Genomic DNA, 52,211 nt, shown 5'->3' with positions numbered 1-52,211 from the left:
GCCAACAGCAAGGCATCGTATTCTTCCTCATATTCCCCTTCAGTACTTCGCACAGTGACCATCTTGCGGTCCGGTGCAACGGCAATAACCTCACTGTGATTGCGCACCTCAACATTGAACAGATTATTGAAGCTACGGGGATTCATCACCAGCAGGTCATCCCGCTCTTCAATTGTCCCCCCCACATAATATGGCAGGCCACAATTTGCAAAGGAAATATCCTCCCCCCGCTCAAAAAGAATTATCCGGGCCGTTTCGTCCAAGCGGCGCAACCGGGCCGCTGCTGTAGCTCCGCCAGCCACCCCACCGACAATCAAATATTTCTTCATATGCTTCGTCCCTTCTAAAAACTTGGTTGATTCATAATTACTCATTCCTATTACTACCCCTTCAGTCATCTATAGATGCCAGCTCCCCCAAGGGAGCCAAGGAGAAATTCCTAATTCCTAATTCTTAATTTCTACTACCTCAGCTTGGCCTTACAAATCGTCTGGGTTAAGGTCCCCATTGGACAGAATACACACCAGGACCGCGGCTTATAAACCAGCATAGCTGCTATGGCGATAACTTCCGAAGTCAGCATCAGACTGTATAGGCCAAAGGCAAACTGAGCCACCCACGGGCTAACCCCGGCCGAATAGGTCCAGTTCCACGGCAACTGAAAACTCCAAAGCAGTGTTACCACATCCTGCAAAGACTGTATTTCACTGCCAACCAAATATGATGTGTAGATAATATTAAAGAACATAGCAAAGAAAAAAGCCATAAAACCATAACGGAAAATTTTCCCCTTCATCCACTCCGGCATGTCTCGCCGGCGGGACAATCCCACCTGACTACCCATAACCCTGAGGAACTGGCCCCGGTCACAATACCGGTTGCAAAACAGCTTATTGCCACCTCCAATGGCAAAAATCAATGGCAGACAAAAACTGATAAGCCCCAGCCAAGCAAAGAGAATGTTTACAAAGCCCAGAGAAAAGTATATAACCGACCATATCCACAGATAATGGTACCAATGACGCTGCTGTTTCATTCCCGCACCTCCACCTTGATGGCTGTAGCCGGACACTCCTTGGCACACATCCCGCAACCCACACATTTTTCCTCAACAGGGCAGGCGTAGCTTCCCTGTACTATCTGCATAGCCCCCATCGGACACACATCCACACAGGTACCACACGCTACACATATATCCCGATTAACCACCGCATGACGAGGCGATAATTTTCCCATACTTATTTTTCCTCCTGATTGTTTTCCAATTCTTCCTCACCAAACAGGCAAGCCAAAATAGACTTTACCCGTTCATCCTTCAGCTTATAGGTTATTTCCAGGCCATTGCGTTCCCCCTCAATAACTCCGGCCTGACGCAGCTTGCCCAAATGCTGGGAAACAGTAGACTGAGGTACATCCAGACAGCATTGCATATGTGTTACATTACAGCCACCGTTTTTCCACAGCCCCCGCACAATGCATAACCTTATCGGATGAGCGATAACCTTTAACAGTTCGGCCTTTTCTTCCATATTTTTCAAATCTATAACCATTTTTCCACCTCCATCAGTATATTTATATATTACGATATATAAATATACTTGTCAATATTTGAACTGCAAAAATAAAAAAAAGAGCAGGCTTTATTATGCCTGCTCCTTGCACCAACGCTTTTGATATTGCTCCAATTCCCGGGTAACTGCCTTCAGCACCTGCCAACCTACATCATTATGGTTCTGCAGCAAATGCTTGAACTGCATCCTTGGGATGTTTAAAATCTGGCACTCATCGAACGCCTCCAACAAGAAGGAGGAAGGAACCCCCAGTACCGCCTGAGGATTTAATAGCTGTCCATCATAGGTCACATCCAGGGGCTTCATCCACTCATCATTCCCCTTGCAATATCGGGCTACACTACCACTCAGCAGCAACAACAGAGCGGTCTGATTATCGTTTTCGTTTAAAATGACATCATCCTTTTGATATGAAGACACCCAACAGGAATCCAGCAAGGACCTGAGCGCCGCTTTATCCAAGCTAAGCAGCATCGGCACTTCGCTTAGAAGCACCAGATTCTTTTCTATCTCATTGTCCTCCATATCACGGGTTTCAGCAATACTGAACTCCTCCATATGGCTGCTCACAATCATGGGATGATGAAACAAATTATGAGGTGTCCAGTGTTTATCAATTATCAATGGCCAGCTTATCAGATAAATATATTCTTCATTGGTAATGCGAAAAATATATATTCTCAACAGCTTGCCTGCCCGCAAATCAAAGGGACGACGCCGATCTGCTTCCGCAATACGGTGCATGGTATCCATCAGGCCATCTCCTGCCAGGGACTCCGCTGCCTTAAAAACTGGCTGTATAGTATTGGAATTTAGGATAACCCGCCACAGCTTACCGCTACCAAAATAGTAATTGGACCGAAGATATGGATCACTCATCACTTCATCCTTCAAGTAACCCAAATAGGTCACCGGAGCAATCTTTCCCCTGACCCGAAAAATTGCCTGCACAGCCCCCCGGGACAGTTGCCCCTTTTCGCTGAGGACCTTCAGTTCATCTTCGTCCACATTAACAATATCTTTAATGTTATTGCCATATATCCGTCTAAGCTCGTCCATAAGTGTATGGCCAATATTGCCCACATGATATTTTGGTCGTGAACTTGTCGATATAATGTCCATTTATCTGGGACTCCTTCTCACAAATTTCACTCTGAACATTTTTACTATATAATGCATCACACATCAATATATTAACATTATCACGCTATATTTTCTAGTAAATATATATAGGACAAACCGCATAATTATTATAAAATCCCCTCTGAAGACACTTAGTATCCTCAAAGGGGATCGAAATTATATCTGCCCACGCGTACTGCACGGATTATTTTGGCTCAGCCACAACATTGAACTCATTTGCACTATGATGTTTTAACACTGTTGCTATAATAAAATTCAACACAAAACAACCGGCAAAAAACATCATTGTGTTGGTATAGCTATGAGTATATTCCCAAAAAACGGACACGATGGTTGGACCAACAACCCCAGCCAAGCCCCAGGCTGTCAAAACCCGTCCATGAATGGCACTCAATTCCCTGGTTCCAAAGATATCGGACAGGTAGGCCGGCATACAGGAAAACCCTCCACCATAGCAACTGATAATCAAAAATACCAATGCCTGAAAAACTACAATATCACGGGTACCGGCCAACAGCCAGAAAGCAGCTACTTCAATTAAAAAGAACAACATATATGTAATTCCCCGGCCAAGATAGTCGGATATGGTGGACCAGATAATCCGCCCACCACCGTTCAGCAAACCAATAATCCCAACCATAGCCGCCGCACCGGCCGCATCCATTCCCACCACCTGCTGAGCCATAGGGGAAGCCACGGCCAACAGGCCAATGCCACAGGTAATATTTACAAAGAATACCCACCACAATGCAGCAAACTGCCAGGTTTTTACAGCCTCATCCGCCGTATAGCCTGCATAAAGTCCAGTTGCCTGCTTATCGCTTTTTACAGCCACCGGTGGCTTAAGATAAAGGGCGGAGGCCCCCATGATAACCATATAGATTATGCCCAAAATAATGAAATTATTTACAAGGCCAAATTCAACAGTCAGCCACTGCATCGCCGGACCGGCAATGAGCGCGGCAAAGCCAAATCCCATAATAGCCAGACCAGTGGCAAAGCCCCGATGATTTGGAAAATATTTAACCAAAGTAGAAACCGGGGTAATATACCCCACACCAAGTCCGATACCACCTATAACTCCATAAAAAAGATACAGCAAGGGCAAGCTGTGCAGGGAAAGGGCCAGTGCTGACCCCAGCATACCGGTACAAAAAAACATCATTGACAATAACCCGCTGATTCTTGGACCGTGTTTTTCCACAAACCGTCCCAAAAAGCCAGCTGATGTACCAAGAAAAAGAATTGCAATAGAGAAAATCCAGGTGGTTTCAGAAAGAGTAAACCCCATCTCCTCCATTATTGGCCTGGTAAGCACGCTCCATGCATACACGCTGCCAATGGAAATGTGAATCCCCACCGCTGCCAAAGCAATTAACCAACGATTACGCATTATAAACCATCCTTTCTGTAAAAACCAGAAAAGAGCTTTTCTCCGGCATTCTTTGCCAAAACAAAAAACCGCCCGGACAAAATCTCTCTGCCCAGACGGTCGGCACATCACAACCCTGCAGTACATGTGGTCAATTCCACCTTATTCCGTCAGTCCTGCACGGTCTATAAACTTTTCAACACCATCAGTATAACAGGGTACCACATCGGTGTCAAGTTTTAGATTATTTCCATTCACCAATAGCCTTCAATGCTTTATATACGCTTTTTCAGCATATCAGCCGCCGCCAGCAAGGCCACTATCATCGCCGATGGTCTCGGCGGACAGCCCGGCACATAAAGATCTACCGGAACAACCTGATCAGCCGCCCCTACTATGGCATAGGTATCACCATAGGTTTCTCCACCGGCAGCGCAGGCCCCACAGGCCATTACCAGCCGTGGCTCCGGCATAGCTTCATAACTCATTTTTAACGCCATCTCCAGATTGCGGGTCACCACTCCGGTCACCATCAGCAAATCAGCATGCCGGGGCGAAGCCACAAAATGCACCCCATAACGGGCCAGGTCATAATATGGATTGCCTGTTGCTCCCATTTCAAAATCACAGGCATTGCAGGATCCAGCATCCAAATGCCGCACATGCAAAGAACGGCCCAGCTTTTCCTTTAACACATCCTGCAAAGCCTCCTGCCCTGCCTCAATAAGATACGGCATAGCATCAATATGCTTATGGGATAGACCTGGATTCTGCCCCTCGGTAATGGCCTTTTGGGCACAAGCCTCCACGCAACGGCCACAAAAAATGCATTTTTTATAATCTATAGTATATTTATCGCCATTGACCGCAAATGCCTTTACCGGGCAAACATTGCTGCATAGCTCCAGCGTCGATGCCTCAGCCGTTCCTTCAATTGGGCCTCTATATCGGTCACTGCCTGCCAGAGAGATTTGCTCAGTAGCAAGCTTGTCTTTAAAAATTCGTTCCAAAACCTTAAACATAGCTTTTACTCATCTCTCCTTTATCGGTCTATGCAGGCATAGCACAGCTCAAAGCTCTTATTTATCAACGGAAAATCCGGAATAATATCCCCCTGGACCGCCACCGTGAGCGCCGGCCAGTTCGGATAGGATGCACTGCGGACAAAGAGCCGGTCAATACGACCGTCCTTATCCAATGCTACATAATGAAAATTACTGCCCCGGGCGGATTCACTGATGCCCCAATCAGCCCCTTCGGTGTAGTTTAGTTCAACTGACAGCTCCGTCTCACCACAAACACTAAGCATATCCAGAAGAGCATCCACCATTTCAAAGGAAGCTGACAGCTCACCTATACGCACCAGCAAACGGGCCGCCACATCCCCCATAGTCTTGGTATAAGGCTTAAAATTCAGTTCACTGTACACGCCATAGTCAAAATCACTGCGACTGTCATGAGCATAGCCACTGGCCCGGGCTCCCACCCCTACCATGGCCAAATCAATGGCGGTCTGACTGCGAATAATTCCTGTGGTCTGAACCCGGTTTTGGAAATTTTCCTGCTCAGCAAACATAATGGACAAATCCTCTACGCCGTCGGCCACATCATCCACTACTTCATGTATCCGCTCCGACAGAGCTTCATCTACATCCATGGCTACACCGCCAGGTATAATCATCCCCCGAAGGAACCGGTTGCCGGCTACTTCCTCACAAAGACGCATCACTTTTTCCTTCAGCCGGCCCCCTAGACTAATGGCCGGATTAAAGCCTACACCAGCCGGGATATTGCCCAAATCACCCACATGATTTGCAATGCGCTCCAGCTCCATCAGGAGAGTACGGATAATCTCCGCCCGTCTGGGCACACTTATCCCGCAAATCTTCTCCACGGCCTGGCAAAAGCTCCAAGTATTGGCAATACTGCAGGCACCACAAATTCGCTCAACAATTGGCAGAGCCTCATATGGTGACTTCCCTTCCACAGCCTTTTCAATGCCCCGGTGGGTAAAGAACAGCTTGGCATCCAGCTGCAGCATAGCCTCCCCAGCCTGACTGAACCGAAAATGACCCGGCTCAATTATTCCGGCATGAATTGGACCTACCGGTACCTCAAACAGGCCTTCCCCCTTGGCGGTACGAACCTTAAACTTCCGGTCCCCCCGCACCTTGGCATTGACCTGTACATTTTTCCGCAGAGGATAAAAATCCTCCGGAAAACTTTCATGCAGTACCAACGGTCTAAGGTCCGGATGTCCCTTCGGTACCAGACCAAACATATCCTTTATCTCCCGTTCATACCAGGCTGCCGCCGGTACTATATGGGTAATACTGTCATATTCCAAAGAACCATTTGGGTTAAAGACCACCTTAAACCCATCCATTGTCTTTGTTTCCGGAAATTCAAAATAACAATATATTACATAGCCCACCCCGGATGCTGTTTCATCCCGGCCGAACATGGCCGTTAAAGGGTGCGCTCCGTTAGCCGAATATTTTTCTGCCGCCATCAGGATAGCTTCCGGCATAATAGTAGTCATCATTATGCTACACCTCCCAATACAATCCTAGCAGCACTTTCCAGCAAATGATTGAGTACCGTAATTTCACTCAAACCGGCACTAGCCACACAGCTAAACAGAAGCAAAGCCGCAATAACCACTGAATCCACTACGCCAAACAGCTCACCGGAGGATTTACGCTTTGGCTGACTGCCCAGCATCCGCAGAATGTGATACAGAATACCAATCAGCATCCCCGCCAGCAGTACCAGCGTAATAATTCCCATCCAAGGATGGTCAGCAGTGAAAAAACCGTATATCATATAAAATTTGCTGAAGAATACACCAAATGGTGGCATACCCAAAATAGCCACAATGCTAAGCAACAAAAAGCAGGCTGTCTTTGGCACCTGAACCATCATACCGTGAATACGCATCATATTTTTGGTACCGTATTCCTCCATAATAGTCCCGGCCGTATAAAACAGCGAATACTTAACTAAGGCATGATTGAACATATGCAAGAGCATAGCCTGAGCTGCTACAGGCACAAACAGGCCCAAGCCCGCTACCATCAGACCAAAATTCTCCATGGAAGAATAAGCCAGCATACGCTTGATATCCCGCTGTACCACCACAAATGGCACAGCCACAGCAATGGTAAAAATACCAAAAAACAGGCACAGGCCACTGATAAAGTCAATACCAATAGCCGGCATTAAAATAATTATATTTCGTATCAGTACATAGATAGCACAAATACACAGGGAGCCGGATAACAGGCCGCTGGTCAGGGCCGGGGCCTCAGAATGGGCATCCGGCAGCCAGGCATGCATTGGTGCCAAACCGATTTTCGTACCATAGCCCACAAAAAGGAAGCAAAAGGCAAACTTGGCCATTGCCGGGTTTATTTCCCCGCTGTGCTGGGCCAGATACAACCAGTCCAACGGATTGGCTGTGCCAATATTGTTCAGCTGAATATAATACACGATAATGGTCCCCAGCAGGGCCAGACAAATACCCACAGTGCAGACCATAACATATTTCCAGGTTGCTTCCAGAGAAGTACGGGTAAACTTAAAGGCCACCAGCAGAGCTGATACCAGTGTAGTCGCCTCTATGGCCACCCACATAAGCCCAAGATTATTTACCAATACCACAACAAACATAATCCACACAAAGATGTGGGACAGGGCATAAAAACGCCCCTCCAGCCGACCAAACCGGCGCAGATAGCCATATCGCTTATTGGTATCCCGATCCAGATAGGCCTTACTGGTCCAGGCGAAGGCAAAATACAGAGTACCAATAATAATCATCATCCACATACTGAGCGCATCCAGATATATGTACCGGCCAATGTACGGCATATCCGGATCAAAGCTCAATGTCAGCATCACAATGGCTCCGGCCACCGCAGTAGCCACAAGCCTGTTCAGCCAATGCAACAAATCCTTGCCCAAGCAGTTGGTGGCCGCCACCCCGCTGAATATCACTGGCAGGGCAAGTATGAAATATAATAAATCTGTTATGCAATAATTCATTTTTTACCCCTTCAGTTTTTTCATTACACTGGTATCAGTTGTCATAAAGGAAAGTCTCATCCTTGATGTCAAAATAACCAGCACGACTACAGCAATCAACACATCGAGGAATACACCCAGCTCTACCACCAGTGGCAAGCCCTCCGTCATCAAAAGGCCCAGCAGGTATATACCGTTTTCCAAAGTAATAAGCCCTACAATCTGAATGATAGCTCTCTTACGTAGCACCATCAGTGAAAGGCCGGTCATTATCATCAAAATAGACGCTGCAATAATATCCCGGCCAGCCGACCCAGGCAACAGCCGCTCAACTATTACATAGCCCAAAACCAAAAACAGGGCCGCAGCCATGGTGGAATAATTAACATTGCTGGCCGACAGAATTTCCCGCTCATTTTTCAGCTTGCCCACCAGTCGATAAACTGCCCCCGGAATGAACAGCACCTTGACAATAAGGGTAAGAACTCCCGGCAAGATGGCGTGAATGCCCTGACTGTTGGATAATCCCAACACAAAGCAGGCAATCGCAATTATAAAGGACTGGCTGCCCAGACATATAACTGCCCGTTTCAAGTCCGTTATTCTGGTCTGAAGGAAAACCACCAGAACCAAGAAAACTACTAAATATTCCATTATTTGGTGACCTCCCTATTCCGCAATGATAGCCAGCAAAAGCAACACTAATGCGGCTCCCAGATATACCCGCACCTTAAACAGGCGCATCTTATTGTTAAGGGTTTCCACAATACCAATGATAATGGCTCCCAGCAAAATCTTTACCGCCAATGGAATATTGATTGGCACATAGAGAGCCCCAAACATAGTAAGGAAAACAATGATTTTCAAAAAACTGCCCAAATGGATAAGGGATAACAGCTTACCGGAATATTCCAGGGTCATGCCCTCATGAATCATGGTAAGCTCCAGATGGGTATCCGGGTTATCCACCGGCAGGCGGCTGTTTTCTGCCAGCATAACCAGGAAAAAGGCAATGCAGGCCAGTACCGCCGAAATAGTAAAATACGCCCCATCATAATCAATCACCATGCTGGACAAGGTAGTTGAATGGTACCGAATACTGTTAATCAGGATAGCCAACATAATGGCCGGCTCAACCAATACAGAAATATAAACCTCGCGGGAACCACCCATACCACCAAAGGAAGTAGCCGCATCCATGGAGGAAAGGGTCATAAAGAACCGGCCCAAGGCTAAAATATACACAAAAACAAAGGCATCGCCTACACTGAACTGGCCGGTCAAAAAGCCCGGTACCATGGTAGCCGCAAACAGGCTGGTCATAAAATACACCACTGGTGCCAATACGAAAATAACACTGGTATATGGGGTAAGCACCGTGGCCTTTTTCCACCATTTACAGATATCAAAATATTCCTGAAAAATGCTGGCACCTTTTCTCTTCTGCAAAAAAGCCTTGGTCTTATTGATAATCCCCGCCACCAATGGGGCAAATACCAGCAGCAATAAGCCCTGTACCAAATTCAGGCCCAGGCTTGTCATTAAAGTTTCCATTATAACAATACCCCCCAAATCAGTACCACAATCATAGCTATCATAGTATAGCCGATATAAATGCTTACACTTCCCTCCTGCACTCTATGGAAAGCGGAGGAATAATTTATCATCAACTGCTGAATAGGCTTATACAGCTTATCATTGAACAGATCAGGAATTTCCAGATCATATCGGAGCTTGCGGCCAAAATAAGCATGCTCCTTGCGCAAATAAGTCAGCCGACGCTTCGGAGTGAGAATATCCTCGAAGGCCCGCCGCAACGGTTTGCTAAAGCCGGTAGCCGAATATTGCTGACGGCTGGTTGGCACTGTGCCGCAGTTCCAGGTAACATCCTTTCTCACAAAGGTACCTGACCGATACAAAGCTGCCACCATAAACAACCCCATTAAAACAAATACGGCGAAAATAATTCCCGGGCTATAAATCGCATAGTGACCGCTGCCACCCCAGATGATGCCCAGCGGCGTGCCCATAGACACCACTGCAAAACCGGAAAAAATCTGCTGCATAATATTTACCAAAATATCCGGCATTACACCAATGGCCACAATAAGCACCGCTTCAAGGCCCATCCCTACCAGCATAAATACCGGCATTTCGTGGGCTTTATCCACAATATTGGACCGTGCCCTGCCCAAAAAGGCCGTACCATACATTCTGACGAAACAGCCCAGCGCCGTGGCGCCGGTGAGTCCCAGCATAACGAAGGCAAAGATAACCAGTAATCTAAGCTCCGGATTGCCGGCCTGCTGCGCCAGCGTAATAAAGCTTTGCAGAGTAAGCCATTCCCCTACCAGACCGCTGGTAAACGGCAGAGATGACAAGGACATCGAACCAATCAGGGTGAACAGGGCTGTATAAGGCATCTTCTTAATAAGCCCCCCCATCAATTCAATATTCTTGCTGCCTGTAGCGTGCATTACCGAACCGGCACTCATAAAGAGCAAGCCCTTCATCAGACTATGGCTCACCGCGTGAACCAAGGCCGCCGTAAAAGCAATAACGCATATAGAATGAAGCTGCATAGCGTACAGCACCATTCCACAGCCAAAGGCCGAAAAAATAATCCCCATATTTTCCACGGAGGAATATGCCAAAATTCGTTTCATATCCACTTCCATGGTGGCATACAGCACCCCAAGGAAAGCGGAAATCAAGCCAATTACCATAACAATCAGCCCATGCCAGAACACATCCATACCAATAAACTGGAAGGCAAATCGGCCGAAACCGTACAGGGCCACCTTCAGCATAACACCACTCATCAGGGCTGATACATGGCTTGGCGCTGCCGGATGAGCGTTAGGAAGCCAAATATGCAGCGGCATAAGACCGGATTTTAAGGCAAAGCCCAAGAAAGCACAGAGAAAGGCCACATCCTTCATAAAGCCGTTTAAATTATTGTTGGCCATATCCCCAAACGAGAAACTCAGGGAATGGCTGCCGATAAGATAAAAAGCCACCATAATAGCCGCCGTACCAATATGGGTCATTACCATATACTGATACGCCGCACTGACCGTCTTCTTCTTCCCTGCTTCGTGATTTACCAACAAAAATGACACCAGGGCCATAATTTCCCAAGACACAATAAAAGTAAAGGCATCACCGGAAATCAGCACAGCCACAATGGACAGCAGAAATAAATTCCACAGACCACTTAACAGTCTGATACGGTGGCCCAGATACCCACGGGCATAATCCATCGCATAAATACTAATTATTACCCCGGCCACACCGGTAAGCAGCAAAAACGCACTGCTCCACGCATCAGCCTGCAGTGAATAACTGCCCCAATATGTATCAACAAGCCAGCTACCGGACGGAAACAGCAGATACATCAAGGCGGAATACGCCACCAATCCGCTGGCCACTACTGAGCAAATCATCCCAAAATAATGGGCCGCCAGCTCGGTCCGTTTTGGCCAAACAATCGTTACAGTTCCCACGAGATAAATCAGCAGGGAAATTAACATAAAATCCATTTTTCCAGCTCCAAATCAAGTATTATTCAGTCTTCCCTTAGGGAAGGTATCCGCACCATCAGGCCGACGGATAAGTTTTAACATTATACCCTTTTTGCCAGCATTTCCTGGCGGATATCCTCCGGTACCAAACTGCCACCAGTTGCCCAAATAATATGGGTAGCATTATCCATATTACGGTTCAGCTTATTGTCATAGCAATAATCTGCCATCTCACTGGAATGAGTCATGGCATATGGTCCGTGAATAGCCGCACATGAGCTTGGCTCAATAAAAATCCTTTCGGAATTCCATAAAAGGCGCATATACTCAAACAGACGCTTGTCCTTAACGGTTATTATTCCCGACAGGAAAGGCTTAATGAAATCCCCCACAAAAGCCGATGGGCGCCCTACAGCCAACCCATCTGCGCAGGTCTTGCCCGAAAGACCGATATCCTGAACAGAAATATTATTGTACAGACCGGTCACCATACCCAGTAACATACAAGGAGCCTGAGTTGGCTCCACAAAAAAGCAATGAACATGGTTGCCCAAAAACTGCCGCAGACCGAAGGTTATTCCTCCCGGTGCTCCCCCCACTCCACAGGGGATATACACAAATAACGGATGCTCCTTGTCAACGGTAATATGTTGTTGCCGCAGCTGCTTCTGCAGACGCTTGGCCGCCACTGCATACCCCAGGAACAAATCCGTGGAGTTTTCATCATCAATGAAATAACTGTCCGGGTCATTGGCTGAATCCGCCCGACCATTGGCTACTGCCTCGGTATAATCACCACCATATTCCACTACCCGCACGCCTTTGCTGCGCAGCAGCTCTTTTTTCCATTCTGCCGCATCGGAAGACATATGCACAATAGTTTCATAGCCGATGGCGGCACCGCTTATACCGATACTCAAGCCTAAATTTCCGGTGGAACCCACCTGCAGCTTTTTCGTTGCAAAAAAAGCCTTGCCGGCCGGGCTGGCCAGCTTACAGTAATCATCCTCATAGCTGTCAATGACGCCACCCTTAACAGCCAATTCCTCGGTATGCTTCAAAACCTCATAGATACCACCTCTGGCCTTCACTGAACCGGCCACCGGCAGCTCATTATCCAGCTTCATATACAGTTTGCCGCGAATATTGGCATCAAGCTTGGAGCTGTTAAGGGCTTTTTTCAAATCCGGCACTTCCACCAACGGTGATTCAATGATTCCTTTATCCTCAATAGTTTCCGGGAAGGCCATCCGAATAAACGGGGCAAATCGCCGCAAACGGGCCTCCGCCGAATCAACATCCGACATGGTAAGAGTCGAACGAATAATGGCCTCGTCATTCGGTAATTTGAAAGTATTTATCCACTCTACCTCAATGGCATTTTTAATATCTTTAAACAATATTTCGCGTTTTTCAAGGGATGAAAGGCTATCAAGTTCCATGACATAAACATCCTTTCCAATATACTTTATTGCATACAAATAGCGTGGCACAAAATACCACGCTAGTATTATACATTGTTAATTTGTCAAGTTCAATAAAACTGATGAAAACAATACATATCTTTATGTATCTTTGTCAGACTCGAACAAATCAATACAATCCTGTACATCACAGGCTGCCCCTTTGACAGAAACCCGATTGCCTTCCTCAAAGAACTTTTCCAACCATTCGTAAAACTGCTCCTCCGTCTCATGCTCCCATGACATAGTTTCCAACCACTCCCGCAAACGGTGATTGTTTCTGAAATCTTTCTCAATACGCAATCTGGTCACCCCCAAACAAATATCTTTTAACTATAATAACATAAACATTCAATACAGACAAAATAAAAATCCCAAGATAAAATGATTTTAGTAAACACTTTAACTTGAGACAATAATATACTAAAATTATGAAATAAACATAAAATTTTAATAAAACCTTTCCTTTCTTTTCCCCTCCACGAGAAAAGCCAAAGGAGTTTTACCGATGATAAGCCGGCTTGTTTCTACTGAAACAGCAACTTACAAATACTTTTGTAAAAATCATCGAACTGTGCAGTACCGTCTACTATTTCCTCCGGGAGACCAATTTTGCTTGAAATCTCGGAAATAATAGCCAATGGTACCCGCTCCTCACCACTTTCATATTGGCTGTACACCTTTGGTCCCAGCCCAATATAATCGGCAAATGCTGCGCGGGGAGCATCTGGCATAGTGGCTCGTCTAATTTCCAAAAGGCGATCACTTACCATCGACATCATTCTCACTCCCTTCTTTGGACCTTCGTCCTACTTTTCTATAGTATATTATATTTTTCTCCAACAGTAAATAGCTAAAACAAACAACTTTTTACCATTTCACCTACAATGATATGCGTTATAAATTTTAAGACTTAAAAAAATAAAGGTGTTGCTGATGAATACTACACGGTATGTATCCCTTGATATACTTCGGGGACTGGCTATTGCCATTATGATTATGGGGAATTTGTCCCCGGATACAAATTACACTATGCCCCAGCTGCTGCATAAGGACTGGGAAGGACTGACCTTGTTGGATATGGCTTTCCCCAGCTTTGTCTTTACCATGGGGGTATCCATGATATTTTCCAAAGGACTGTCTGGCACAGGCTGGTTTGGTAAAATGCTACGCCGTTCCATTATACTTTTTCTGTTGGGCCTGCTGCTGAACCATTTACCCGGCCTATTAAATGTTTTGGCCCATACGGACTACAGTCTGTCCCAATATTTAGCTGATGTTACTGCCAGCTATCGCCCTTTCGGGGTACTGCAACGATTGGCCCTGGTGTACTTCATCAGTACAATTATTTATAAAATTATGCCACACCAGCTACTATTATGGCCATTAGCCTTTTCCTTAATGATATTTTCCACTGTTGCCTATCATTTATACAACGGTGCTGACCCATACAACGAATTGGCCAATATCAGTATTTATATTGACCAGCTCACCTTGGGTACCGCCCACACATATCTCAACCAACCCTTTGACCCGGAAGGTCTGTGGGGGACCATAAATGCCACAGCAACAGCTCTGATAGGTATGATTGTGGGACTTACTTTAAAAAATAATCCGGTTTCCATTTTTGCCAAAAATAAAATTCATAAAAAGCTGTTTACCACCGGCCTGTTTCTTTTGATAACCGGTTATTTGTGGAGCTATGTTGAAATTGTCAGCAAGCCTTTGTGGACCGCCCCCTATGTCCTTACTGTAACAGGAATTGATGTAATGGTGCTGGCCTTTGTGGAAGCCCGCTCCGATAGCCGTTTCTTTCAGTCATTATTCCATCCATTTCAGGCCATTGGTCGAAATCCGCTGTTTATCTACCTTCTGACGGAAATCGGTGTTGCGCTGATGTATACCATTTCCAGTCACGGCGAACCACTTTACACATGGCTTTATCATCATTATGTTTTTGTGGCAACCAATGCCTTTGCCACGACTTTACTGTATACAGTACTATGGCTGGTCCTGTGCCTGATTGTGGCTGAGTTTATGTATACCAAGAATATTATTATAAAGCTATAAATCGATAAATGAAAAATCGGCTATTCAACAAAAATGAATAGCCGATTTTTTCTGCCTTACGCGTAATCTTTACCAATAACCGCGATGCTGTGTTTTGTCCCATAAACAATCATATAGTCCCCTGTCTGAAACACCTCGTCAGCCTTTGGATTAACGATATTTTCCGGTCCCCGCTTGATACTGGTAACATAAACATTGTACTTGGCCCTAAGGTTGGCTTCAATAAGGGATTTTCCTATCAGCTCATCCGGCACCTTCAGACGGATTAACGCCGTTTCATCTGACACATCGATATAATCAAGAATTTTATCCGAATACAGATGAGCAGCCAATCTACGGGCCGTATCCCGTTGCGGATAGATTATTTTATTTGCACCGATTTTCTCCAGGGTCTTGCCGTGCAGATCATCGTTGGCTACCGCAACAATTGTTTTAACGCCCATTTCCTTTAAAATCAATGTACAGAGCACACTCCCCTGAATATCCCCCATACCAATTATTGCCACATCAACGGAAGCGGCCCCCAAATCGTGCAGCACTTTTTCATCAGCGGCATTGCCACACACCACATAGGTCAAATTCTCACTTAACGACTGTACCGTCTGCTCGTTGGCATCTATGGCAATAACATCGCATCCCAATTCTTCCAAGGCCAGAGCGATACTCCGCCCAAATCTTCCTAAACCAGCCACCAGAAATTGTCTTTTTTCAGCCATTTTCCGCTCTCCTTATCCGATCACCATATCCTCATATGGATACTTTAAACTGGATGGCTTCTTTTCCAAAAATGCCATCACAAAGGTAAGAATACCTATTCTGCCAATAAACATAGTCATAATCAGTACCAATTTACTGAATACATCCCACTGGGGTGTTATATTTACCCCCAAGCCCACTGTACCAAAAGCCGAGAACAGCTCACACATAACCAGATGAAAATGATTTTCTCCCTTATCGAAGGACAGCAACAGGAAGAAGGCCAATCCCAGCCACAACAGACATAATACGAAAATTCCCAGACTTTTATGAATAATCTCTTCACTTATACGGCGCCGGAACATAACCACATCCTTTTTCCCCCGCAAAAGGGCAATACAGGCCATAATTATTACGGCAAAGGTGGTGACCTTGATGCCACCTGCTGTGGATGCAGGTGCTCCACCAATGAACATCAGTAGCATCAAAAACAGCAGGGTATCTTCATTGAGCAACGATGCATCTATGGTATTAAAGCCGGCCGTCCGAACGGTAACAGACTGAAACAGTGATGCCAGGAATTTCTCCCCCTCCGGCAGATTGGCCAAAGTATCCGGATTGGTATATTCAAATAGCCATATAACAAACGCGCCACCGATGGACAGGATAAAATAGCTGGTCAAAACCACCTTGGACTGAAGCCGCAACTTCCGCCAGCAACGCTTTTTGATGATATCCCCCTCAACCATAAAGCCAAGACCCCCCAAGGTAATCAGCAGGATAATACAAATATTGATGACATAATCCCCCCGAAATGCCGTAAAGCTGTTGAAATTACCCATCAAATCAAAGCCGGCATTGCAAAATGCCGAAATTGAATGCCAATAACCATAATATATGGATTGAAGCCCCATTCCCACATTAAAATAAAAATGCAGAGCCAAAATAGTGCCAAATAACAGCTCTATGCACAAGGTATAGCCAATAATCTGTCTGGCCAGACCAATAACTCCCGCCGGGCCGTCCGCCCCAAGGGCTTCATTCATCAAAAGCTTTTCCTTTAACCCCATTTTCTGACCCATACCCAGAATAATCATGGTAGTGAGGGTCATTACCCCTACACCACCTATCTGAATAAGCAGGATAATAACCAACTGCCCCAACAGATTAAAATATGTGCCGGTATCGACTACTACCAGTCCGACTACGCAGGTGGCCGATGTGGCAGTAAATAATGCATCCACAAAGGGCAGCCAGCCCCCCTCAGTATGAGTAATAGGCAGCATAAGCAACACCGCCCCAATAAAGATAACAGCGGCAAAGCTTCCCCCTACCACCATGCTGCGGTTCATCCGAAGTATTAAACTGCCCAGATTGAAATTTGTATTCATAATACACTTCATCCTATACGAACAGAGGACTTTTCCGAAACATATTCAGAAAAATCCTCTTTTGCATTAAATATCTAATTTAGTCGATAGGCTTCATTGTTGGGAACAGCAACACATCACGAATGGACGCACTATCAGTAAGGAACATCACCAGACGATCAATGCCGATACCCAAGCCGCCTGTTGGTGGCAAACCATATTCCAGGGCAACAATAAAGTCACGATCCATCATATGAGCTTCATCATCCCCAGCCTCACGCTGCTTCAGCTGGTCCAGGAACCGCCCCTCCTGATCGATAGGGTCGTTAAGCTCAGTAAAGCCATTGGCCAGCTCACGGCCATAGACAAAGCACTCAAACCGGTCAGTAATCCGTGGGTCCTCCGGATTGCGCTTAGCCAATGGAGAAATTTCGGTTGGATGACCAGTAATAAAGGTAGGCTGAATCAAAGTTTCTTCCACCTTTTCCTCAAAGGCAGCATTCAAAATACCGCCAATGCCAAAGTGCTTCTCATACGGAACACCGATTTCATCAGCCATCTTCCGGGCCTCTTCCACAGTTTCGCAGCTGAGGAAATCCTTGCCAGTGGCATCCTTTACCGCATCATTCATACTGATACGCTTAAAGCTGGAATAATCAATGGTCGTACCCTGATAATCCACCTGCAGGCTGCCACATACGGCCATAGCCGCATCCCGGACAATCCCCTCTGTAACATCCATCAAATCATTATAGTCAGCATAGGCCTGATAAATCTCAATCGAAGTAAACTCAGGGTTGTGACGGACATCCATGCCCTCATTACGGAAGACACGGCCGATTTCATAAACCCGCTCCATACCGCCTACTACCAGACGCTTCAGGTTAAGCTCAGTAGCAATTCTAAGGTACATATCAATATCAAGGGTATTATGATGGGTAATAAACGGACGGGCCGCTGCACCACCGGCAATAGTCCCCAATACCGGAGTCTCCACCTCCAGAAAATCACGGGAATCAAGATAGTTGCGGATGGATTTGATAATATTGGTCCGGGCAATAAAGGTATCCATAACCTCCGGATTCATAATAAGGTCAACATACCGCTGGCGATACCGGATTTCCGTATCAGTGAGCCCATGGAACTTCTCTGGCAACGGACGCAAGGACTTGGACAACAAATCGAAGTCATCTACGCGAACTGTCAGCTCACCCCGGCGGGTGCGGAATACATGCCCCTTTACGCCGATAATATCACCAATATCCAGCAGCTTGAACTGCTTGTATTTCTCTTCACCCAAAACATCCAGCTTGAAGTAAATCTGTATACGGCTGGTACGGTCCATCAAAACAGAAAAGCTTGCCTTGCCATGACCACGAATGGCCATCAGACGGCCAGCAATGGAAACCTCTTCTTCGCTCTCGGCCTCCCCCTCCAGACCAGCATACTGCTCCAGTATTCTGGCATTATGGTGGGAAACCTCAAAACGGTGACCGAATGGTGCCACACCCATTTCCCTGAAGGCTGCCAGCTTCTCCCGACGAACCTTCAGCAATTCATTCATATCCTCCTGAACAGGAGCATTCTCATTCTTCTCTGCCACTTTATCTATCTCCAAATCAATCAACGCTTAATTTCCACTATCTCGTACTTAATGATATTTTCGCCAACCTGAACTTCCACAACCTCACCAATAGATTTGCCGTTGATAGCAATACCTACAGGAGATTCGTTGGAAATTTTACCCTCATCCGGGTCAGCCTCAGTAGAGCCTACCAGCTGATATACCTCAGTCTCATCAAATTCCAGGTCCTTCAGTACAACCTTGGAACCCATGGACACTACATCAGAATCAGCATTATCTTCGATGAGTTTCGCATTGCGGATTTTTTCTTCCAAATCCTTGATTTCGCCTTCCAACCACGCCTGTTCATTTTTGGCATCATCGTATTCGGAGTTCTCGGAAAGGTCACCCAAAGCTATAGCAGCTTTCAAGCGCTCAGCCACCTCAAGTCTTTTGACACTTTTTAAATCATCAAGTCTTTCCTGCAGTTTTTTCAAACCATCCTTGGTGAGAAGTACACTCTTGTCTGCCATTACTAATAACTCCTTTACTCAACAAATATGAGTGCCAAATGGCACTCACTAAAAATATACTATAAAATTATATAGGAAAACACCATTTGTGTCAATAAATTACACAAAGCAAAGAAACTGTTGCTCACACAACAGTTTCTCAAGAAAAACCAAATTATAAAACCGCACCAACAGACTTCATTTCATCTATTTCCACACCATGTGGTGCATAAATCACCATAGTGTTGGAAATGCGATGCAAAAAGCCCTCCTGAACATAGCAAACACCGTTCAGGAAATCGCAGATTCTCTGCTGCTCCGGAAGCTCAACCCGCTCGTAATTAACTACTGCAGCGTTCTTTGACTTCAGAACATCAGCAATCTCACGGACATCATCAAAGCGCTGAGGAACGAAAATCTTGATTTTCAGTTCGCTGGCCTTGGTGCTGTTGTTGGTGTGCAAAGTAAGATTAGGCCGCTTTGCAGGTGCCGCCGCCATTGGCCTACTAGCATCCACGCTACTGCCGCCAACTACCTTGCGTACACTCTCCTGTTCTGCTACGACTTCTTCTTCCTCATCGATATAGATTTCGTCCTCTACATCGACTGGGGCAACATAGTCCGCCAACCGCTTTAAGAAACCCACAATGTCCACCCTCCAATGAATAATTTCAAAAAATAAAATGAATGGTATAAAAACAAAAAACGATACTTTTTTGCCCATATGGGGCTAGATACTATTATATTCGCTATCAGCAGGTTTTGTCCTGCTGATTTTGCGAATTTTTTGTATTTTTTAAAAATGAGTCAAAAGGCCTAAGACTTTTAGCTTAGTTCCCCTTGCGGGCATTTTTGCTGGCACGACCACGAGCAACCTTATCCAGCACGGTTTTGCGCAGTCTGATGCTCTCAGGAGTAACCTCTACCAGCTCATCATCGTTAATGTATTCCAAAGCCTGCTCCAAGCTCAAAATTTTAGGTGGAACCAATCGAATAGCTTCATCAGAAGCTGAGGTACGCATATTGGAAACATGCTTTGCCTTGCAAGGATTGATATCCATATCAATTTCTCTGGTATTTTCTCCCACAATCATGCCCTCATAAACGGCCTGACCCGGGGAAATAAACATTGTACCACGATCCTGCAGGTTATAGATACCATAACCAGTAGTTTCACCCTGCTCAAAGGCTACCAAGGAACCACGGGTACGACCTGGAATTTCTCCCTTGAATGGCACATAGCCGGAAAATACATGGTTCATAATACCGTTACCCTTGGTATTGGTCAAGAGCTCACTTCTAAAGCCGATAAGACCACGGGCCGGAATCAAAAATTCCATGCGCATATAGCCGGAAACCTCGGTCATATTGGCCAACTCAGCCTTACGGGTACCCAGGGACTCCATAACAGTCCCCATATATTCCTGTGGAACCTCAATGGTCAAATTCTCCATTGGCTCACACTTCTGACCGTTAATGGTCTTATAAACTACCTCTGGCTTACCCACCTGCAGTTCATAGCCTTCACGGCGCATTGTTTCAATCAAAATAGACAAATGCAGCTCACCACGGCCGGAAACCTTGAATACATCCGCAGAATCAGTCTCCTCTACCCGCAGGGAAACATTGGTCTCAACTTCCTTGAAAAGACGGTCCCGCAAATGACGGGAGGTAACAAACTGCCCCTCACGACCGGCAAATGGGCTGGTATTAACCCCAAAGGTCATAGACAGAGTAGGCTCATCAATATTGATGCTAGGCAGTGCCTCTGGGTTTTCAGCATCAGCAACCGTATAACCAATGCTTACATTACCAAGGCCGGTAAGACAAACGATCTCACCCATGGAAGCCTCATTGACCTCCACCCGGTTCAGTCCCTGATAAGTATACACCTTACCAACCTTCGCCTTGGTCTCAGAATCGCCATCCAAAAGCACAACAGACTGGTTTGGCTTCACGCTGCCACGGATAATACGGCCTACAGCCACCTTACCTACATATTCATCAGCCTCAAGAGTGGTAACCATCATCTGAAGAGGGCCTTCTGCATCGCCATGTGGGCAAGGAATTTCCTTCACGATAGTCTCCATCAAAGGAACCAGATTGTCATTGGTGTCCTCCATGCTGTACTTGGCTACACCATCCCGGGCAGTAGCATAAATGCATGGGAAATCCAGCTGTTCATCATCTGCATCCAGCTCCATAAAGAGCTCCAGAACTTCATCATATACATCGTCAACCCGCTGGTCAGGCCGGTCAATCTTGTTGATAACCACGATTGGCTTCAAGCCCTGCTCCAAGGCCTTGCGCAATACATACTTGGTCTGTGGCATAGGGCCCTCAAAGGCATCAACCAACAGCAAAACACCGTCAACCATATTCAGTACACGCTCAACTTCGCCACCGAAATCAGCATGGCCCGGGGTATCTACAATGTTAATCTTAGTTCCTTCATACATAACAGCAGTATTTTTGGAAAGAATAGTAATACCACGCTCACGCTCCAAATCGCCGGAGTCCATTACGCGCTCCGCAACCTGCTCATTGGAACGGAAAATATGGCTCTGCTGCAGCATAGCATCTACCAGGGTAGTCTTGCCATGGTCAACATGAGCTATAATCGCAATATTTCTCAAATTTTCATTCATACTCATAGTATTAAAATTCCTCCCATTACATAGAAAAAGGAGTCCTACGCTCCCTTTTAAAACCACATCTTAATTTTCAGCATAATTATATTATTATAGTAGTTTTGCAATGTCAATTGTTTTTTGCTGTTTTTCACCATAAAATGCATCTTATGCCATACCTCCAAAAATCAAGTGTTCATCCAGCTTTCCATCGTTTCCTCTACACTTCTTATACCTGCTAAGACGCCACACAGATTTAAAATAACCTTATCCGAGCGCTTCGCGCCTACTGACGGAGCTTTGCTTCCAGTGCCTTAGGTCCTTACCTTTTTACAGGACTAGCTTCGCGTCGCAAGGGGAAGACAATTATTTGTTATTTGCACTAAATCTTGCCCTCCCCTATGGGGAGGGGGGGACCGCGTGCGGTGGGTGAGGTTTATATATATTTTACAAACATTTTTGAAGGAGAAATGGAAATGAAGAACAAGAAGTATTTGAGCATGGCTTTGGCCCTGGCTGTAATGGCCACCAGCTCAAGCGTACTGGCTGCTGATGTGGCAGACTTTGGCGATGAGGATGTGGTTGTAACTGCCACCAGAACAGAAAAGAAGGATGTTGATGTTGCTGCCGGTACTGAAGTAGTTACTGCCGAGAAAATTAAGGAGATGGGGGTTAACTCCGCTACAGATGTACTGAAATATCTCAACGGTATCCAGTATGATAGCCTTAGTGCGGCTAATGGCAATATGGGTACAATGACCAATGATGTTATCGTTCGCGGCTATAAGGATGGTACATTGGTAATGATTAACGGTACGCCTATGGAATATCGCGGTAATTATGATTTAGGTTCTATTGCTGCTGAAAATATTGAGCGTATTGAGGTAATCAAGGGTAACGGCTCCGTATTATATGGTTCGAAGGCGATTGGTGGCGTAGTTAATATTATCCTAAAGAAAAACACTGATGCCAATTCTGTATTTGTGGGTTTAGGCAACAGAAGCTCTTACAAATATGGCGTTAATGTGGGGGATGACAAATGGCGTATTGGTTATACTAAGTCTATGATAGGGAAAAAACACGATGTAAGTTCACCAGCCATTTCATCAAAAGCTGAATTACGCTATTATAGTTATGATGCATCAAAGGAAAATCTGAGTATAGCTGGTTCACTGAGTCCTGTGTGGGATGTATACTATAATTTTTCTGAAAACATGAGTTACCATGACCGCTATATTACTGATACCTTAGCAGGATATACCGGTAAAGCCAAGGTTGGCGACAGATATCAGTCCAGAAGATTTAATACTATAAATCATAATATGCAGGCAATTTTCCATGATAACGATTGGAAAATTTCCCTGTTTAATAATATCAACTTTATAGAAAATAAGGGCTGGACCGATAAATTTAAATATGAAGGAACTCCATATCATACTAAGGAAAAGAATAACTCCTATGGTCTTGATGCACAGAAAAAGTGGCAGCTTAATGGTGCTACCAGTCTGATTGCTGGCCTCAGTGGGGAGCGGGAAGGATACAACAGTTATATCAATGAAAAACCTAAAACTGCTGCAAGAAATATTTGGGCAGCATTTACTCAGGTTGAACATGATTTTGACTCAAAGAACAATGTTATCTTTGGTGCCAGAGAGACTTGGACAACCGGTGCTACAAAAAATATGAATTATAGCAACTTCAGTATGTCCGGTTCCTGGGTACATAAAATGAATGCGGAGAATAATTTGTATCTTTCGGTTGCCCAATCCTTCAAGATGCCAACATATTCTGAAATGTACAAGGAATCAGATTACGGAATTCCAAATCCTGATTTGAAACCGGCCAAGGGTATCAATTATGAGCTGGGGTGGAAGCAGAACCGTGGCAGCCACACCTGGAAGGCCGCTTTGTTCCATCTGGATGTAAAGGATAATATTACTGCTACATATGACAAAGACACAGATCCTGAAAATCCAGTTTGGCAATACACTAATGTGGATTTCCGCAATACCGGTATTGAACTGTCCTGCAAAATCGATGGGAATGACAAGTGGAGCTATAATTATGGTATCATCTGGCAGCACCCACAGAGCAAGAGCAACGATGACAAGAAGGGTGCCATGATGAATAAATGGGAAAATGTTTATGGCCGTTTGCAGCTGGATGGCGGTATTGGCTACAAGTTCAAGAAATTTAAGACAAATCTGAACTTTACCTATATGTGCTCCAGATACCAGTCTCAATCTAAACAAAATGAGCCGGTTAAGCCATATCTTCTTTCCAGTTTGAATTTCATTTACACTCCGGACAATCGTAATGAACTCAGTTTGATGATAGATAACCTTCTCAGCCGTCGTGATCGCACATCCAATTCTTCTTCTGATTACTATTGTGCGCCAATGACTGTAATGCTGAACTTCACCTATAAGTTCTGATTTGAAATGTAATATGCAGATGTGTACATTTAAAAGTATCTGAAAAAAATTAAGAATGGCGGACCTTAATGGTCCGCCATTTGTATTATAGCCGCTTCCAACATTTTTCTTTTAGAAAGTTACCTATTTCTTTTATATCGGCACTTTCATAATACTTTACCAAATATTGCTTGAACTCCGTTACATCTTTTTCCGGTATAATCAATAAACCAGCACCATGACCAATCATAAAATGATTAGCAAATATAATTGCTGCCCGTTTATTACCATCAAGAAATGCCTGTGTTCTCATACAATACATACATAATTCAATCGCCCGATCAACAACCGGTTTATCAGACTGCACAATCTCATGTATTTTTTCAATAACCACTGACTCTATTGGCAGTGGTGGAGCATATTGGGTACCACCAATAGTAACAGGTATTCCTCGCAAACGGCCACCATTTTGAAAAAAACCTTCATTGATAAGTCTTGCTATATGACTAAGCAAATAAAAATTGCTTTCAGCCTGAATGACATCTTCGTCAAGAATAAATTCCCAGGCATGTTTTAAATTTAATATTTTTTGCACATCGTTGGCAGTCATACCGTGAACAGTTCCATTTTCAATGATTTCTGCTGTTTGCGGAAAAGTAGTTGCAACGCCTTCCAATATAGCCTGATCATAAATATTGGCCTTCATATTTGCCCGGGCAAAATCCAGATTATTCAATACAGCTGGAGGAAGTTCTGCCTTGATATAGCCGTTCTTTATAAGCTCCCTGTCTACACGCCTAATCTGTTTGTTTAAATCTCTGGCTTCCTTGGCATTTCTCAATAATAACTGATAGAGATCATCAGAATATACATCAACATAGGTTGATGTGAGTCTGCTGCCAATCCGTTTCCTGACATAAAGATATTTGCCGTTTCCCTTTTCCTTTACTTCCGGGGAACCATCAAAAGGAAGAAGGTTTAATCTTGCCTGATAATCTGCCTTTTCCTGTAGCAAATTTTGGATTATATCGAATTCAGTTGCCATATAAGCCAGCCTCCTTTAGGGAACTTTCTTTATATAATTCTATAAAAAAGTTCCCTAAAATTCAATATAAAAATAGGGAACTTTTTTATTGTTTTTTGTAACAAAAAGTTCCCTATTTTATTCCTATTGTTAACTTAGAACTTCATATTATAAGTCAACATGCAGCTGATTGGAGCAGTATAGTAGATGGAGGAAGAATGAGTTACATTATCCCTACGGTTCAATACATTATCAATGCTCAATGTAATATCACTCTTATCGGTCGGACTATAAATAAGGTTCAAACCGGTAAGGAGATATGGTTTAGCCGCAAAGGACCGTTCAGAAGACGGCGTATTTACACGGTCACAGAGGTAGGATGCCGTAAGTTCACCAGTAAACTTGCTGACCTTATACTTTACAGCACCAGTAAGCTGCAATCTGCCGAATTTTCTATCCCAATATTGCTTTTTGTCAGACTTAACCTGTGGATTCTGCCAAGTAAGACCATAGTTAAAGGAAAACTTGCTGGTCTCTGGAGCAATATTCCAAGAAAGTTCCAAGCCGGTATTCTTGAAATCTTCATTGTTGTAAGTATATTCTTCTTTAGTCTTATTCCAAGTAGCGGCAATATTATCAGCTATATTTGTCTTAAAGATAGCTGCCTTATAGGTATGCACTCCATGATTGTGTTTCCAACCCAATTCGTAATTAATACCCTTCTGTGGCTTCAAGCCAGGATTAGGAATAGCCTGGTCAGATGCACCATACATTTGAGCAAAGGTTGGCAAAATAAATGATTGGTTTACAGCCGCATAAAGATTATTCTCATCGTTCAGCTTATGGGTATAGGCCAATGAGCCAGAGAAATTGTTATAATTCAAATTAGTGGCACTGGTCCAAGTTTCTCTTGCACCGACAATGATGTTATTTTTAGCATCAAAGTTATGGTCTACCTGGGCAAATAACGCCCAAACATTCCGTTCGAAAAGCTTATGAGATGTTCCTGTAGTATAAGGTGTATAGCAAGCTTCATATCTTTCCCGCTGTCCATTGGCACCAGCCACCACAGTGGTAGCGTCACTAATATGCCAAGTACGCTGGATATCAGTACCATAAGTTATATTTTTTTCTAAGGTGTTGTACAATACTTTCTTCTTATTATTATCATACCATCCATTATTTGTGTTATAACTTGGAGTTGCCGTGCCTTTTTTAGAGTTAAAGGAGGCGCTTACACTATAGGCACTTGGTCCGGTAGATTTAATTGTGCCAGTATTGTAGAAGAACTTTGTATTCCACAAATCATCCTTATATATGGCCTGAATATTATGCTGTGAAGTGTTATATCGTCTTGAATTAAAGAAATCTCCTACTTCTGCGTGAAGATCTCCATATTCACCACCTGCTTTATATTCATTAGTAGCAGCCAAATCAGTAATGTATCTGTCATATGTCCCCAAAGAATCATTGTACTCGTACATTACATTAAACCGATCGTTAACTTTAACATTGAATCCAACAGATGTTTTTTCTACATCGCGAATCCATGTGTGAGTCTCGCCCTTAAATTTATGCCGATCAGCTGCGGTTGTGCCATTACCATTGTAATCAAAATCAGAAACCGTTGCATCATGACTGCCAGTCCATTTCTGCTTATTATAATGTACACTTGCCTTTTCTACAGTCGCATTTACACCATAATGTTGCTGACCCTGCGTACCAAAACCAACAAACACATTATTAGCAAACGGTTCTTCATTATTCTTGGTAATTATATTTACTACACCAGCCATTGCTTGAGAGCCATACAGGGTGGAACCAGCTCCCTTGATAACTTCAATACGCTCAATGATACCGGCTGGAATAGCAGAAACATCATACTTAGTACGCATGGTTACTGGTACACCGTTAATCATTACCAATGTACCATTATCAATACCGCGAATACTAAGCTCATTAGTCATAGTACCCATAGCTGCATTAAGCTGGCCAAATGATTTAAAGGAAAACCCATTTGTCTTAGAAAGTGCATCAGCTACACTGTTAGCACCCATGTCCCTGATTTGTTCTGCAGTAATAACCTCAGTGGATGCAGGTACATCAATGTCTCTTTTTTCTGTTCTGGTAGCAGTCACTACCACATCCTCGTCGCCAAAATCGGCCACATCAGCAGCCAGTACGCTTGAGCTGGTGGCCATTACAGCCAAAGCCAGGGCCATGCTCAAATACTTCTTGTTCTTCATTTCCGTTTCTCCTCCAAAAATGTTTGTAAAAATATATGTATATATATGTCAACCTCATCCGTCAGCCTTCGGCTGCCACCTTCTCCATAGGAGAAGGCTAAGGTTATTGTTATTGTAAATCTGTATGCTTTCTTAATAGGAATAAGAAATACGGTGTACCCAGTACAGCCGTCATTATACCCACATTTATCTCCGTGTTAGTGAGTATGGTCCGGCCGATACTATCACAAAATACCAAAAATACTGCCCCGGCCAATATGCTGGCCGGTAACAAATGGCGGTGATTAGGCCCCACCAGTATACGCATCATATGGGGAATAATCAGTCCCACAAAACCAATACTGCCGCTGATACATACGCTGGATGCAGTAGTCAGTGCCGCCACAGCCAACAAAATCAGCCGATATTTGGCCACCGGCATCCCCACGGCCTTGGCTTCAGCCTCGCCAAGGGCCAATATATTTAAATGTCTGGCCATCAATAGCATAATGATTATTCCCATGCTTATCGGTACCACACCCATAAGCACATGCTCCCACCGACGATAATCCAAACTGCCAATGGTCCAAAACAGGTACTGCTGCACCTTGTGGTCATCCATTACTGTCAAAAGAGCTGCTGTAACAGCACTAAATAGCATTCCCACCACTACACCGGCCAACAGCAAAGTCAAAACCGGAATTCGTCCATTACGGGCTGACAGGCCAATTGTCAGGCTTACAGCTGTAATCGCTCCCACAAAAGCAAATAATGGTAAACCAAACATGCTCACAGCGTTAATACCTAGGCATATAGCCGTCACGGCACCAAGGGTAGCCCCGCTGGACACACCGATTATGCCCGGATCCGCCAAGGGATTGCTAAACAACCCCTGCAAAACAGCCCCGGAAGCGGCCAGTCCTGCTCCCACCAAAAGGCCCACCACAGTACGAGGGGCTCTTATGTACAACAGAACCGCCTCCTGCTGCGGGGTAATAGACAAATCATTCAAAACCGGTATTCCCAGCTGATGGAAGCCCCAGGCCACCACCTGCATAAAGCCCAAATCATATTGACCGGCTGACAGGGAAAAGCAAATTACTATGGCAAGGAATGTTAACAGACCGGTTATGACAAGCTTCAGATGATATATCCTCATGACTCACCATTCCCTTCTGCCCCATTTTCATCCATGCCCACTATTATATCCAACAGCTGCTGTTTATTGGCATCCAGCTTGGTTGGCACTGTAAAAATATCGGCATGACCAGTTTCCGGATTTATAAGGGAACGAATATCCACTCCATAGGCCTTCGTTAACAGCTGATCGGTAAGAACCGACTGTGGCACATCATCAGCTATTATGTTCCCATTATTTATAAGCATCACCCGGGAACAATATCTGGCTGCCAGATTTAGCTCATGCACTACCATAATCACTGTCTTGCCCCGGCTGCACATCTCCTGACAAAATCGGAAAATCTCCTCCTGATAAAAGAGATCCAGGCCAGCGGCCGGTTCATCCAAAAACAGGACCGGCGTCTGCTGGGCCAATATCTTGGCCAAAAGCACCCGCTGGCGTTGTCCGCCGGACATGGCCCGGATGGGAGTATCAGCCAGCTCCAGCACCCCGGTGTATTTCATACAGGCTTCAGTTATTTCTATATCCTTTTCGCCTGGCTGTTCATACCATTTCATATATGGATAACGGCCAGCCAGCACCATATCCCGGGCAGTATAATCAAAGGTAAGCTCAATCTGCTGCTGAAGATAGGCTATTTTAGCGGCCAATTCCCACTGCTGGTATTCAGAAAGTTCCCGGTCAAACAGCCGGATACTACCCTGCTTTACCGGCAAAAAGCCCCGGAGGGCCTTTAAAAGGGTACTCTTACCGGCACCATTTTTGCCGATGATACCTAAAAACTCACCTTTATTCACCGAAAAAGATATATCTGTCAATATTTTATTATCTTCATAACCAGTGGTTATGTTATCAACCTTTAATAATTCTTTCATTGCTCACTCCGCCACCGACAAATGTTGTTGATCATCCTGCTTAAATTCATCTCCATAGGCACAATAGGCAATTTCTTGTGCTCCAAAGCAAAAATCCTGTGACGCAGAATAAATATATGCATCCCGCGGCTCCCGCACCTTGCCATTCTTAATGGCCTTGACATGCTGCAATGACGGATCCTTTATGTAATTATCCCGAAAAGACTGTTTATCAGCCAGGCCGCGCATCGAATAGCTAGGCAAAAACAAAACATCCGGATCAATTTTTACAATCATTTCTTTGGTAAGATTGGTCCCCCGATGCAATCCGGCCTCCGCCAGACCATTGATAACACCGGCCCACTGGCAGGCATCATCATATATACAGCCTTTACCTCCATAATACGCCACCCGGGATATTAAAACGGCCCGCTGGCGCTGGTCCCGGGGAACTAACCGGTCAACTTTTTCCTTGAGCGCATTCAAGCGCGCTTCCATTTGGGAAATAAGCTGCTGGCCCTTTTCCGGTTCACCCAGAGCGGCAGAAATAAGGGTAATATTCTCTTTTACATCAGATAAATTTTTTGCTCCTCGGACTACCACCACATTTATGCCCATGTCCCGCAAGGATTGGACATAGTCCAAATTGCCCCAATCAACCGCTATAACCAAATCAGGCTGCAAAACCAGCAACTCCTCCAATTTTGGCAGGTGCACGCGGTTTGGTATTTCCTTGACCAGCTCCAGCATATTGGAGCTATTTGGATCATCCAAATTCCGGTCGCAGGCAACCATCTTATCCGGTTTTACTAATCCCAGTACGATGGTGTCTGTCCCCTTGGTGGCCGTGACAATTCGTTTGGGCTTTTCCTTAAAATGCACCACCGTTCCCTGGCAATCAGTGACCTCATATTCATCAGAGGATGCGGCCGGCTGTTTGCTGCAACCAGAAGCACAAAGCACAATAAGTACTGTCACAACGGCAAATAATTTAATAAAATACTTCATTCAACCATTCTCCTCGTTTTTACCCAAAAATAACAAAACGGTCAGGCATCAAATCCTAACCGTTTTTAACCACACAAAGAAAAAGCTTTTCGTCCAAAAAGGCAGAAAAGCAGAACAAAGGTCTTAAATAATCATATAAGTCCTCAAAAATCCCCTTCCTGTCGCTCGCAGGTAAAAACGGTGATTGAAAAACAGGCAGTTCTCCTGACTTGATTCATCGCTTCGCTGCGCCTTCCCAGAATACTCCAGTGGCCAAACCTGCAGCTAAACTCCTCTTACAGTGGCGGGACCGTGCTGGACTTTACCAGCTTCTCTATTAAGTCTAAATGCAAACGCATACGACACCTGTTCCCAAATATTAAATTTTGATTAAAACCTTCTTAATTATACTATTGTACAAACATTTGTCAAATGTATTTTAAAATATTCCCCTGTCAGGACAAAGTCTCATTGAAATAGAAATAAAAACACCTGCCCAAAAACGGACAGGTGTTAAAATATGGATACCAGCTATTCTTATTCTACTTCGTAAACATCGCCATCTTCGGTCACGATAAGGTCACCGGACTCTACAGGCTCATCTACGATAATAATCTCTTCCTCATCCAACAGGTTAAGCTCTGGAGCAGTACCTACCAAAGATGCTGCACTAGCCATCTATGCCCCTAAAGCAAATACCATAGCAGCCAATACCATACCAATTTTCTTTTTCATATTATACAACCTCCTTTACAAAATATATAATCCCTTACATTTTAATCAATTACCATTAACAAACTTCTTCAGGCCGTCCACATCAACCGGAGCCCAATAAGTTTTGCCATCGTCGCCCTTAACGATTTCGCACTTGCACTCATAAGTCTGACCCATCTTCAGCGGGAACTCATTGATATAGTTTTCAATACATTCAATAGTAGCCTTCTGGAAATCCGGGTCCTGCTTGAACTGCTCCACAGTATAGCCGTTAGCCTGCAGGGCGCCTAATACTACACCAAGAGCCTGAATATCCGCATTCGTATTGGCCAAGTTAGCAGCACCCGCCTGATCAATTACATTGGCAGTAACTTTAACTACTGGATGCTCAGCATCATCTTTCGTAATCTCAGTCTTAATCTGCATAGCTGCCTTCATCTTGGTGATGTATGAAGTAGTTACAGTCTGAACATTGGCATCATTCAGTGGGAACTGGGCAAATGCCTTCAGCAAATCACCAATAACCGCTTCCTGAATTTCCTCCTCCTGTTTCTTGGTCATACCTGTAGCCGCCATGCTATCAGATACACCGTAAGCCATTATCTCAGAATAACCCAAGATGGCTTTGTCAGCGCTGTCCTTTGGCTTGTCGGCACCGCATCCGGCGATTGCAAATACAGCAAGCAATGCAACCACAGACAATAATAATTTTTTCAACATCCGTTTTTCCCCCTCAACCTTGATAAATTTATACCTTCGTGGTATTGTGTTTTATGGGAGATTTCGCATCTCCCTACGGACACTTTTACTTTAGCAAAACTATTTTTTTACTTCAATACTTCTGTTAAAAGTGGTCGTTTTTTGTTAAAAGTGGTCGATTTTTATACCTTTTGACTTTTTTACCGTGAGGTATTTATGAATATATTGATTATTCCATTGGTTTTTTTGATTACCATAGTACAGCTTTGCCATACTTACCTGTGGTATTTGGCCTTTAAACCTGATATGTCTCAGCAGGAAATTCGTCGTCTTCTGCAATGGGTTCTCAGCTGGGGGCTTATTTCCCTTCCACTGTATTTTGGTGTATTAGCCTACAGTGGCTTTACCATTATGGCTTATAAATATCTGCTTATGCTAGGCTGGATTCCATATTTTCTAATCTTTTTACGGCTTATTCCCGGCCATATTTCCCTGCATATTTTCGTGTTGGGAATGTCAGCGCTATGGAGCTTTTTATTGCACAGCACCAGTGATATGGTACTTACCTTATGGTTTTATGAAACACCCTATGATCAGGCACTGATAATCCATACCCTATCCAATCTGCTGTTGTTTATTCTGCTGCTTCCTTGGGAACGGCAAATGTTCGCCCGCTTGCTTCCGTCACGGGATTTTTTTCAGGAGAAGAATATCGGCCTCTATATCGCCAGCCTGCCCCTGTCCATTTCCGTTGCCCAAACCCTGTTGTCAACTGATAAAATTCTTTGGCATTCCTGGGAGTTATTGCTTTCCAGATTTTATCTCCTGGTGGTTTTTCTGTGCTGTTTTCACTATGTTCAAATTGCTACCAGGTATTACAATGAAAAAAAATTGCTGCAGAAAAACAACCAGCATTTATCCAATGAAATGGTATCTTTGGTGGAGCACCGCCTTTTGCTTCAAAAAAATAAATCTCTCATAAAAAAGTTCCGCCAAGGCTTTCTTACCAGCTACGATCACATACTGGAGCTGATTGATGCCCAAAAAGCGGATGAAATACGGGAATACTTACGGCAACAGGAGCTTAAGCTACCAGCCGCCACAGTTATGTCCTATTCCGACTATCCCATTATCAACACTGCTATTTCCATCTATTATTCCCGAGCCCAACGGCTTGGAATTACCTTTACCACCAAGGTTAACCTGCCGGCCAATCTGGCCACGGATGAAAATGATTTAGGCATTTTGTTATCCAATTTGCTGGAAAATGCCCTGCAGGCAACCCTCCGTTCCCCAAAATCAAACGATAACAATGCGGAAATAGCTTTGACTATACAACATAACGGTCATCAATGCGTCCTCTCCATCAGCAACCATTGCGGCACACCTATAGATTTGGATAAAGAGGGCCTACCCCGGGCCACCCGCAAAGGCCACGGTATTGGTATGGTTTCCCTGAAAATGTTTTTGGAAAAATACAAGGGTTATGCCACCTTTACCCAGAATGAAGGTCGGGTGCGCCTATTCATGTATTGGAGGGATGATAAACCATGTTGATATTCGCCTATGCCATTTTAACAACGCTGATACATCTCGCCGGTGCCTATTTCCGCTATCTTCCCTTCAGTCGGATTTTAAACCGAAAGCTCACCGCCAGACTATGGAAAGCACTGCTTTTATGGAGCATAGCCGGCTTGATGATAAATATTTATGTTACAAGTGTCTATGGAATATCCATGCGCACCTTCAAGCTGCTGTTTTTCTTTGGTATGACACCATATTTTATTCTCTCTGTTATTCTTATCCCCCGCCATCTGGCCCAGCACTTCTTTGTTATAGGCATTCAGGCCCTTTATGCGTTTATGCTTCATTCAGTGGCCAGCATTATTCTCACCCTTATATATTCCACCATGACAGCCAGATTACTTCCATTGCAGCTTACCCTGTGGATTGGCCTCTTTTTGTTGATTTACCCATGGGGGGAAAAGCTCTTTACCAGTCTGCTGCCTGACAAACAATTCATTTCTGATACCAAACTTCAATGGTATATTGCCCTGTTACCAGTGTCATTCTATATTGGATGCATTATCTCCATCACCAATGTCACCTTTCTGCCGGAATTAAGTGACAGATTGACCAGACTGTCCATTCCCCTGTTTTTCTTCATCGTCTATTCCCTGGTTCATTATAATTCCCGGGAGGCAATTCAGTACCGTCAGCTGACCCAGACCAAAGAACGGCTTACCAGACAGCTGCAAAATCTCACGAAGCATACCAAAATGGTACAGGAAAATGAAAAAGCCATTTCTGTACTGCGCCATGACCTGCGTCATAGTTATCGTCTGATATATGCCCTGCTGGAAAAAGGCGACTATGAGAGCATAAAAAAGCATATTGAAGCCCAAAAGAAACTGTTGGAAAAAAGCTAAAGGGTGAGGCCAATTGACCTCACCCTTTCTATTTGCTGATTATATGATTCATATAAGCCACCTTTACATCCTGGCGCTTACGGCGACTGATCGGAATATGGCTGTTATCCTTTAATATGAATTCCTCCTGCTCCATTACCTCAATATAATCCATATTGACAATGATGCGATGATGACACTCCAAAAACCGTTCTTCCTTTAACAGCATCTCTGCCAATTCCCCATAGGACATGGGAGACGATAACACCTTGTTGTTAAAATGAATATCGATATTATGGGCATCACTGACATCCACATACATTACATCGCTATAGGAAACATCCACCAGAGACCCTTTTACCCTGATGGTTATTCCTCCTCTGTTTTTCAACAATTTAGGAAAAATATGATTGAAGGTGGCAGCAAATTCCTCTTCGTGGTCCTTCAGTGGCTTGATAAAATATCCCGTAGCAAACACCCTGTAGCCTTCCAACAGGTGCTCATCACTACTGGTCAAAAAAATGATGCTGACATCTGAATCCACATCACGGATCTTCTTTGCCGTTTCCAGGCCGGAAATTCCCGTCATATATATATCCAACACCAATAAATCAAATTTTCCGGATTTATAAGACTCCACCAATTCCTCACCACTGGCAAAGGTTTTTATATTGATAAAATTTTTATCCTGGGGATAGTGATCAGAAATATACTGTTGACAATAGTTTATTACATTGTTCCGGTCCATATCATTATCATCAACCACGGCAATATTCATATCCATCCCCCCTTTTTTAATATATTATAACGCCATTGTTCAAATTTTTCTTCTTTAAGAAGAAAAATCTTCCAATTAGCGTTTCAACGAGCTGGGAGATATACTCGCCAGCTGTTAAAGTTTGTTCCCCCCCACCTAAAGAGGTGGGGACATCTTAAAGCTCGTTATAACACAAAAGAGAGCCCCAGATACGGGACTCTCTTCGTTTTTAATGCAATCGCCTTGAACAAGCAGCAAATATTACAGCTGAGGACCAGCAGCAACAAGAGCCTTACCAGCAGCATTGCCGGTGTACTTGCCAAAATTCTTAATGAAGCGGCCAGCCAAATCCTTAGCCTTGGTCTCCCACTCGGAAACATCTGCATAGGTGTCACGAGGGTCGAGGATCTTAGGATCAACGCCTGGCAGCTCGGTAGGTACCTCGAAGTTGAACATAGGAATCTTCTTGGTAGGAGCGGTCTTAATGTCACCGTTCAGGATAGCGTCGATAATACCACGGGTATCCTTAATGGTGATACGCTTACCGGTACCATTCCAACCAGTGTTTACGAGATATGCCTTCGCACCGTTAGCATTCATCTTCTTAACGAGCTCCTCACCGTACTTGGTAGGGTGCAGCTCGAGGAATGCCTGACCGAAGCAAGCGGAGAAGGTAGGAGTTGGCTCAGTGATGCCACGCTCGGTACCTGCCAGCTTAGCAGTGAAGCCAGAGAGGAAGTAGTACTGAGTCTGCTCTGGAGTCAGGATAGAAACTGGAGGAAGAACGCCAAATGCGTCAGCAGACAAGAAAATTACATTCTTAGCAGCTGGTGCAGTGGAACCTGGCTGAATGTTCTTGATATGGTTAATAGGATAAGATACACGAGTGTTCTCAGTAACGCTCTTATCAGCAAAGTCAATCTTACCATTAGCATCTACAGTTACATTCTCGAGAAGTGCATTTCTCTTGATAGCGTTGTAAATGTCTGGCTCGGACTCCTTGTCAAGGTTGATAACCTTTGCATAGCAGCCGCCCTCAAAGTTGAATACGCCCTTGTCGTCCCAACCATGCTCGTCGTCACCGATGAGCTTACGCTTAGGATCAGTGGACAGGGTGGTCTTACCAGTACCGGAGAGACCGAAGAAAATTGCAGTGTTCTCGCCATTCATATCGCAGTTAGCGGAGCAATGCATGGAAGCAATACCCTGGAGTGGGAGGAAGTAGTTCATCATAGAGAACATACCCTTCTTCATCTCACCACCATACCAGGTGTTGATGATAACCTGTTCCTTGGAGGTAGTGTTGAAAGCAACGCAGGTCTCGGAGTTCAGACCGAGCTCCTTGTAGTTAGCTACCTTAGCCTTGGAAGCGTTATAAACAACAAAGTCTGGCTCAAAGCTCTCCAGCTCCTCAGCAGTAGGCTGGATAAACATATTGGTTACAAAGTGAGCCTGCCATGCAACCTCAACGATGAAACGAACTGCCATACGGGTATCTTTATTAGCACCGCAGAAAGCATCAACAACATAGAGCTTCTTGTTGCAGAGCTCTTTCTTGGCGATATCCTTAACAGTTGCCCATACGTCCTCAGACATAGGATGGTTATCATTCTTGTACTCGTCGGAAGTCCACCAAACCTTATCCTTGGAATTTTCGTCCATAACGATGTACTTATCTTTAGGAGAACGGCCAGTGTAAATACCAGTCATAACATTTACAGCACCAAGCTCAGTAACTGTTCCAACATCATAGCCCTCGAGGCCAGCCTTGGTCTCCTCTTCAAACAATACCTCATAGGAAGGATTGTGGAGAATCTCAGTAGTACCAGTGATACCATACTTTGTCAAGTCAATAGTTGCCATTTTGCTATCTACCTCTTTCTTTTAAATAAATTTGCCATAAAAACTCACCACCTCCCTAAGCCAAAAGGCCCAAACTCAAGGTGAATCATTTATAGCATTTATGATTTAATAAACGATTTTCCAACGAAGTCAGAAAATCCTGCTATTATATTAAACTTTTTGCTTAGCTTTGTCAAAAATTGTTAATTATTCTTTTCTTATAAATATCCAATGCATTTATTATTATTTTATATTATTTTAGGGCGAAATTTAAAACTGCCTTTGTCATTTCACTTTTATTTACAACCTGATTATGACGGATTTCAGCATTTTTCAAATTTCCCAGTCCCTCCGGTATAGCAAAGCTGTTAATGGCCGCCAATTCATCCAGCAGCTGGAACTCATTCTTGCCGGCAATATCCTTTGACAAAGCCGTCAGCACACTCTCGTTGAATTTATACGGACTGGCTGTGGAAACAATTATCACATTTTCCTTGTCAGCCATTTTTTCAAAAGCGTTCCAGGCCACAGCAGTATGTGGATCAGCCACATATTTTTCCTGCTGGTATTCCTTGGCAATCATGGCCTTGGTGGCGTCATCATTCGACCAGTCAGCGGCAAAAATCTCCTTTATCCGGGCTAACACCTCCGCCCCCACATCATATTTGCCGGTTTCGGCCAGCTCCTTCATCCAACCGGCTACCTTAGCCGTATCATTGGTAATATGGTATAAAAGGCGCTCCAAATTACTGGAAATCAGTATATCCATAGAAGGGCTGATGGTTTTATAAAAATCCCGGTTCCGATCATAAATACCGGTATTGAGGAAATCTGTCAGTACATTATTGGCATTGGAGGCACATACCAGCTTTTTAACCGGCAGGCCCATTTCCCGTGCATAAAAGCCGGCCAAAATATCGCCAAAATTGCCTGTCGGCACCACGAAGCTGATTTGGTCTCCCGCCTTAATCTTGCCTGCCTTCAGCAGATCAGCATAAGCACTGAAATAATACACTATCTGGGGAACCAGCCGGCCCCAGTTTATAGAATTGGCCGATGACAATGACACGCCCTTTTCATTTAGCCGGGCATTGAACGCCTTGTCACTGAAAATTTCCTTTACACCGCTCTGGGCATCATCAAAATTTCCCTTTACCGCCGTAACGGCCACATTCCCCCCCTGCTGGGTCACCATCTGCAGCCGCTGAATACGGCTCACACCATTATCCGGATAAAATACCATAATCTTGGTCTGCGGCACATCCTTAAACCCCTCCAAAGCAGCCTTGCCTGTATCGCCGGAGGTTGCCACCAGAATCATTACTTCGTTTTTTGCCTTGGTCTTCTTCAGGGCAGTCGACAACAACTGTGGAAGCAGCTGCAGGGCCATATCCTTAAAGGCGCTGGTTGGACCATGCCACAATTCCAGCACTGATACATTTTTAAGCATATTGACCGGTGCAATGGCAGCATCATCGAATTTTTGGTCACCATAGGCTCTTTCCACGCAGCCCTCTATCTCGGTCTGGGTATAATCCGTCAAGAACTGACTAAGAACCTTTACGGCCCGCTGCTGATAGGAAAGATTTTTCAATCCTTCAATAAAGGCCATATTCACCTTTGGCATAGACTCCGGAACAAAGAGTCCCCCATCCTCGGCCAAGCCCTGTATAATGGCCTCTGCTGCCGTTAATTCCTGATTGTTGCCTCTTGTGCTGATGTATTTCATTCTTTCACCCCTAAGAAATTATTAGCGAATAACTTTTCCCACAGTAGCCTTTACCGCCTGAACCAAATCATCGGGCGACAGGATAAGCTGCTGTCCCCGTATACCGGCACTAATGGCAATGGCTGGGTAATTCCCACTGGACTCATCCAGATACACCGGATAATTCTTCTTGGCTCCCAATGGAGAACAACCGCCCCGCACATAGCCGGTCAGCCCCAAAACCTCTTTCAGGGCTACCATTTCCACGCTTTTGTTGCCTGAAAGCTTGGCCAGAGCCTTAAAATCCAGTTCGCCATCACCAGGTATACACGCCATAAGTACACCTGTCTTATCTCCACGGCACACCAATGTTTTAAACACCATCTTTACATCCATACCGGTGGAAGCCGCCACATGCACTGCACTCAGGTCATCTAAATCCACCTCATACTCCTTTATTTCGTACGATATTTTCAGATTATCCAGTATCCGTGCAGCATTAGTTTTCTTTACCTTCATATAAACATACTCCTGTCCAAGTGTACTTTTGTAATTATAACGCAGTTGTTCAAATTTTGCCATAGGCAAAATATTCTTATTTAGCGTTTCGTCGAAGTATAAAAATAACTCGACATAACGCAGTTGTTCAAAATTTTCCATTAAAATGGAAAATTATTCCTCTTTGGCGTTTCGTCGAAGTTTAAAAGTAACTCGACATAACGCAATAGTTCAAATTTTGCCACCCTTTTAATTGCAAAAGAAATCGCCGCAAAATTTCTTTTGCGGCGACTTCCCTACTAAAGGAAAAATTATGGTAAAGGCATCAATCGAAACATACTTTATGAGGGTTTAAAATATTGTTCGGGTCGAAAGCCTTCTTAATGCCCTGCATCAACTTCAAGGACTCCTGTGGGAGACTTTCCTTCAGATATGGCTTCTTGGCCAAGCCAATACCATGCTCACCGGAAACCTGTCCCTTGAGCTCACGAGCCTTGAGATACATCCGCTCCATAGCCTTGCCCAGCATCTCAGCCCACTTCTTGTCATCCATATCATCACGCAGGATGTAAACATGCAGGTTACCATCACCGGCATGACCAAAGCTCTTAATCCGGATTCCCATTTCCTTTCTCAGGTCATGGATAAACTCTACAAACTCGTTTACGCAGCTTCTTGGAACAACTACATCTACCTCATCCATCATACTGGTGGAACCCTTGATAGCTTCCAGGAAAGCACCTCTGGCCTTCCAGATTGCTTCGGCGCGCTCGTCGGTATCAGCAATCAGCAGATCCAGTGCTCCCTGCTCCAAACAAATCTGAGCTACACTATCATAATACTTACTGATTTCTTCTACAGAAGCTCCATCAAACTTCAGCAGGAGATAGGCATCGGCCTGATTATCCGGGAACTTCTTGCCCAGATATTCCTCAGAGTCCATAATAACCTCCCGCTCCATAAACTCTACAGCCGTAGGGATAACCTTGGAGCTTACAATCAATGGAACAGTGCCAATAGCCTGCGCCAAGGTTGGGAATGGAATAAGAAGACTTACATTCTTCTGTGGCAATGGCAACAGTCTAAGGATAGCCTTAGTTACCAGGCACAAAGTACCTTCGGAACCAACAATCAAGTCCTTCAAATCATAGCCGGAGCTGTTCTTTACAACCTTGCCGCCTACTTCCATAATAGTACCGTCAGCCAATACAATCTCCAGGCCACGGACATAATCTCTGGTTACACCGTATTTTACAGCCCGCATACCACCGGCATTGGTGCTGATATTACCACCAATAGTTGCGGTCTTCTCACCTGGATCAGGTGGATAGAACAGGCCCTTTTCTTCAACATACTGACCGATTTCCATCAGCAGTACACCTGGCTCTACCGTCAGAGTCAAGTTCTTTTCATCCAGCTCCAAAAAGTGGTTCATCAGGGTAGTATCAATCATAATACCCTTTTCCACTGCCACGGAGGAACCAACCAAGCCAGTGCCGGCACCTCTCGGAGTAACAGCGATATGCTTTTCATTGGCATATCTCATAACCTTGGAGGCTTCCTCAGCAGAGGTAATACGAACTACCATCTCAGGATAGGAAGCATCTGCACTCAACTCATCATGACTGTATTCTTCGTTTATTTCATCAGCCCAAAGAATGCGCTCACGAGGCACAAACTGGCTAATAGCCTCTAAATCGGAAGCATCTAAAACCTTGTATTCGCTCATGCCTTAACACCCTTTCCCTGTTTAACCTGCTCAATGAGCTTTGGAATAACTTCATAAATATCGCCAATAACAGCGTAGTTTGCTACCTTGAAGATGCCCGCATTCGGGTCAGTGTTGATAGCAAAAATGTTTTCGGAGTTGTTCATACCCGCTACAAACTGAATTGCACCGGATACACCACAGGTAATAATGAGTCTTGGACGAACGGTACGGCCCGAAAGACCAATCTGATGCTTTGCGTCAAGCCACCCAGCCTCTGCCAATGGTCTGGTGCAGGCAATGTCGCCGCCCAGCGCATCAGCCAACTGACGAACCAAATCAAGGTCCTCCTTCTTCTTCAGACCGCGACCGGCAACCACCAGAATATCAGCATTTTCAATGCTCTTTTCCTTCTGCTTCTGGGTAATGCCAAGAACCTGGGTACGGGTCTTGAGCTTATCAGCTGCAACGCTAATCTTGACGATTTCACCCTTGGCCTCAGCACTGCGCTCCGGCGCATCCATAATCTTATAACGGACAGTAGCCAGCTGAGGTCTGGAGTTCGGTGTCAAAATCTCAGCCATAATGTTACCGCCAAAAGCCGGACGAATCTGTACCAAATCAGTATTTTCATGAATATCCAAAATGGTGCAGTCTGCGGTCAGACCAGTGTTAAATCTGGAAGCAACTCTAGGAGCCAGCTGGCGGCCTACCGGAGTGGCACCTACCAGAATAGCCGAAGGCTTAATCTCGTTGATAAATGCCTCAAAGGCTGCTGTATAGGACTCCATCTGGAAATCCTTCAGCTCCGGTGCATCTACTACAAAAACCTTGTCTGCACCGTAATGAAGCAATTCTTCAGCCTTATTTTCAATATCACTGCCAATAAAGATTGCATATACAGGATGGTTAATTTTTTTGGCAAGCTCTCCGGCCTTACCAAGCAACTCGAAGGTTACCGGATGTATTTCACCATTTACATGATCAACATAAACAGTAATACCCTTCCACAAAGACTTATCAACAGTCTTTACTTCTTCTTCCACGAATTCCATTGCACCAGGCTGGCCCTTCTTCACACAGAGCTTGCACAACTTACAGCCTGCATTGACTTCCAGCTTGCCATCCTTTTCCTCAAGGGCATTAAATGGGCAAATGGAAACCATTGCCTTAATATCAGTTACTTTGTCCTGATGTACTATCAGTTTTCCCATCGTTAATCCCCCTTATCCTAACAATTTTCTGCTCTTGATGGCGTCGTAAATTTTCTCTGCCAATACATCAGCAGAATCATCCCAGGTAACCTGAACCTTGTCGGATGTAGGTGGGAATATACGCTGAACCTGAGTTGCAGAACCGTTGAGACCATAGTTGTTCTTATTCTGGTCATCCATATCCTTTAAGGTATACATAACGATTTCCTTGTTCTCAGTTTCCTTTTTCTTCAAATAGGATGGAAGGCGTGGCTGCACAATATCCTTCTGAACAGTGATAAGGCAAGGGAAGGAAACCTTCAAATGCTCAATATCCTGTGCCATTTCCATATCCACAAGTATACTGTCACCCTCGACTTCCTTAATCTCTTTTACATTACATACGCATGGAATATCCAGCTGCTCGGATACTTCAGGACCAACCTGAGCTGTATCACCATCTGTAGTCTGGAGTCCGCAAAGAATAATATCAAACTTGCCAAATTTCTTGATACCCTGGGCAAGGGTATGGGCAGTAGCCAATACATCAGCTCCACCAAATGCCCGGTCAGATACGATAGCACCCGCATCTGCCCCCATGGAATACGCTTCCTTTATAATTGCTTGAGCCTGTGGTGGTCCCATGGTAATAACACTCACTCGGCCACCGTACTTCTCTTTCAGTTTCAGTCCACATTCAAGCGCATACAGATCATATGGATTCATTTTGCTATCTGCACCATTACGCTTCAATACTCCGGTAACAGGATCAACTTCAACCTTGTTGGAGCCAGGAACCTGTTTAATACACACCAGAATTTCCATGAATAATCCTCCTCATACTTTTCATTTATCATCCGGGGCAGCTTCGACCCTACCCCGGACAATTCCCCTTACAAGTATATATTATAACGCAGTTGTTCAGATTTTCCCATTATATATGGGAAAATATACCTTTTCGCGTTTTCCTTCCAGGACTAGCTTCGCGTCGCACCGATGGTTTAAAAGATATCTCGGTATAACGCAGTTGTTCAATTTTTTCCTTTGAAAAAGGAAAAATATTCACTTTAGCGTTTTCCTTCCAGGACTAGCTTCGCGTCGCAACGATGGTATAAGATATATCTCGTTATAACTTTTCAGCCAGTACATCTGCAATATGCTTTACCTTTATTCCTGTATTTTGGTTATCAAGACCACCGCCAATTTGCATCATACAGGATGGGCAGGCAACCACGCAGGTAGTGGCCCCGGTATCTTTGATATTCTGCACTTTTTCCTCCAACATAGGGATGGAAACCTCAGAATACTTCATACCAAAGGAACCAGCCATACCACAGCATTTATCGCAGTTCTTCATTTCAACCAGCTCAACGCCAGGCGTAGCATTCAGAAGAGCTCTTGGTTCCTCGAATACCCCCAGTCCCCGCTTCATATGGCAGGAGTCATGATAAGTAACCTTTTCACCACCAGCTGCCGGCAGGAGCTTGCCCTGAGCCTTGTATTCTTCCGCTACAAAGCTGGAGAACTCCCGAACCTTGGCGCAGAACGCCTTGGCCCTTGGACCCCACTCAGGATCGTCCTTAAAGAGCTGTTCGTAGGTTTCACTGAGAGTCTCAGCACAGGTTGGGCAGGAGGAAATGATTACATCCGGATTTACGCTTTCCAGTGCTTCAATATTCCGTTTAGCGGCCTTCATACCGGTTTCCCGGTCACCAACACCCAAAATCGGCTTACCACAGCAGCTCTGCCCCATCGGATATACAACTTCCATGCCCAGGCTCTGCAATACTTTTACTACATTTTCACCGGTATCAGCAAATACAAAGTCAGTATTACAGCCGCTGAAGAAGGCAACCTTTTTCTTAGGATGGGATGGATTTTTCTTTTCCAGCTTGGCCATCCGGTCTCTCAGCGGCGTATCAGCAATAGTTGGCAGGCTCCGTCCCTTGGTCATCCCCGCAAAGAACAATGGCAAATGACGGATGAACTTGCCTGACTTGAATGGTGCCTGTCCAACGGAACCAGCCTTCAAAAGCAGTTTATGGAACAATCCTCTGTCATTAAGTACATTATCAAAGAAGGACTTATCCATAGTTGGCACGCCATGCTTTTTAACATATCTGTTTCTCAGTTCGTCAATAAGGTCAGGAATCGGAATCTTGCCCGGACATACCGTGGTACAGGTCCGACAGCCAATACACAAATCACTGAACTGATTAAAGTTTTCTATACCATTTAACAGACCAGTCAAAATAGCCCCAATACCGCCGGAGTAAATATGACCATAAACATGGCCGCCTACCAAAGTCCAGATAGGGCACACATTCAGACAGGATGCACAGCGTACACACTGATATACCTGCTTCATAACCGGATCATGGGCAGTCTCCAGGCGACCATTGTCCAGCAAAATCACATACTGCTTGCGGTTCTCCTCGACCCACTGACCATCCTTCTTGTACATGACCGGTGTCGGTCCGTCAATGAGGGTCATATAACTGGTCATCTTTTGGCAGGTACCATTACGAGGTAACAGCCGCAAGATTTTCGCTGCATCCTCTGTTTTTGGAATCAACTTTTCGTATCCGATAAGCACCACATGGATTCTTGGCAATGTGGTTACCAGACGGGCGTTACCCTCATTGGTTACCAAACCGATGGCACCGTTTTCCGCAATACCGAAGTTTGCACCGGTTATACCCATATCAGCCTGCAAAAACTCCTGCCGCAGAGTCTGACGGGCCTTTTGAATCATATATGGGATATCTTCACCAGGAACCTCCTCCTGAAGCTCCTTTTCAAACATCTCGGCACACTGATAGCGGTTGAGATGAATAGCCGGCATAACCATATGGGATGGTTTCTGCCCAGCTATGGCAATCATCCACTCACCAAGGTCTGTTTCTTTTACCCGAATATCATTTTCGGTGAAGCACTCATTCAGGTGTATTTCCTCCGAAGCCATGGACTTGGATTTTACAACCCGCTTCACACCATTTTCCTTACAAATCTGAATGAGGAATTTCTTTACCGCATCCCCATCCTTTGCCCTGAACACTACACCGCCACGGGCTTTGACATTTTCTTCGAACTTGTCAGCCAGCTCATCGATGTGCTCAACGGCATCTGCCTTCATACAGCGTAAATTTTCCCGAAGCTCTTCAATATCCTGACCAGCGTATGATTTCAAACGGGAACCCGGATACTGATCGGCAAAGCGTGACAGTGCATCCTGCATAATGTCATCTTTAAGTTTCGCCTTTATTTCCTGCTTCAAATTCCGCTCTGCCATCAGTTAGCCCCCCCTTCATTCTCTACAGCGATAACAATGAGCTTGTTAGGGCCATGAACGCCAAGGCTCAATACCCGCTCAATATCCGCTGTACGGCTAGGGCCAGTTACAAATCCGCAATAGCCTTTCTTAAATACCTTACCAATAATCTGACATGCAGTTGTAATGTTTTCTACCATATAATTAGCATTTACAAAAACAACATTTACAAATGGCAGCATGCTGGTGACTCTTGCTTCATAGGAATAGTTATCTACCACAAGACTTCCAGACTCCCCTACACCAAATTCGGCTGTTGAAATGCCCACATCCGCGCTGGCAGCATGTTCAGCAATGTCGAATTTTTCAGTATAGACCTGCACCCCTTCGGTGCCCAATCTCGAGTAAATTCCTTTGAGGGCTGGATTTTCCTCGCCACCAACAGCAATGATTTCCTTCGGGGCATACTCTTTTAATACCTCTTTGAGTTTTGCTTCGCCAGCTGCATAATCAGCTACTTTATAAACCTGAGCTGCTGCGGCAGTGGCATTTGTCTCAAAGTCAGTCCAGTACTTGGCATCTACCAGACCATTGATAAATGCTTCACCCGGCCAGTTTGCACACACCTTTTCCATAATTACTCTCCCTTCAGAGAAATTCATCCGATAAAATCATCAAATAAAAATCGTCAAACCATTTCCACTTACTTTGTATTATAATGGCAGAGAAATTGTCTGTCAATATGATAAAATTCCTTATAAACAATTAAAAATCAAAGGCAAATAATTTTAAATCAACAAAAAATATTCAGACAATTTGGATTTTTTTACTTGCTTAATACAAAATAATAAAATATAATTATGATAAATCTTAATACATATGTTTATTTTTTTTAAATTTTGGTAAGAATCATCTTACAAATCGAGATTCATTCATAGGTCATCATTTATCAAACCATTCCAAACCGTTATGAGCATATATGATGTTTTCATTATATATTATGAATGAAATGCAAGGAGATGATGTTTGTGTTAGCTATCATTGCCGCTATACCAATTATTCTTACTATTATTCTGACAGTTGGCGTAAATATGCCGGCCAAAAAGGTACTGCCGATAGCCTGGCTGTCCATCAGCTTGATTGGACTGTTTTATTGGCAGATGGACTTCCTTCATGTAGCCGCTTATACCATAACCGGCTTTCTTGGATCCATTGATACTTTGTTAATCATCTTTGGTGCTATTCTTCTTATGAATATGCTGAACGAAGCTGGGGCGATGCATCGTATCGAAGCTATGTTCAATGGCATTTCCGAAGATGCCCGCATTCAGATGATCATTGTTGGCTACGCTTTGTCAGCCTTTATCGAAGGTGCTGCCGGTTTTGGTACTCCACCGGCTATCTGCGCACCTCTGTTGATTGGTCTCGGTTTTCCTCCAATGGCTGCCGCAGTTTCCTGTCTGATTTTGGACTCTCCGCCGGTTTCCTTTGGTGCCGCCGGTACACCAACCAACTCTGCTGCTGAAATTTTGAAGGATACCCTCCCTACCATTGGCGTGATGGATCTGGAAGCGTGGAAGCTTGATTTATCATGGGCTACAGCCATCGGTCTGGCCGCAGGAACCTTCTTCGTTATTATGGTAGTTCTGGCCCTTATCACCAGACAGTATGGTGAAGAAAAATCCTTGTTTAAGTATTCCTTGCCGGTACTTCCATTCGCACTGTTTACTTCTATCGTATTTGATGTTGTTTATCTCATCGTTGCCAGATTTATCGGCTCTGAGCTGGTATCAATCTGTGCCGGTGCTGTGACTATATTCGCTACCCTGGCGGCAGCCAAGGCAGGCTTTCTGGTACCAAAAGAGACCTGGCGTTTCCCTGGTACTGAACGGAAACAGGATTCCACATCTTCAGCTGAAGATAAGCCTACCATGTCCCTCTTAAAGGCTTGGACTCCTTATCTTCTCATCGCACTTTGGCTGGTGCTCACCCGTATCCCGGAGATCGGTCTCAAGAGCGTTATTACCAGCTTCGTCTTCTCCATGAACAATATTATGGGTGTTGAGGGTGCCGGCTTTGCCATGAAGTATCTGAACAACCCTGGATTGTTCCCGTTCGTTTTAGTCGTTTTGATTTCAATACCTTTCTATGGCTTGAATGCCACTCAGGTAAAAGGCATCGTTAAAAAGTCTTACAACCAGCTGTACGGTGCCACCATCGCATTGCTCTTCGGCTTTGCAATGGTATACATATATCGCTACTCCAACGCCAATCCGTTAGGCTGGGATTCCATGCTGGTATCCATGGCAAAAGGTATGGCTGATCTGGCCGGCGCCAACTACTTCTATGTTGCACCAGTCATTGGTACCATCGGCGCCTTTATGTTTGGCTCCAATACCGTATCCAACATTATGTTTACACCGCTGCAGTTTGAAACAGCAACTATTTTGAACATACCACAGGTTATCATCGTTGCTCTTCAGAACCAGGGCGGTGCCATTGGTAATATCGTCTGCATCAATAATATCGTTGCCGTCTGTGCCACTACAGGCATTATAGGCGCGGAAGGTAAACTGATAAAAGCCGCGGCGGGACCTTGGATTGTATGGTATGTAATACTTATCATAGCAATGCTGGCCGCCATGTCTGCCGGCATTATATAGAGCCGGTATCAATTTAGGTAGTAAGTGGTTTACCACCCCGATAGGTCACTTATTATATATTCCCTTTATCTAACTAATCCTAAGTAAAAGAGCGCTGACCGAAGTCAACGCTCTTTTACTTTGCAATTTTATACCACAAGCCTGTTCCTTTATATTAAACCTCAGCCGGAGTAGCAGTCTTTCTGGCTGCCTTGTCCTTCTCGGCAATATTACGCATAATAACCCACAGTGGGCTGGCAATAAAGATGGAAGAATAACATCCGCTGAAAAAGCCGCAAATCAATGCAAAGGCAAAATCCTTGGTAGTGTCACCACCGAACCAATACAGGGCAAAGGTGGTAAACAGACAGGTAAACACCGTATACAAAGAACGGGTCAAGGTCTGGAATATACTGCGGTTGGCCAAAGCATACAAATCACCACCACGGCGGAAGTGCAGCTTCAAGTTCTCTCTAATACGGTCGAATATTACGATGGTATCATTGATGGAATAACCTACCACAGTAAGGATAGCTGCCACAAAGGAGCTGTCCACCTGCTTCTGGGTAAAGGAAAAAATACTCAATACTACCAAAATATCGTGAACCAGTGCCAATACCGCGGACACGCCAAAGCGCCACTCAAAGCGATAGGATACATAGAAAATAATCAATACCCAGGAAATAACCGTTGCCATAAGGGCATCCATTATCAACTCGCCACCGATAGTAGCGCCTACTTTCTCCTCACGAAGTACAGTATAATTCCCTACCTTCTCTTTTAGACTGGCCATAATTGCCTTACGGTCATTTTCTTCCAGATCAACGGTACGAATCATAACATTTTCAGAGGACTCAACATTGCTGGCCTCACCGGAAAGCTGAATGGTGGCATTATCCAAGCCATATTCCTTTAATACATCACGGATTTCCACCAGAGTAACCTGTTTTTCAAAGCGCATATCCATAATGGTACCACCGGTAAAATCAATACCGAAGTTAAATCCATTAACAAACATACTGATAATACCAGGAATGATAACCAGCAGGGAAATGGCGAACCAAATCTTGGACCGACGCATTATGTCGAAAGGAATCTTAACCTCTGGTTCATTGTTCTTCTTAGCCAAGCTTGGTCACCTCCTCAGTCTGCTCCGGCAGCTTGTTTATACCATAAATCTTTGGATTTTTGAAAAGATTTGCTGCAATCAGATTTTTAATCATAAACTGGGTCAAGGTAATAGCTGTAAACATTGAAAGCACAACACCAAGGCCCAAGGTAATGGCAAAGCCCTTGATACTACCGGTACCAAAGCAGAACAAAACTGCAGAAGCGATAATGGTAGTTATATTGGAGTCAAAAATTGTGGTAAATGCCCGTTCAAAACCAGCCTCCATGGACAGGCGCATGGTTTTTCCCGTTAAAAATTCTTCCTTGAAATGCTCAAAAATAAGCACATTGGCATCTACCGCCATACCTATGGACAAAATAATACCTGCAACACCGGGCAGCGTCAGGGTTGCATCCAGCATTTTCAGGCTGAACAGCAACATAATAACATAAGCCATCAGGCTGATGTCGGCGATAAAGCCCGGCAGACGATAGAACAACATCATAAAGAGTACTACCGCACCCAAGCCAATAGCAAATGCCACAACGGACTTATCCTTGGAATCCTGACCAAGGGAAGGCCCAACTGTACGAGTTTCAATGATGTTGACCTTTACCGGCAAAGAACCACTTCTGAGGAGAATAGCCAAATTGTGGGCTTCTTCCAAGGTCTTGTTACCAGTGATAACTGCCTTGCCACCCATAATCGGCTCATTTACCCGTGGATTGGTTAAAACCTCACCATCCAAGAGAATGGCAATATTACGGCCTACATTTTTAGCGGTTAAATCGCCAAACTTCTGACCACCCTCATCACTGAATTCCAAAGCAACCACATGCTGGCCCTTCTCATCAGTTTGCTCATGGGCATCCTTCAAGTCAGTACCAGTAAGAACGGTTTCACCTTTGTCATTCTTGAATTCCAGCATAGCGGTCTTACCAATAACCTGAATAGCCTTATCCGGGTCCTTGATACCTGGCAGCTCAACAATAATACGGCGTTCGCCCTGCCGCTGAACTATTGGCTCTGCCAAGCCCAACTCGTTAACTCGCTTTTCCATGATACGCACTACGCGTTCCATGGCATCTTCATTTACCTGTGCCTCTGGGGTATCCTCGGCTTCGAGGACCACATGGGTACCACCCTGGAGGTCAAGACCCTGTCTGATGGACTGTGCCAGCGGTGATACAAAAGCAAAGAACACACCGACAATAACTGCCACAGCAGCCAGGACCTTTAATAAACTGTCCCTTCTCAACTACTTCCATCCTTCTTTCAAATTATTTTAAACAGAGCACTTGATAGCTCCGTTCATTGTAAGCAGATAATCTACGGCAACATCGTAGCTTTCCACTTCAAAATCATTAAAAATCTGACAATCAAAGGCGATAGCCACCTTGTCAGCATTTTGCGCTTTTTTCAGAAATCTGTCGTAAAAACCTCGCCCCATCCCCACACGGTGTCCCTTGCGGTCAAAGGCAATACCGGGAACTATTACCAGATCAATTTCATCATGGGGAACCTCCTGATAATCCCGTTCCCGCACGGTGTTTATGCCAAAAGTTCCCGGAGCAAGGTCAGCGATACTTTTCAGCCATGCAGCAGACATAAGCCCCTCATCCGGATCAAGAATATACGGAACACACAGCTTTTTTCCATCAGCCAAAACTCTGCGCAAAATTTTGCCGGTGTGAACCTCATCCTCCACCGATACATAGCAGAAAACACATTTGGCCGACTTATAAAAGTCCATTTCCTTCAGCTGATTGAACACAGCAATGCTTTCCTTTTCCCGCTCATATCGGCTCATTGCCCGCCGAAGAGCCAGTGCCTCCCGGCGCAGGCTCCTTTTGTACACTTTCACAGATACTTCCATAACTTGCCTTACCCTTTACTTTTTGGCTGCTTCCTCAGCCTCTTTTTCAGCCTTGTATTTTTCTACAGCTTCCTGCTGCTGCTTTTCCACTTCGTCCTTTGTTTCATAGTCAGTGCCAATCATTGGCTTGGCTACCTCAATGACAACTCCCTTGGCCACCTCAATCATAACAGTGTTTTCCTTTACGGAATCCACCACACCCATGATACCGCCACGAGTAACCACTTTGGTGCCCTTCTTCAGCCTGGACAGCATATCCATCTGTTTTTTCTGCTGCTTCTTCTGTGGACGATACAACAGAAGATAAAACAACAGCACCATCAGCAAAATTGGCGCATAGCTGTATAATGTAGCAAAAGTATTTTCATCCATTTAACTGTAAACCTCCTCAGTTTGCCTGTTTGGCAGAATAATTATAAGAATCGAGGAAATTACGGCGGAATTCGCCAAATCGCTCCTCAATAATGGACTGACGCATTTCATGCATAAATCTCTGCAGGAAGCGGAGATTATGCAACGACAGAAGCCGAAGGCCAAAAATCTCATTGGCCCGAACCAGATGACGGATATAGGCCCGGCTGAAATTCCGGCAGGCATAACAGTCACAGCCCTCTTCAATCGGTCTGAAATCACTGGTAAACTCAGCATTTTTCATAACCAGCCGCCCCTGCCAAGTCATGGCCGTACCGTTTCTGGCTACCCGAGTTGGGAATACACAGTCAAACATATCAATACCATGCATAACGCCCTCCACCAGACAGTCCGGTGTACCAACTCCCATCAGATAACGCGGTTTCTCCTTTGGCAGCTGCTGTACTGTATGGTCAAGCATCTCATACATAAGTTCCTTTGGTTCGCCCACACTGAGGCCACCAACTGCATAACCGGGGAAATCCATCTCCACCAGCTCGTTTACACTTTGGGTGCGCAGGTCTTTATACATACCACCCTGCACAATACCAAAGAGGCCCTGATGCTCACTGGTCATAACCTCCTTGCACCGCTTTGCCCAACGGGTGGTTCGGACCGTAGATGCCTTGGCATAATCATAATCAGCCGGATAAGGAATACATTCGTCAAAGGCCATAACAATATCAGACCCCAAGTCCATCTGCACCTTCATGGAAACCTCCGGTGACAGGAATTTCTTGGAACCATCTATATGGGAACGGAAAGTCACCCCTTCTTCGGTAATTTT

Annotated in this window: 47 protein-coding genes and 2 riboswitches; of the genes, 5 read left to right on the top strand and 42 right to left on the bottom strand. The window is 44.7% G+C overall.

Annotated features, from left to right (window positions below; all coding sequences use genetic code 11):
* The 15 genes from QZV24_RS02520 to QZV24_RS02450 form a co-directional block, all read right to left on the bottom strand.
* A partial coding sequence (locus QZV24_RS02520) for an FAD/NAD(P)-binding oxidoreductase (RefSeq protein WP_294519683.1) occupies positions 1 to 329 on the bottom strand: 329 nt, incomplete at its 3' end.
* A 134-nt stretch (positions 330 to 463) separates the two neighbouring features.
* Complete coding sequence (locus QZV24_RS02515; RefSeq protein WP_294519677.1) at positions 464 to 1,036, bottom strand: 4Fe-4S binding protein; 573 nt, start codon at positions 1,034 to 1,036, stop codon at positions 464 to 466.
* Entirely contained in the window at positions 1,033 to 1,236 is a 204-nt protein-coding gene (locus tag QZV24_RS02510; RefSeq protein WP_294519671.1) for a 4Fe-4S binding protein, read from the bottom strand. The genes QZV24_RS02515 and QZV24_RS02510 overlap by 4 nt, the downstream gene beginning before the upstream one ends.
* Positions 1,237 to 1,238: 2 nt before the next feature.
* Positions 1,239 to 1,550 carry a helix-turn-helix transcriptional regulator gene (locus tag QZV24_RS02505; RefSeq protein WP_294519668.1) on the bottom strand — a complete coding sequence of 104 codons (312 nt, stop codon included), beginning with the start codon at positions 1,548 to 1,550 and terminating at the stop codon, positions 1,239 to 1,241.
* A gap of 93 nt (positions 1,551 to 1,643) precedes the next feature.
* Entirely contained in the window at positions 1,644 to 2,693 is a 1,050-nt protein-coding gene (locus QZV24_RS02500) for a cyclic nucleotide-binding domain-containing protein (protein ID WP_294519665.1), read from the bottom strand.
* Between the two features lie 205 nt (positions 2,694 to 2,898).
* A complete protein-coding gene (locus QZV24_RS02495) occupies positions 2,899 to 4,107 on the bottom strand; it encodes an OFA family MFS transporter (RefSeq protein ID WP_294519662.1) in 1,209 nt (402 codons plus the stop codon).
* An 82-nt stretch (positions 4,108 to 4,189) separates the two neighbouring features.
* Positions 4,190 to 4,274: riboswitch (ZMP/ZTP riboswitch) on the bottom strand.
* An 87-nt stretch (positions 4,275 to 4,361) separates the two neighbouring features.
* Positions 4,362 to 5,108 carry an NADH-quinone oxidoreductase subunit NuoB gene (gene nuoB / locus QZV24_RS02490; protein WP_294519657.1) on the bottom strand — a complete coding sequence of 249 codons (747 nt, stop codon included), beginning with the start codon at positions 5,106 to 5,108 and terminating at the stop codon, positions 4,362 to 4,364.
* Between the two features lie 20 nt (positions 5,109 to 5,128).
* Positions 5,129 to 6,631, bottom strand: coding sequence for an NADH-quinone oxidoreductase subunit C (locus QZV24_RS02485; protein ID WP_294519654.1), 1,503 nt, complete (start codon positions 6,629 to 6,631; stop codon positions 5,129 to 5,131).
* The gene (locus tag QZV24_RS02480) at positions 6,631 to 8,133 is read right to left on the bottom strand and encodes a proton-conducting transporter membrane subunit (protein WP_294519651.1); all 1,503 of its coding nucleotides are present in this window, start codon (positions 8,131 to 8,133) and stop codon (positions 6,631 to 6,633) included. Before QZV24_RS02480 ends, QZV24_RS02485 begins: the two co-directional genes overlap by 1 nt.
* A 3-nt stretch (positions 8,134 to 8,136) precedes the next feature.
* Entirely contained in the window at positions 8,137 to 8,766 is a 630-nt protein-coding gene (locus tag QZV24_RS02475; protein WP_290656868.1) for a hydrogenase, read from the bottom strand.
* A 15-nt stretch (positions 8,767 to 8,781) separates the two neighbouring features.
* Positions 8,782 to 9,666, bottom strand: coding sequence for a respiratory chain complex I subunit 1 family protein (locus tag QZV24_RS02470; RefSeq protein WP_290656867.1), 885 nt, complete (start codon positions 9,664 to 9,666; stop codon positions 8,782 to 8,784).
* Positions 9,666 to 11,654 (bottom strand): proton-conducting transporter membrane subunit, encoded by a 1,989-nt coding sequence (locus QZV24_RS02465; RefSeq protein WP_294519646.1) that lies wholly within the window; start codon positions 11,652 to 11,654, stop codon positions 9,666 to 9,668. The genes QZV24_RS02470 and QZV24_RS02465 overlap by 1 nt, the downstream gene beginning before the upstream one ends.
* A gap of 83 nt (positions 11,655 to 11,737) precedes the next feature.
* On the bottom strand, positions 11,738 to 13,078 hold the full coding sequence (locus QZV24_RS02460; RefSeq protein ID WP_294519643.1) for a D-serine ammonia-lyase: 1,341 nt from the start codon (positions 13,076 to 13,078) through the stop codon (positions 11,738 to 11,740).
* A gap of 123 nt (positions 13,079 to 13,201) precedes the next feature.
* A complete protein-coding gene (locus QZV24_RS02455) occupies positions 13,202 to 13,402 on the bottom strand; it encodes a hypothetical protein (protein ID WP_290656864.1) in 201 nt (66 codons plus the stop codon).
* A 224-nt stretch (positions 13,403 to 13,626) separates the two neighbouring features.
* Positions 13,627 to 13,881, bottom strand: a complete 255-nt coding sequence (locus QZV24_RS02450) for a helix-turn-helix transcriptional regulator (protein WP_290656862.1) — start codon at positions 13,879 to 13,881, stop codon at positions 13,627 to 13,629.
* A gap of 154 nt (positions 13,882 to 14,035) precedes the next feature.
* Here QZV24_RS02450 and QZV24_RS02445 point away from each other — a divergent pair, with 154 nt between their 5' ends.
* The gene (locus tag QZV24_RS02445) at positions 14,036 to 15,169 is read left to right on the top strand and encodes an acyltransferase family protein (RefSeq protein ID WP_294519639.1); all 1,134 of its coding nucleotides are present in this window, start codon (positions 14,036 to 14,038) and stop codon (positions 15,167 to 15,169) included.
* 56 nt (positions 15,170 to 15,225) lie between these two features.
* Here the strand turns inward: QZV24_RS02445 and QZV24_RS02440 are convergent, their stop codons facing one another.
* The 6 genes from QZV24_RS02440 to typA all read right to left on the bottom strand — a co-directional run bounded on the left by QZV24_RS02440 (position 15,226) and on the right by typA (position 21,965).
* Positions 15,226 to 15,885 carry a TrkA family potassium uptake protein gene (locus QZV24_RS02440; protein WP_294519632.1) on the bottom strand — a complete coding sequence of 220 codons (660 nt, stop codon included), beginning with the start codon at positions 15,883 to 15,885 and terminating at the stop codon, positions 15,226 to 15,228.
* A 12-nt stretch (positions 15,886 to 15,897) separates the two neighbouring features.
* Positions 15,898 to 17,256, bottom strand: a complete 1,359-nt coding sequence (locus tag QZV24_RS02435) for a TrkH family potassium uptake protein (protein ID WP_294519627.1) — start codon at positions 17,254 to 17,256, stop codon at positions 15,898 to 15,900.
* Between the two features lie 79 nt (positions 17,257 to 17,335).
* On the bottom strand, positions 17,336 to 18,838 hold the full coding sequence (gene lysS / locus QZV24_RS02430; protein WP_294519624.1) for a lysine--tRNA ligase: 1,503 nt from the start codon (positions 18,836 to 18,838) through the stop codon (positions 17,336 to 17,338).
* Between the two features lie 20 nt (positions 18,839 to 18,858).
* Positions 18,859 to 19,332, bottom strand: coding sequence for a transcription elongation factor GreA (gene greA, locus QZV24_RS02425; protein WP_294519621.1), 474 nt, complete (start codon positions 19,330 to 19,332; stop codon positions 18,859 to 18,861).
* 154 nt (positions 19,333 to 19,486) lie between these two features.
* Positions 19,487 to 19,957 (bottom strand): cell division protein SepF, encoded by a 471-nt coding sequence (locus QZV24_RS02420; protein ID WP_290656853.1) that lies wholly within the window; start codon positions 19,955 to 19,957, stop codon positions 19,487 to 19,489.
* 184 nt (positions 19,958 to 20,141) lie between these two features.
* Positions 20,142 to 21,965, bottom strand: a complete 1,824-nt coding sequence (gene typA / locus QZV24_RS02415; protein ID WP_290656852.1) for a translational GTPase TypA — start codon at positions 21,963 to 21,965, stop codon at positions 20,142 to 20,144.
* Positions 21,966 to 22,417: 452 nt separating this feature from the next.
* Here typA and QZV24_RS02410 point away from each other — a divergent pair, with 452 nt between their 5' ends.
* Positions 22,418 to 24,376: a TonB-dependent siderophore receptor gene (locus QZV24_RS02410; RefSeq protein ID WP_294519617.1), complete on the top strand. Its 1,959-nt coding sequence runs from the start codon at positions 22,418 to 22,420 to the stop codon at positions 24,374 to 24,376.
* An 85-nt stretch (positions 24,377 to 24,461) separates the two neighbouring features.
* Here QZV24_RS02410 and QZV24_RS02405 read toward each other — a convergent pair whose 3' ends face one another.
* The 7 genes from QZV24_RS02405 to QZV24_RS02375 form a co-directional block, all read right to left on the bottom strand.
* Positions 24,462 to 25,400, bottom strand: coding sequence for a Fic family protein (locus QZV24_RS02405; RefSeq protein ID WP_294519614.1), 939 nt, complete (start codon positions 25,398 to 25,400; stop codon positions 24,462 to 24,464).
* A 134-nt stretch (positions 25,401 to 25,534) separates the two neighbouring features.
* The gene (locus QZV24_RS02400; protein WP_294519611.1) at positions 25,535 to 27,625 is read right to left on the bottom strand and encodes a TonB-dependent siderophore receptor; all 2,091 of its coding nucleotides are present in this window, start codon (positions 27,623 to 27,625) and stop codon (positions 25,535 to 25,537) included.
* Positions 27,626 to 27,734: 109 nt separating this feature from the next.
* Positions 27,735 to 28,763: an iron ABC transporter permease gene (locus QZV24_RS02395; RefSeq protein ID WP_294519609.1), complete on the bottom strand. Its 1,029-nt coding sequence runs from the start codon at positions 28,761 to 28,763 to the stop codon at positions 27,735 to 27,737.
* Complete coding sequence (locus tag QZV24_RS02390) at positions 28,760 to 29,620, bottom strand: ABC transporter ATP-binding protein (protein WP_294519606.1); 861 nt, start codon at positions 29,618 to 29,620, stop codon at positions 28,760 to 28,762. The genes QZV24_RS02395 and QZV24_RS02390 overlap by 4 nt, the downstream gene beginning before the upstream one ends.
* Positions 29,621 to 29,623: 3 nt before the next feature.
* Positions 29,624 to 30,607 carry an ABC transporter substrate-binding protein gene (locus QZV24_RS02385; protein ID WP_294519603.1) on the bottom strand — a complete coding sequence of 328 codons (984 nt, stop codon included), beginning with the start codon at positions 30,605 to 30,607 and terminating at the stop codon, positions 29,624 to 29,626.
* A 176-nt stretch (positions 30,608 to 30,783) separates the two neighbouring features.
* Positions 30,784 to 30,971, bottom strand: a riboswitch (cobalamin riboswitch).
* A gap of 152 nt (positions 30,972 to 31,123) precedes the next feature.
* Entirely contained in the window at positions 31,124 to 31,264 is a 141-nt protein-coding gene (locus QZV24_RS02380; protein WP_294519600.1) for a hypothetical protein, read from the bottom strand.
* Between the two features lie 102 nt (positions 31,265 to 31,366).
* Positions 31,367 to 32,020, bottom strand: a complete 654-nt coding sequence (locus QZV24_RS02375; protein ID WP_294519597.1) for a DUF5105 domain-containing protein — start codon at positions 32,018 to 32,020, stop codon at positions 31,367 to 31,369.
* 195 nt (positions 32,021 to 32,215) lie between these two features.
* On the opposite strand from QZV24_RS02375, the gene QZV24_RS02370 reads away from it, so the two are divergent.
* Both QZV24_RS02370 and QZV24_RS02365 read left to right on the top strand, forming a co-directional pair.
* Positions 32,216 to 33,556, top strand: coding sequence for a sensor histidine kinase (locus QZV24_RS02370; RefSeq protein ID WP_294519594.1), 1,341 nt, complete (start codon positions 32,216 to 32,218; stop codon positions 33,554 to 33,556).
* Positions 33,550 to 34,428, top strand: a complete 879-nt coding sequence (locus QZV24_RS02365; protein ID WP_294519585.1) for a hypothetical protein — start codon at positions 33,550 to 33,552, stop codon at positions 34,426 to 34,428. The genes QZV24_RS02370 and QZV24_RS02365 overlap by 7 nt, the downstream gene beginning before the upstream one ends.
* 28 nt (positions 34,429 to 34,456) lie before the next feature.
* Here QZV24_RS02365 and QZV24_RS02360 read toward each other — a convergent pair whose 3' ends face one another.
* The 9 genes from QZV24_RS02360 to QZV24_RS02320 form a co-directional block, all read right to left on the bottom strand.
* Complete coding sequence (locus QZV24_RS02360; RefSeq protein WP_294519582.1) at positions 34,457 to 35,185, bottom strand: LytTR family DNA-binding domain-containing protein; 729 nt, start codon at positions 35,183 to 35,185, stop codon at positions 34,457 to 34,459.
* 240 nt (positions 35,186 to 35,425) lie between these two features.
* Positions 35,426 to 37,027, bottom strand: coding sequence for a phosphoenolpyruvate carboxykinase (ATP) (gene pckA / locus QZV24_RS02355; RefSeq protein ID WP_294519579.1), 1,602 nt, complete (start codon positions 37,025 to 37,027; stop codon positions 35,426 to 35,428).
* Positions 37,028 to 37,259: 232 nt separating this feature from the next.
* A complete protein-coding gene (thrC, locus tag QZV24_RS02350; protein WP_294519576.1) occupies positions 37,260 to 38,735 on the bottom strand; it encodes a threonine synthase in 1,476 nt (491 codons plus the stop codon).
* Between the two features lie 21 nt (positions 38,736 to 38,756).
* Positions 38,757 to 39,233, bottom strand: a complete 477-nt coding sequence (gene ybaK / locus QZV24_RS02345) for a Cys-tRNA(Pro) deacylase (protein ID WP_294519573.1) — start codon at positions 39,231 to 39,233, stop codon at positions 38,757 to 38,759.
* A gap of 304 nt (positions 39,234 to 39,537) precedes the next feature.
* Positions 39,538 to 40,941: an FAD-binding oxidoreductase gene (locus QZV24_RS02340; RefSeq protein ID WP_294519570.1), complete on the bottom strand. Its 1,404-nt coding sequence runs from the start codon at positions 40,939 to 40,941 to the stop codon at positions 39,538 to 39,540.
* The gene (locus QZV24_RS02335) at positions 40,938 to 42,134 is read right to left on the bottom strand and encodes an electron transfer flavoprotein subunit alpha (protein WP_290656836.1); all 1,197 of its coding nucleotides are present in this window, start codon (positions 42,132 to 42,134) and stop codon (positions 40,938 to 40,940) included. Before QZV24_RS02335 ends, QZV24_RS02340 begins: the two co-directional genes overlap by 4 nt.
* A gap of 12 nt (positions 42,135 to 42,146) precedes the next feature.
* A complete protein-coding gene (locus QZV24_RS02330) occupies positions 42,147 to 42,938 on the bottom strand; it encodes an electron transfer flavoprotein subunit beta/FixA family protein (protein WP_294519565.1) in 792 nt (263 codons plus the stop codon).
* Between the two features lie 301 nt (positions 42,939 to 43,239).
* Positions 43,240 to 45,405, bottom strand: coding sequence for an L-lactate dehydrogenase (quinone) large subunit LdhH (gene ldhH, locus QZV24_RS02325; protein ID WP_294519562.1), 2,166 nt, complete (start codon positions 45,403 to 45,405; stop codon positions 43,240 to 43,242).
* The gene (locus tag QZV24_RS02320) at positions 45,405 to 46,019 is read right to left on the bottom strand and encodes a lactate utilization protein (RefSeq protein ID WP_290656832.1); all 615 of its coding nucleotides are present in this window, start codon (positions 46,017 to 46,019) and stop codon (positions 45,405 to 45,407) included. The genes ldhH and QZV24_RS02320 overlap by 1 nt, the downstream gene beginning before the upstream one ends.
* Before the next feature lie 393 nt (positions 46,020 to 46,412).
* On the opposite strand from QZV24_RS02320, the gene QZV24_RS02315 reads away from it, so the two are divergent.
* Entirely contained in the window at positions 46,413 to 48,047 is a 1,635-nt protein-coding gene (locus tag QZV24_RS02315; protein WP_294519556.1) for an L-lactate permease, read from the top strand.
* Between the two features lie 154 nt (positions 48,048 to 48,201).
* On the opposite strand, the gene secF is transcribed toward QZV24_RS02315, so the two are convergent.
* From secF to tgt, 5 genes are all read right to left on the bottom strand, one after another.
* Positions 48,202 to 49,122 (bottom strand): protein translocase subunit SecF, encoded by a 921-nt coding sequence (gene secF, locus QZV24_RS02310; protein ID WP_294519680.1) that lies wholly within the window; start codon positions 49,120 to 49,122, stop codon positions 48,202 to 48,204.
* A gap of 25 nt (positions 49,123 to 49,147) precedes the next feature.
* A complete protein-coding gene (secD, locus tag QZV24_RS02305) occupies positions 49,148 to 50,395 on the bottom strand; it encodes a protein translocase subunit SecD (protein ID WP_294519553.1) in 1,248 nt (415 codons plus the stop codon).
* A gap of 27 nt (positions 50,396 to 50,422) precedes the next feature.
* Positions 50,423 to 51,013 (bottom strand): 5-formyltetrahydrofolate cyclo-ligase, encoded by a 591-nt coding sequence (locus tag QZV24_RS02300; RefSeq protein ID WP_294519551.1) that lies wholly within the window; start codon positions 51,011 to 51,013, stop codon positions 50,423 to 50,425.
* A 15-nt stretch (positions 51,014 to 51,028) separates the two neighbouring features.
* Positions 51,029 to 51,385 (bottom strand): preprotein translocase subunit YajC, encoded by a 357-nt coding sequence (yajC, locus tag QZV24_RS02295; protein ID WP_290656828.1) that lies wholly within the window; start codon positions 51,383 to 51,385, stop codon positions 51,029 to 51,031.
* 16 nt (positions 51,386 to 51,401) lie between these two features.
* On the bottom strand, positions 51,402 to 52,211 hold an 810-nt coding region (gene tgt, locus QZV24_RS02290; protein ID WP_294519538.1), incomplete at its 5' end, for a tRNA guanosine(34) transglycosylase Tgt.

It is taken from the genome of uncultured Anaerovibrio sp., assembly GCA_902786545.1.
Taxonomy (GTDB): Bacteria; Bacillota; Negativicutes; order Selenomonadales; family Selenomonadaceae; genus Anaerovibrio.
This window is presented reverse-complemented; position numbering and strand designations above follow the sequence as displayed.

Bases quoted from the DNA above. Each gene is read 5' to 3' on its own strand.
- QZV24_RS02515 (WP_294519677.1), bottom strand. From the start codon at position 1,036: ATGAAACAGCAGCGTCATTGGTACCATTATCTGTGGATATGGTCGGTT.
- QZV24_RS02510 (WP_294519671.1), bottom strand. From the start codon at position 1,236: ATGGGAAAATTATCGCCTCGTCATGCGGTGGTTAATCGGGATATATGT.
- QZV24_RS02505 (WP_294519668.1), bottom strand. From the start codon at position 1,550: ATGGTTATAGATTTGAAAAATATGGAAGAAAAGGCCGAACTGTTAAAG.
- QZV24_RS02500 (WP_294519665.1), bottom strand. From the start codon at position 2,693: ATGGACATTATATCGACAAGTTCACGACCAAAATATCATGTGGGCAAT.
- QZV24_RS02495 (WP_294519662.1), bottom strand. From the start codon at position 4,107: ATGCGTAATCGTTGGTTAATTGCTTTGGCAGCGGTGGGGATTCACATT.
- nuoB (WP_294519657.1), bottom strand. From the start codon at position 5,108: ATGTTTAAGGTTTTGGAACGAATTTTTAAAGACAAGCTTGCTACTGAG.
- QZV24_RS02485 (WP_294519654.1), bottom strand. From the start codon at position 6,631: ATGATGACTACTATTATGCCGGAAGCTATCCTGATGGCGGCAGAAAAA.
- QZV24_RS02480 (WP_294519651.1), bottom strand. From the start codon at position 8,133: ATGAATTATTGCATAACAGATTTATTATATTTCATACTTGCCCTGCCA.
- QZV24_RS02475 (WP_290656868.1), bottom strand. From the start codon at position 8,766: ATGGAATATTTAGTAGTTTTCTTGGTTCTGGTGGTTTTCCTTCAGACC.
- QZV24_RS02470 (WP_290656867.1), bottom strand. From the start codon at position 9,666: ATGGAAACTTTAATGACAAGCCTGGGCCTGAATTTGGTACAGGGCTTA.
- QZV24_RS02465 (WP_294519646.1), bottom strand. From the start codon at position 11,654: ATGGATTTTATGTTAATTTCCCTGCTGATTTATCTCGTGGGAACTGTA.
- QZV24_RS02460 (WP_294519643.1), bottom strand. From the start codon at position 13,078: ATGGAACTTGATAGCCTTTCATCCCTTGAAAAACGCGAAATATTGTTT.
- QZV24_RS02450 (WP_290656862.1), bottom strand. From the start codon at position 13,881: ATGATGTCGATGGTAAGTGATCGCCTTTTGGAAATTAGACGAGCCACT.
- QZV24_RS02445 (WP_294519639.1), top strand. From the start codon at position 14,036: ATGAATACTACACGGTATGTATCCCTTGATATACTTCGGGGACTGGCT.
- QZV24_RS02440 (WP_294519632.1), bottom strand. From the start codon at position 15,885: ATGGCTGAAAAAAGACAATTTCTGGTGGCTGGTTTAGGAAGATTTGGG.
- QZV24_RS02435 (WP_294519627.1), bottom strand. From the start codon at position 17,256: ATGAATACAAATTTCAATCTGGGCAGTTTAATACTTCGGATGAACCGC.
- greA (WP_294519621.1), bottom strand. From the start codon at position 19,332: ATGGCAGACAAGAGTGTACTTCTCACCAAGGATGGTTTGAAAAAACTG.
- typA (WP_290656852.1), bottom strand. From the start codon at position 21,965: ATGAGTATGAATGAAAATTTGAGAAATATTGCGATTATAGCTCATGTT.
- QZV24_RS02410 (WP_294519617.1), top strand. From the start codon at position 22,418: ATGAAGAACAAGAAGTATTTGAGCATGGCTTTGGCCCTGGCTGTAATG.
- QZV24_RS02405 (WP_294519614.1), bottom strand. From the start codon at position 25,400: ATGGCAACTGAATTCGATATAATCCAAAATTTGCTACAGGAAAAGGCA.
- QZV24_RS02400 (WP_294519611.1), bottom strand. From the start codon at position 27,625: ATGAAGAACAAGAAGTATTTGAGCATGGCCCTGGCTTTGGCTGTAATG.
- QZV24_RS02395 (WP_294519609.1), bottom strand. From the start codon at position 28,763: ATGAGGATATATCATCTGAAGCTTGTCATAACCGGTCTGTTAACATTC.
- QZV24_RS02390 (WP_294519606.1), bottom strand. From the start codon at position 29,620: ATGAAAGAATTATTAAAGGTTGATAACATAACCACTGGTTATGAAGAT.
- QZV24_RS02385 (WP_294519603.1), bottom strand. From the start codon at position 30,607: ATGAAGTATTTTATTAAATTATTTGCCGTTGTGACAGTACTTATTGTG.
- QZV24_RS02380 (WP_294519600.1), bottom strand. From the start codon at position 31,264: ATGGCTAGTGCAGCATCTTTGGTAGGTACTGCTCCAGAGCTTAACCTG.
- QZV24_RS02375 (WP_294519597.1), bottom strand. From the start codon at position 32,020: ATGTTGAAAAAATTATTATTGTCTGTGGTTGCATTGCTTGCTGTATTT.
- QZV24_RS02370 (WP_294519594.1), top strand. From the start codon at position 32,216: ATGAATATATTGATTATTCCATTGGTTTTTTTGATTACCATAGTACAG.
- QZV24_RS02365 (WP_294519585.1), top strand. From the start codon at position 33,550: ATGTTGATATTCGCCTATGCCATTTTAACAACGCTGATACATCTCGCC.
- QZV24_RS02360 (WP_294519582.1), bottom strand. From the start codon at position 35,185: ATGAATATTGCCGTGGTTGATGATAATGATATGGACCGGAACAATGTA.
- pckA (WP_294519579.1), bottom strand. From the start codon at position 37,027: ATGGCAACTATTGACTTGACAAAGTATGGTATCACTGGTACTACTGAG.
- thrC (WP_294519576.1), bottom strand. From the start codon at position 38,735: ATGAAATACATCAGCACAAGAGGCAACAATCAGGAATTAACGGCAGCA.
- ybaK (WP_294519573.1), bottom strand. From the start codon at position 39,233: ATGAAGGTAAAGAAAACTAATGCTGCACGGATACTGGATAATCTGAAA.
- QZV24_RS02340 (WP_294519570.1), bottom strand. From the start codon at position 40,941: ATGAGCGAATACAAGGTTTTAGATGCTTCCGATTTAGAGGCTATTAGC.
- QZV24_RS02335 (WP_290656836.1), bottom strand. From the start codon at position 42,134: ATGGGAAAACTGATAGTACATCAGGACAAAGTAACTGATATTAAGGCA.
- QZV24_RS02330 (WP_294519565.1), bottom strand. From the start codon at position 42,938: ATGGAAATTCTGGTGTGTATTAAACAGGTTCCTGGCTCCAACAAGGTT.
- ldhH (WP_294519562.1), bottom strand. From the start codon at position 45,405: ATGGCAGAGCGGAATTTGAAGCAGGAAATAAAGGCGAAACTTAAAGAT.
- QZV24_RS02320 (WP_290656832.1), bottom strand. From the start codon at position 46,019: ATGGAAAAGGTGTGTGCAAACTGGCCGGGTGAAGCATTTATCAATGGT.
- QZV24_RS02300 (WP_294519551.1), bottom strand. From the start codon at position 51,013: ATGGAAGTATCTGTGAAAGTGTACAAAAGGAGCCTGCGCCGGGAGGCA.
- yajC (WP_290656828.1), bottom strand. From the start codon at position 51,385: ATGGATGAAAATACTTTTGCTACATTATACAGCTATGCGCCAATTTTG.